This window comes from Parabacteroides leei, from assembly GCF_023369805.1.
GTDB lineage: Bacteria > Bacteroidota > Bacteroidia > Bacteroidales > Tannerellaceae > Parabacteroides > Parabacteroides leei.
The window spans coordinates 1-57671 of the sequence record NZ_JAMBQG010000005.1 but is presented as its reverse complement, the minus strand read 5'-3'; the positions used below and the strand labels follow the sequence as shown (position 1 = coordinate 57671).

Here is a 57671-nt window from a genome sequence, read left to right as displayed (position 1 = left end):
TATAAGAGACACTGATCGTCGCATTAGGATCCACATCCGACAACGAAAAATTACCATCTATATCCGTGATACCCCCAATGGTTGTACCTTTCACCAATACATTCACACCGATCAGCGGTTCGCCGGTTACATCTTTCACATTTCCTGTTACAGTAATTTTCTTTTGCTGCTGAGACTCAGCAGCAAAAGTAACAGATCTGTTACTTTTTTCGTTTCTACGTACAATAATCTGGCGATCATTGATAATATACTCAATATCTGTTCCTGCGAACATATTACTCAGTATTGCCTCAACCGTCTGGTTGTGAACGTCCACACTTACTTTTCTGTTCAAATTGATATTTGAACCGTGATACACAAAAATAAATTCACTGTTCTTTTCGATGTAGTTAAATACATCTTTTACGGTCCGGTTGTTCATGCGAACGGTCAATGTGGTTTGCTCCGCATAGGCTGATGCTGCGTAGATGGCAGATCCTCCATAACTTACCAGACATAAGGCTAAACATGCACTTTTAAGAAAATGAACCGGTTTTCGGCTGAATTCTTCATTCTTTTTCATACATTTGTAATGTTTTTTCTTTGATACATAAATTAATAGATTAAACAAGAGACTTTAGAACCGAGTGATATGGCCGTATCGTTCGGTTCTTCTTTTTAATTTAATGTCTTTCACATAGGCATTCTATTTTGATATTATTATATTATTATTCGCATCTGTTTTATATTGAAGGAACAGGGACTGGCAGAGGATACTGATCACGTCTTCCATATTTTCCCGCAAGTCCAACTTCCCGGAAATGGGGATATTCCCAATCTCTTCATTATACCAAATCTTACGTCCGTAATAACGAGACAACCGGTCCAGCGTCTCTCCTACTTTCCGGTCACTTAACATCATCATGTTATCCTTCCAACAGATATATTCAAAAACATCTACCTCCTTTACATCCGTCCCTTTATCATTTATTTCAAGCATTTGATTAGGAGAGAGTATAGATTTAGTATTCTTACCGGAGCTGACTTCTACCCGTCCATCAACCAAGACGACAGAGGCCGACGCATCTTCCTTATAAGCACAAACATTAAACTGTGTACCAAGCACTTTGACATCAAAGCCGTTAGCTTTGACAATAAATGGGCGCGAAGGGTCTTTCGCCACATCCAGATAAACCTCGCCTTCGACGACAATCTCCCTTTTATCTTTTTTGAATACAGCAGGATAGAAAACACGTGTACCGGCATTTACATACATTCTCGTTCCATCAGAGAAAGTAATGTCCGCCCTTCTGCCTTTTGGTACAATAATCTGGTTTATTTCTTCTTTTTTCTCTTTTCTATCTCCCGCCGTTTCTTTCTTTACAACGTGTTCTTCCACGTTCGACTTTCCATCTACATCGTATGTAATAGACGATTCGTCCTTCAGCTGCATCTTCTCTTGACTTTCAATCAGAACAATTTCATTACCGGACAAGGAAGATGTGTTATTTTCAAGCAAAGCAAGCGACATGGAAGAATCTTTTTTTCCGTCTGTCCAGAAATAAAGACCGACAGAAAGAAGTACGGCTATTGAGGCTGCAACAGACCATATAAAGCGGGAGCGCAACCGGAATGAAGTATGTGGCCGACTCAAGCCAGCCTCTATCTCCTGCCAGGACGCCAATGCTTCCTGCCGACGATCGGGCTCTGCTTCATGTACTTTCCGGAGCAAGTCCTTACCGGCCTGTTCGAACGATTTCTTATCTGATATTTTTTGTTTTCTATTCACGAGTAACCTCTTTTTACTTCTATTACGGGAAAGAGTTCATTTGGTACTCACTTTTTTTGAATAAAATCAATTATTTTTTCGATATAATTTCCGTAGACTGGATAATGACCTGAATAGCAGATTCTTACTAGACTGATAATTTATTCCCATAATCTCGGCTATTTCATCATGCTTTAACTCATTCACGTAATACAAGTAAATAATCTCTTGTTGATGGGAAGATAATTGTGAAAAGGCCTGCATCAGATGTTTAGCTTGATTATCAGTCTCCGATTCATCAAAAGAAAGTAATGGCATCAGTTCGTCGGTCACGAACACTTCTTCATACAGGGAAATATCGTCGGTGGCTTTTTCCTTTTCGAGTGTATCATACAATTTATTACGTAAGGCTTTGATCAGGTATCCTTTCACGTTTGCGGTAGTGGAAAGAGACTGGTAGTTCTGAATTAGCTTTATGAAAATATCCTGGATGCAATCCTTTACTAAATCCTTATCCGAGACCAATTTGGAGCCATAATTATACAATAAAGAATAGAAGCGACAATAGATTTCTCTAAAAGCCTCTCTATCCCCAGTCAAACATAATCCCCATAATTTTTCATCGGATATTTGCATATAAATATCTACTTATATAATTATTGTAACAGTCTTTCAACAACAATTAGGACGCAAAAATAAAAATGCATTATTACACTCATATTACATCAAAATAAAGTAAATATTAGTATCCGGATCATATAATTTCATAAGCTCATAAATAGTATTACACTCTTAACGCATCTATCTTTTTGAAAATAAAAGGTCGAAAATAATCCTGTTAGAATTAATAACCCCACGGATGCAAATATAGCTCATTTTGTATTATAATAGGTTAAATAGGAAAGAAGAATGTACGTCTCAAATTACCATTAAAATGCCCCACTTATTTTTTATAGTGGGGAATTTCCCCCGCAGAGGTGGGGATAAATCCCCATTATAGTGGGTTCTTTTCCCCATTGCAATGGGGAAAACTAAATACAAAAGCTTTTCCTACAAACGATTCAAGCACGGAATATATAAATTCCGTGCTTGAAAAAAGTGATTATAAAGAGTTATTTATTTCACTTTGATATGATCGAACCCTTCCCCGTACACACCGATAACAGCACTCTGTGAAACAAACGCTTCCGGATCTATATCTTTGATCAGACGGAAAATAGTAGTCGACTCCCGCTTTTTTGCCAATACGAACATCATCTTCACTCCGAGCCCTGTATACAAGCCGGTTCCGTCTATAACCGTTACACCCCGATGAAGATCTTTATTGATACGACGTCCTATCTCTTCGTGTTTCTTGGAGATTATAAAAAATTGCACGGATTGACGGGCACTATTTACTACCTGGTCGAGCACAAAGCTGGAAATATACAAAGTGGCAAAACCATAAACCACTTTTTCCCAATCATGCAGCACGAAATAACTGGAAGAGATAATGATCATGTCCGTCATCAGAATGACACGCCCCAGAGTAATATCCCTGTACTTGTTGATAATGGCAGCAATAATATCCGTACCACCAGAACTACCGTTAGCAGAAAATGCAATACCAATACCGCTACCACAAAAGGAAGCACCGATAACACAAGCCATGAACGGCTGATTACCAAGTAGGTGCAAACCAGCTGTTGCACTCTGAATGATCGGCAGGATAAAAGTCATGACCAATACGGCAAAAATAGTCTTTACACTGAATTTCCAACCAAGAACAATCAGGGAAGCGATCAATAACCCGCCATTAATTGCAAAATACGTGTACTGGACATTCAGTCCGGTAGCCCAATACACAATAGAAGCAATACCCGGCACCCCTCCGGTAGTAATGTCGTTGGGCAAAAGAAAAACTGTCCACCCAATAGCATAAAAAAGCATGCCCAGAGCGATCATCAGATAATCGTGCAGCTCTCTCAGCATTAACTGCCTTGAGGTAATCGATAAAGTTGATTTCATTTCAAATGTTTATTTTATATCGTTATAATGATCACCATGCCTAAAAACAAATTTTGCAGCCTCACCAAAACGAAGCTGCAAAATTAATGAAGATTAAATCAATTTATCAGTATGATCCGATGAATTTATAAAAAACAGATTGTTAATTTCTATTACGATGGATCAGGCGGTCAATAGCTCCATGTATCCTGCCATTCTATAACAGGTTGGATGCCTTCAAAGCGGATAGGAAGCCAGATATAGCGACCGTCGATAGCATTCTCCGGAGTCCAGCGGTCGCCCATATAAATGAACTGTCCCGGTTTACCTGGGGTGGGTAATACATATGTACTTTGTGAATGGAAAGAAAGATCGGCATCCGGCCCGGCAAATGGGTTTTCCAGTTCTTCCCAAGGTCCCCAGATGGAAGAAGCAACAGCCGAACGTCCGGCATTCGGAGCCCACCCGGTACAACCCGACATGATCAGATAATATTTACCGTCATGCTTGAACATGGCCGGCGCTTCCATAAAACGTCCGGGGAAGAAACGAGCATACGTACCGGAATAACTCGTATAATCGTCTGTCAATTGTGAAATATGCAAAGTACTGTTCTCTTCGGAAGAATAGATATGATAGGCTTTATCATCGTCATCAACAAAAAGATTCATATCGCGGGCCATTTGTCCACCTTCCATATCACGTCCGAGCAGGTTCAGGCTGTCCGGATGTGCAGGCAAACTACCTCCCGTGAACTGGCTTCTGTCTGACTCGGGAACTCCCTGCTTATGAATTTCCTGTACATTTTGAGGCCAGTAACCGGCATTCGGTCGAACGGCACGAAGGAATTTATACGGCCCCGTCACGTTATCACTTACAGCAATACCGCTAAGCGCACCGGAATATCCTGCCCCTTTCGGTTCCAGATGAAACCACATCACATAATTGTTATTCTTTTTATTATAGATCACTTTCGGACGTTCCAGGATACACCCCTCCGCAATACTATGCGAAGGATCATCTTTCACAACAGATAAAGCGACACCTTCGTCCTTCCAGTTATACAGGTCCTTGGATGAATAACAATGAACACCGACCAGGGCATTATTACCGGCAGTACCTTCCGTTTTATGTTCGCCAAACCAATAATAAGTATCTCCAACATGGAGAATACCACCACCGTGAGCATTAATATGCACCCCGTTGTTATCAGGCCACAATTCACCGGGAGTGAAATTCCCGCTACCTTTCTCTTTACATCCTGCAAACACAAAAGTGAACAACAGGATGCAAAGCTGCATTAATTTTATCTTACTCATAGATTACACATCACAAATACGAATACATTTCTCAAGAGAAGCGATTTTATCCGGCTGGCGGGGAACAAATTCCTGACCTACAAATCCTTTATAACCGGTTTCTACTATCGCTTTCATGATAGCCGGATAATAGAGTTCCTGTGTTTCGTCTATCTCTGCACGACCCGGATTACCTCCGGTATGGATATGGGAGAAATATTCGTGATATTTCTGAATATTTTCAATGATATTCCCCTCCATGATCTGCATATGGTAGATATCATACAAGAGTTTAAAGTTAGGAGATCCTATTCGACGGCATAATTCAACACCCCAGACCGTATGGTCGCATTGGTAATCTTTATGTCCTACGCTGTTGAGTAATTCCATAGTGAGGACTACATTATGTTTTTCAGCCAACGGCATCAGGCGTTTTAAACCCTTCTCGCAGTTTTCCCAACCTTGCAGGTCAGTTAAGCCATTACGCTTACCTGAGAAACAGATCAGATTAGTCAATCCGGCCTCAGCAACCAATGGGATAACCTGTTCGTAACTGGCTACCAACTCATCATGCAGCTTCGGATCATTAAATCCCCGATCGATACCCAGGCCTGCACCTTGTGCCATCGCAACGGTTAGACCATGCTTTTGAACCACCGGCCAGTCTTTAGGATCGAGCAATTCGATAGATTCAATACCTATCTTTTTACATATTTCGCAAAACTCTTCCAACTCATAATCACCGAAACACCATTTACTCACGGAGTGACGAATATTACCTTTCAGCGGTTCGGGAGCTTCTGTTTTTTTCTTCTTTGCCGGATTTACAGCTTCCAGCCCGGATACAGCTATTGCTGCTCCACCTACTAACGCGGTCTTAATTGCAGTTCTTCTTGAAATATTTTCCATGCTATTAGAATTGATAATTAATTAGATGGTACAAATATAAGAAAAGAAACGAACAATCAAACCGAAGTTGGGGTCACGGAAAGACGCTTCCCACGGAGTTGTATCCGTCTGATCGTTACGTGACTGAAGCATACCGGCAGCTTTCTCTTTTTCACCGCGATAAATAGCCGTACACCATTGTGCTACACGATTTTCAGGGAAATCCGTACTCCAGGCAGCTACCATACGATCTGCTTCCTGTACTTTCCCCGACTCGCGCAGAGCCAATGCACTTAACAGGTTACCGGAACCAAAATGAGAACGGGATGTTTTATATCCGGCTACAGCTGATAATAAAGCGGATGCTTTCCGGCTATCTCCCTGTCCTGCTGCAGCTTTTGCTTCCAGATAATCCTCCAGACGGCTGTCGATCATATTATCGTAAGGTTTACCTACACCTAAGTTCTCCGGCCACTCTTTAGAAGCTTCCACGCTCTTCATCACCTGTTTATAATTCTTATGGCTCAGTTGTTCCATCGCCCGGTACAAATTAGCCTCGCGGTAAACAGCGCGTCCCGCATACGAACCTTCATTCGGAAGAACCTGCATCCGGCTCAACAGAGAGATACAGGGTTGATACTGGCCTGTCTCACACAAAGCCTTCGCATATTTCAGACCGATATAATAGTTCGACGGATATTTCTTCGTATACTTCTTTCCCGTCTCAACGGCTTTCTGCCACTGATTATTGGCGACATAGTGGTTGATCAAAGCAAATCCGGTACGCCATGACATCTCTATCTGCTCTGCTTTCAACAGGTCAGCCAACCGGGATTCACCCTCTTTTAAAGAGGCACGGCTTAAATAGAATGGTGCATAGTCGGCTTCACCACAATTCTCCAGCAGCTCCAACGCTTTTGCCTTATCCTGGTTAGCCCACCGGATCAAAGCTTCATAATAATCGATCTTCCAGTCCGGCTGTACCGTCTTCGCCCATTCCAAGGCCTTCAAAGAAGAAGGACGGAAGGGAAATACCATTGCCGGAGAGAGAGCCGTGGCGCGTTGCAACAGGCTGCGGCTTTCATCGTCGTTGCCAGCCTGATGCAATAAATAAGCCTGTTTGTAAAGAGCAATCGGATAGTTACCTGCGCACGACAGGAGAGACAATGCTTCTTCTGTACAGCCGACCGATTCATACCATTCGGCCAGTTCCATATAGGTTTCGAAAGGCAGTTCGTTCTGAATCAGCGACTGAAAATCATCAATAGGATGACCGGAGCCTTCACCCTGGTAGAGCTGTTCAAAACGTGCGGCATGATACAGCGGAAGATCTTCCAGCAACGGATCGATAAGCGCTTTGGCTTTCTCCGGCTGGTTCGTCTTCCGATAAACCACCATTAGAACATGGTCAGCACTCAGATTCATACGATTGAATTCTTTACTTCTCAAGGCATAATGTTCAGCCTTTGCCCAGTTTTTATCGAGCAGGAACATTTCTGCTAATTTCTCATAGGCTGCACTACGTACTCCCGGAGAATAGGAAGCTACCGAAAAACCGTCTTTGGCATCCGTATGATTTCCCAATGCCATGTTGCATAATCCATACAGATAGTTGACATCTCCATCGTACGTGTTAATGCTTAATGCTGTTTTACAACGGGCTAGCGCTTCGTCATAACGTCCCTGACGATAATAAAGGGAAGCAAGATCAGTCAGTGCAGGCACGAAATAAGGATCTTTTTCAAGGGAAGCCTGTAAAAACGTTTCAGCCTTGTCGAGTACTTTCTGATTCATCCATTGCTCTCCCTGTGTATAAAGACCATATACCGAGTTCCAGTCAAAATCGGCAGGCAGTTGTTTCGGGCGACTGGTGATGTTATCCGAAGGTACTTCCGAATACACCAGCAAATCCTCGCCTACCACGACTTTCAGTTTACCGGCGGCAACAGCCTTATTCAATGGGATAGAATCTTTCCAGGTTTCCAGTACACCGCAGTTCAACGGGATGGAGTTCACTTCCTTTTCTCCTTCATACAGCTTTATGCTTGTAGATAATTTCTGCAAAGGAGAGAAATACAACTTCAGAAAACCGTCTTCCCTCAACACGTTAAGCGCTCCGATACGGCTCGCCTTTGAGACTCCTTTTATTCCTTTTACCGGGAACCAGTACTCGGTCCATCGATCCGTTGCCTGCGGACCGAATGCCGTATGTTTATAAGGAGTTAAGCTACTGTTGGAAGCAGGTTGGTTGTACATGCGACCCGATTGCAGTTCGATATACTGCCCGTCGGTATCCGTCAATAAATCTTCCCAGATACCTCCCTCACGGGAAAGGCCCCACAAGAAAATCTTCATTCCCAGTTTCTCGTCATAACCGGCATGATGGATGGAGCCGAAATCGTTGTCATGCCAGTAAGCACCATAGAAATCGTTATACTTTCCTACTATATGATACGATTTTGAATTGCCGAAGTCATTCTTTTCATACCAGGAGATATCACACCCCTGTTCATCCAGAGGGAAAGAATGGAGTTCGCCGCCATGTCCGATGTAGTTCGTTCCAGGATAGCAGAACTCGGCATTTCCCGCTGCCGGATAGCCTGCGTTCATCCACTGATAGTAAGGCTGGTCGATGGATGAACTGTTATGCCAGGTCGTTGTTGTCGTAAAGTAAGCCTTATCTTTCGGCAGATTCACTTCCACGGTCCACAGCGTCCGGGTTACCAGTTCATAAGAAGAGACATAACAACTCACACTTCCGTCCGGTTTCTGCCGGGTCACATAGTCGACCGGCGTACTGGAAGTCGGTGCATGACCGATAATACCGAAGTTGAACTCGATACCGCCTGATGTCCACGGACCGCGCATGGCTATATCACGGAACTTCACGACGTGGTTATTGTAGATAAACTCCTTACCGGTCGTTTTATCTACAGCTCCCCATATTTTTCCACCTATCTCAGGAAAGAGAGTCAGTTTGATATAATCATTTTCAAGAGAGACTACTTTCCATTGCCGGTCGGTTCCTTTAGCAGAAAAACCATCAAAACGGAAATAAGGATAAAACAGATCGGAGGGATCTGCCACCGGATCCGGATCGGAGAAAGGATACGTTTTAACTGTTTGTACATTTTCGGAGACTGTCGCCTGTTGCTGTGCGGACAATGGTTGCAATAGTGCGGTGGCACAAAGAAGGATGAGAATCTTTTTCATGGTAATTTCTTTAAATAATAAACAATTGTATATAAGGGAAATAATTTCCCTTATATACAATTAAGGAGTACATTTTCTGTAAACTATACTATACCAGCTTCTATTATTTTGCAATAATTAACAAGCCTTTCCCCTTCGGAACCGTGATCTCATCACCCGGTTTCCAGCTTGCTTCCGTTTGGAAATTTTCGATAGCCGGAGCATACAATGTTACTTTTGCCGGATCAAGCCCCAGTTTGGCCCAATCGATAGAAAGTTTAACCTTCGCATCGGCATCTTCCCAGGTCGCGAGCGAGATCAATGTCTTATCTCCCATACGGCGATAAATGGTAGACAGCGTCTTATCGCTACCCGTCTTCACCGGATTATCTTTCACCCAATAGCCGACCATCTCGCTGCCCTGCATGCCGAACGAATCCCACAGTTTCCACAAGGGTGCGTTGTCTACCCGCGGACTACGACCGGTCATACCATACAGCATTCCGCGCCAAGGATTACCTCCACCTTCCAGCATTTCACCCATCAGACCATACGGAATACCGGAAACTTCAACCAGCCAGAACTCCGGCGGGAAATCATAATTGAAGTATTCACCGAACCACAGACGGTCGAGGTAGGGGAAATGTTCCAGATACAAATTGGCACTATTGGCAAAACCGTCTTTCGGGTTATACTGATTGGCAGAATGCAGGTCGATCATAGCACCCGGATTCGTACGGTTCATCACTTTGCGGATACGCTTCATCGTCATCCGGTCGAAAGCCAGGTCATCGATATATAACCCGTCGATACCGACGTTCTTCATCAGCCAGTCGAGACCTTCCAGATAATAATTATGCCAACGGGAAACGCCACTGTTCACAATCGCTGCATCTTTCAGGTGAGGAACAAACCAGGCTCCGATATAATTCTGATCCAAATGTTCCTGTAACCAGGAGAAACCGCCGCCGGGACCTTCCGAGAATATCTCATTCCCCAGACTACGCAAAGCAAACATTTCCACACAGCTGTTGGACAACTCACGAACGGTATTGTAAATTTTCACCTTCATATCGCGAGCGTGAGCACCGTCGATGTACGCTTTCATCTCTTTGGTCCGCAGGAACGGATAGTTGATAAACGGATTGATAGCATTCGCATGATGGATATTGATGACATTGGCACCTCGCTTTTGTATGCCATCCAGGAACTCATAGTTATGATGATAACGTTCACGCCATTGTTTATCCGTATCGATCGGGCGGAACGGAGTCAACGCCAGGTTGAAATAATAATACAACCGGTCTCCTTTCTTCACGCTGCGTTTACCGGAATAAGCATTAATACGTGTTCCATCGGCTGCATTATGGATATCGATACCTCCATTTCCGGCATTACACCAGGATACCGGCATGTGCAACGGTTTCTGATGATAGAAATTGGTATTCAGCGGACGTTCGTATTTATTATCATACAGGCGGATCTGGATACCGGCATTGACATCACCTATCCAAACAGCATCCTGGTTTTTCTCTACATCCCATTTCCAGCGAAGATCATTCGGACAGTAACCGCCTTTCTCTCCCAGGCCCATCATATAACGTCCGACACCGGATACTAAATGTGTCCGCAACGCAACATCCTCCACAGAAGCATCTTCGCGGGCGACCAATGTCACTTTATATTCTATATTTCCATCCGACTCCATCTCTCCTTCCAGGTCCATCAGGAAACGGCTGTTCTGGTTAAGGGCTTTCCAGGCGATTGCACCTTGTTTATGTTTGGTGATTTCGAAGTTCAGGTTTTCCCATGCACCGCCATCGGCAGCCAGTTCCATAGGAGCAGCCAATACACTACGGCCATTCGTACCGATGCCCGTCATAGTCTCTTTGAAATAACTGATAATATGTTCCGGCAAACCTAAGTCAGAGAGTTTAACCTCACGTCCCAAACAGCTGATCGTCTTATCCTTCATCACCAGCGGCGTATAAGGAGCAATCACCTCATCATCAAAACCGATCTGCGAGTTCAGCCAGCGCAGACGGGAATGACGCCAGGGTTCGTTATCTCCATGATTGGCAATTACATTTTCCGAAACATTCAGAGAGACCTGTACGTTCTTGCTTTCGGCATTGGCGGCAGAGACAGTCACTGTTCCCTGATAAGTGCCTGCAGAAAGATGCTCCGGCAATTGGGTTCCAACCCATAATGCCTGTACTTTACCCTTATCCACAGAGCAATTCTTTTCAAAGACGGTACCGGTCACATCCGTCCCTTCCGTATTGAAACAGGTAAACGAAGAAGCCGGTATCTGCTCGCCGGTCGCTTTATTCGTAAGGGCGGAGAAATCGACATACAGATTCTCAACATTCGAACGTGCCGCCCACACACCTAACTGGAAGACATAATACTCTCCCTTATCCGCCTGCCCGTTAAAGAAATCATGCCGATTGTCGGCAATCCATTTATAAGGAATATCCGTAGTCATGCGAATAGGGAATTTGCGGTCTTCCGTAAAGAGAATATATTTCTCTCCGGGACGTTCTTTTAATAATCGGGCAGTCTCGTTCGATGTAGCGATCACTTCCATCGGATAGAAGCTGTTCAGCTCATTGATTGCCTGGAACTGTACGACTTTAGCAGCCGGAAGGGCAGGTGCTTTCTTCCCGGACAATTTATTTTTCTTTACCCAGTCAGCCGAAGCCGTATTTTCAAAAGCCGGGTAATTGACGGTAGGATAATAAGGGCTGCCGCTCATTACATTCTTCAGATAATAGATATAATATTCTCCCGGTACAGTCTGTGGCTGAAAAGCGACCTCTCCCCGCTCCCGGTCGATAGCAAAACGACATACATTCGTAATACGTTCACCAGTTGCAGCATCCACAACGATCAGATTCTTTGCTTCCGGGGTCAGATCGCGACGACGCCATTCAATCGTAGCCAATACGGCATCGGCCGGTTTATCTACAGCGACAACTACCCGATGGTTTCCCAGGGAATCGGCATTCCATGTACCCACCCCATAAAGTTCGTCCGTAGGTACAGACTGTGCTTGCAAACTACTATAGGCAAACAGGCAAAAAAGTGTAAATAGTAATTGTTTCATGTGTACTAGTATTTATCTTTAATATTGCTTTATACGATTGATCAATTCATCCTGCGGACGTCTTTTAGCCAGATCGGCGGGATCAGCCTGCTGGATAAAGAGATTCTTCAAACGTATGTTTTCTTCATTAAAAAACACTATTTCCTTGTCAGAGAAACTATCTTTTAACAGATCAAGGGGAGTACATAAGGAATACCCCAGTTGCTGCAATATATCTCCGGCTACGGATTCAAAGATAGCAATATCTTCGGAAGATAATTCACGCAAAAACTTTTTTGTATTGTCTTTCAGGATCGGTTTGGTTACATTTGCCCACATTTTGCCTGCTACCGCTGTATTTTCAGACTCCCGGCTCTTATAATAATCCATCACCCTATCAGAATAAGGAAGATGCAGGAAATCGCAAAGCTGCCGCATAATTTTTTCCGGACTGGCAATAAGCGTTTCGTAATTCAGCATAAAGAAATGATCGGCTGCCGTCCTGTCTTTCAAACGGAGAGCAGCTTCCTGGTCTTTCTTCCAATTTTCAGCCAGTGCATAAATATGTTTCTCTCCGACAATAGCCTTTTTAAACGAAAGGGCGACATCACGACCGTCCCGATATAGATAGATATAATAAGGAGAAATCCCGGTAGATTCAATGCCTTCTGCATACAGCATATTTTTCATGCTTTTACACAGCCAGAAAGAAGCTCCGGTCTGACGGGCCGCCGATTCATAAATCACCCGGAACAATTCATACAACGTTTGTTGCCTGCAGGCTGCTACCACTTCATCTGCACGAATAGTAATACCTTCCCAGGGAACCGGATTCACTGTGACCAACTCGCACACATCCTGTGCCAACCGATAAAAATTAGACTGATCCGTCAAATTGCCATATTTGGGAAGCAACGGTAAGAAACGCTGAAGAATATGCGGAGGATGGGGAGCAGCGATCTCCCGGATTCCGTCCAGCATGACACGCAACAGATTGGAACCGGACCGCTGAGTTCCAATCATTTGTATTCCTTGTATTGTATTCATAGAATTAGAATAAGATAAAGCCCGCCACGCCTGCTCCGATGATCAGGTAAACCGGACTGATTGTGTATTTTAGTGAAATAAAAAATGTAACCAGGAAGATGATAACCGAAACAACCGACAGCGTAATCGTCTGTCCGATCGTAACGGCTGAAGCAAAGATCATTCCGATAACAGCCGCCCGTACACCTTTCATGGCTGCTTTTACAACGGATGACTGATTCAGTATCTTTACAAAACGGGATAATAAGACGGTTAATACAGCCGGCGGAGTGAACATCGCCAACGTTGCCAGCAACGCCCCCGTGATACCTGCCACTTTATACCCGATGAAGGTCGCTGTAATAAATATCGGTCCCGGAGTGATCTGTCCGATCGCTATCCCGTCGGCAAACTCAGCCGAGGTCAGCCAGCTCAAATTCTCCACGAACAACTCATGCAAAGCCGGGATAACGACATATCCCCCTCCGAACAAAGTCAAGCTGATACCGGAGAAGGTCGATACGATCTGAATACTATCCGGAGCACCCGGATATTGTCCTCCCCAAAGTAATGTACAGAGTAATAGCAAAAGAACAACCCCGGAAATCATCAGCTGCCTGCTACCCGTCCGCTTCTCCCCATCTGATATCAACTCTTGTCCCACAGGCTGGCGAAACAGGAAACCGCCGGCTATCCCGCTACCGATGATCAACAGAAAAGTAACCGTAAAACCACCGATAAAAATCAGCAACAAAGCCGCCAGCAGGCAAACAACCCATTGGGCTGGCAATTTGATCGTCTTACGTGCCATCCCGATAGCCACCGTAACGATCAAAGCAGTAATAGCCGGAGTGATTCCGCTGAACACATTCTTTACCGCAGGTATATTTCCGTAGGAGAAATACAACCACGAAAGAAATATAACCAGTAAGAACGAGGGAATAATGATCCCGGCAAAAGCTACAACCGCCCCCGGTATCCCCCTTAGATGGTACCCGACATAGGCTATCGTATTTACGGCTACAGGTCCTGGCAGTACGGAGGTCAGGGAAATCCCATCCAGCAAATCTTCTTCTTTCAGTCTCTTGTCTACCTCCACTAACTGCTTCTGTACGATAGCCACTAACGACATATAGCCGCCGAATGCAGTAGCTCCTAGTTTCAGGAACGTAAAGAAAATATAGGAAAGTGATGTACGTTCCATATCACTTGATTTCTTTAAAATATTTATCCCAGGTTTCTACCGGAACATACACTGCCCGATAGGGGGCAAAGTGCAAAACACTTTCCCAAAGCACCTTTCCCTCCTTATCCGTAACCATCACCGAACCGGTCTTCGAGCTACATTGCAGCAGATTCCCATTAGGAAGCATAGATGCATTTCCCATACGGGAAGTATATTTATCGGCAGGCAATAAGGCATTTATCGTTGTCTCGGCCGTACGGTTCTCTTCATCCAACCGGAATGCTTTGCCTCCGGAACGCTGATTGTGTAAGCCGTTGTCGAAAAGCATCAGATCGCCATTCTCCATAATATAAGGCGAATGTTGGAAAGAGAAATAAGCCGTTGTATCCATCTGAAAATCACCGTCCCGTCCAAAACGCCAGACCAGTTCACCGCTTTGGGCATCCACCTTCCAAATCTGATCTTCGATAGGAGCTGACAATAAATAATTGCCATCTTTATCAAAACAAAGCCCGTTGATATGGAAACGGTCATAACGGTATTCTGCGATATACGGATCCTTCTCAATATCCCATACATCCCATGCCGACCAGGTTTTCAAAATATTTCCCAATGTGTCGATGACCATAATACCATCTCCCCCTAACGTATCCGTTTCCATTTTACCATTAACCGGAATTGTTGCCACTTTCTTCGGGCGGTACAATGTATGTATATGATGATCTTCATCCATTAATATATCATGATGAATCACTTGATAATCTTTCTCCTTTTCTACCTTATCCAAGTCAAGACGCCACATCGTTTCGCCCGTCAGCGACACTTCCGCCAATCCGGTTCCACCGGCAAAACCGATTGAACCACGCCGCATCGGTTTTTTATGTTCATCGTTGCGTACTTGCTCCGGAGTCATCGTATAATCATCTATAACATCCTTCACAAACGGACGCAACATTGCCAGGAATGTACCCCGCGGCGTAATAGAAGCAGCACGTACTCCAATATCATCTACCTGCCAAACCCAACGTACTTCACCCTCATTGTCAATCAATGCCATGTAGCCCGGCAAACGACCAAAACAAACTAATATCATCCCATCCCCCAAAGCTGTTGTGTCATGCGGATGTAGTTCATTAAACCAATGATTGACCAACCAAGAAGACTGCGCACGAGTTTTAAAAGTTAATTCTTTCGATTTCTGTTTAAACAAATTATCTATAATAACACGATATGTATATTCTGTATTGGCCTTTAAAAGCAGTAAATCAATATGATGAAGCGTGTCTGGCCGCGAAACTCGGGTACGATACGATTTTCCTGTCTTCTTTTCCGTATATTCGATATATACCGGAGCCGGCTTTGCCAACAAGATATCCACTTTATTATACATCGCCGTGTTATTAGGGGAAGTCAACGTAATAGATTTTAATGTATTCTTTTCCATCCACCCCCCAAATACTAACACAACACAAGCTATAACACCAATCACTACTACCAAACGCTTCATATCCATCTTAAATTATTAGATCAAATAAAAAGAGGATGTGTCGTCAAACTCTTTCCGTTTTTCCACACATCCTCTCCCCATTATTTATTTCGGTAACCGTGAAGGATTCTCTGCTGCCAAATTCGGATTCAATTGGGCATCATTCAACGGATACGGGAAATACCGTAAATTAGAAGTTACATTTGTTGGCTGGGTGATACCCAGTTTCTTTAAATGTGCATTTACAACTTCCTCATATTTACCGAAACGAATCAAGTCGGCACGACGCTGGAATTCAAACACAAGTTCGTACCCACGTTCTTTAAGGATAGCATCGTTCATGGCTTCTTTCGTTGAAGGAACAGGGAAACGATTGTGTTTCCCATATTCCGGAGCACCGGCACGAGCACGAATCTGATTCAGATAAGGAAGAGCGGCAACCGGACCATTCAAGTTATTCTCGATTTCCGCCTTGCAAAGAATCACATCCGATAAACGGAAAATGCAAATCGTACGCCCATCATAATAAGCATCCGAAATCATATCATAGGTATATTTCATGGTTGCCACGTTTTGCATATATTTGGTCGTATCATTCGGTACAACCGTTACCCCCTCATCCGGAACCATATAATGAAAACCATAATCAGATTGATCATCGCGTTTTGCATCCCCCGTATAATCATAATAAAAGAACTCACGACGCGGATCTTCTTTATCATAACTACGCCAAAAAGGAAGGGATACACCGTAATATTGCCAACGTCCCGGAACCTCCGGATGATCCGAAGGACCGAAGTGACAAGCAATCTCCGCCGCATTCTGCCCCGTCTCATGTAGCAAAGCGAAAATCATCTCCTTTCCATACTTATTGTTTTCCGACCATACATATTTAAAATCACTTTCCAATTCATACTGACCGCTGTTCAACACCATGTCAATATACGTTTTCGCATTTGCATAATCATGATTACGCAAATAAATCTTTCCCAGCAACGTAGCGGCAGCACCACTCGTGGCACGAGCCAAATCCTGACCACTCCAGCTAGCTGGCAAAAGATTGATACATTCTTTCAAATCGGCAATCAATGTCGCTTCAATCTCAGCTACCGAAGTCAATGCCGCATCATTCATGGTAAACGGGTTCTTCACCAACGAAGTAATAAAAGGAACCGCACCCCATGCATCTGTTAAATCACGATAAGCCATTGCACGCAGGAATTTAGCCTGTCCTTTCACCAAGTTCTTCTTTTCTTCCGACATATTGACTGCATCTACATTATCCAGAATCGTATTGGCATTTGATATCACATTATACATATCTCTCCAGTTGTTGCTGAAATAACGATTGCTGGCATCATACGTCATATTACTCAACTTAGTCGGGTCACCAGCAGCAGTAGAATAACCCATATCAGTGGCATAATCGGTAATCATAATCATATAACCACCATAATACAACCAAGAATCCCCCGGATAAGGATTCATATCCGAATATAAGCCCACTACAGCAGCTTCGATATCCGACTCCGTACCATACGCATTCGCCGTCGTCAAATTACTATATATTTCAGGATCCAGATCAGTACAAGCCGAAACCAATCCTATCGTAACCAGACCTAATAAATATTTCTTATAACTCATTGTCAAATTCTCCTTTCCATTAGAATGTAATATTCAAACCTACTGTATAAGTACGCATAGCAGGATAAGCATTGAAATCCATACCAGCGCCAGCATTTGCCGTTTGTTGGCTTCCGCCTGACTGGGCTGCCTCGTTTGCCTTTGTATCCACTTCCGGATCCCAACCGGAATAACCAGTAATTGTAAATAAGTTCTCAGCAGAAAAATATACCCGGCAAGAACTTACCACCTTTTTAAACGGAATTGTATAACCCAAAGTCAAATTCTTCAAACGAAGGAATGAAGCATCTTCGATAAAATGATCATTCACATATCCGCCATACTGTGAATAATAGAAACCGTTACGCGGAATATCCGTATTTTTGTTGGAAGGTGTCCAACGATTCAATGCATCCGTTGTACGTTTCCACTCCAAGTTCATGCGTGTCATATTCAACAAATCATTGCCAATGGAACCTTGAAAGAAAATAGACAAGTCAAATCCTTTCCAAGCAAAATTGTTAGTCAAACCAAAAATCAAATCCGGATTGGCATTCCCTATAATTGTACGGTCATCCGCATCAATCCTGCCGTCTTTATTCACATCTTCGAATTTCGGATCACCCGGTTTTGAGTTAGGTTGCGGAGCATATGTCTCCCCTTCCTGCAATACGCCGATATATTTCCATCCATACAACGAACCTAGAGGTTCTCCCTCACGCACAATTGCGTAAGCATTTTCCGATACCGTGCCGACCGGCTTGGCAGAGGTGATACGTATATCGCCACTACTACCCAAATCCAACACCTTGTTTCGGTTGAGTGCCAAATTAAACTTCGTATCCCAAGTGAAATCACCCGTCAAATTATGAGACGTAATATCCAACTCAAAACCACGATTCGAAATCTCCCCGATATTCTGTTGACCGGAAGTAAAGCCTGTATAATAAGGTAAAGAAACTTTCAGCAACAAATCTTTTGTCTTCTTCCAATAGCCATCCAACGTCACAGATAAACGGTTATTAAAGAATCCCATATCAAAACCTATATTATACTGAGTGGTTGTTTCCCATTTTAAGCTGGCATTTTCAGGACTGCCCTGATTAAGGTGCGTACCCGGCATATTGCTTGAACCGTCCAAAGTAATATGGTTGGTGGATACCAGTGCATACGACGCATAATCGCCAATACGTTCGTTACCCGTAACACCGTAACCGGCACGTACTTTTAAGTTGCTGAAAACACCCCAGTTCTTCACAAAATCTTCTTCACTGGCACGCCAGGCCAAAGAACCTGACGGGAATGTACCCCAATGATTATTCGCTCCAAATCGAGAAGAACCATCCCGACGAACCGTTACTGTTGCCAAATATTTATCATTATATGCATAATTCACACGACCGAAGAAGGAAGCCAGAATATTCTCGGTCTTGGCAGAAGAGACACCTTTAATGGAAGCCGCTCCCAAATTGTTCCACTCAAACAGGTCGGTAGAAAAACCTTTCCCACTTGCCGAACGAGATTCTGCATTGTACTTCTCATACGAATATCCCAACATCACGTTCAAGTCGTGTACACGATTGAAAGTCTTCATATAATTCAAAATACCTTCAAATACCTGCCGGGTGGCTCTAAAATCATACGTAGAAGCAATACCTCCTTCAATTTCTCCCGCATAAGTGGTAGATTTCGGCAAATAAGAACCTTTGAAGTTATGCAGCAACTCGACACCGGCTGTAGCCTTCGCCGTAAATCCTTCAAACGGATGGACTTCAAGAAAAGCCGTTCCGTTGAACTTATCGTTTACCACCTCTTTCTTACGTTCCAACAAATTGGCTAACGGATTATCCCCACGACCGCCGGGAACACGTCCGTACGTACCGTCTTCGTTGTAAGGCTTTACCGTCGGGTCATACCCCATCACACTCAACATTACATTCTCGCCCAGAATATTTCCGCTATAGGTTTGAGCATTCGAACGTTCGCGATGGGCATACATCGTAGCACCGGCTTTAATGAAATCGTTGATGGTTTGGTCTACATTCACACGTCCGGAAATACGGTTAAAATCCGTATTCTTCAGAACACCCTCTTGCTTATAATATCCCAAACTAGTCAAAACCTTTGTCTTTTCAGAACCTCCACGGAACTGGATATTATGATCTTGTACCAAAGCCAGACGTGTACAGACATCCAACCAATCAGTATCTACAGTAGACTGTAATTGAGACGGCGTATAAGCTCCGTTCGGATTACCTTCCTGACCGTCGATTTCCTGATACAACGCGTTTTGCAAGTTCATATAATCCTTTGCATTAATAAACTCAAACGGATTATCCACCTTCTGAGTTCCCAGATAACCACTGTAAGAAATTTTGTTTTCGCCTGCTTTTCCTCGTTTCGTCGTAATCAATACGACCCCATTCGCTCCACGTGCCCCATAAATAGCCGTGGCCGATGCATCTTTCAAGATTTGCATGGATTCAATATCATTCGGGTTTAAGTTTAAGCCTTCGGAAGAAGGGAAACCATCCACCACATAAAGCGGTTCGTTGGTAGACGAGATTGAATTGTTACCACGGACACGTACCGAAATAGTACCACCTGGCGCTTTTGAACTTTGCGACACCTGTACACCGGCTGTTTTACCTTGTAACGCCTGAGCTGCGTTACTCACCGTACCGCCTAATACCATGTCATCTGCCGATACAGTAGAAACAGCACCAGTCAAGTCTTTCTTCTTCACATAACCATAACCAATGGCAACAACTTCATTCAGACCAATTGCCTCTTCAGCCAAACTGACATTCACCACAGACTGGCTACCTACTTTAATTTCTTGCGTAGTATAACCAATAAAAGAAATAACCAGAGTTGCATTGTTAGGTACATCCAAAGTATACTTACCATCCATATCGGTAACTGTACCATTTGTGGTTCCTTTTTGCACGACATTAGCACCAGGTATAGGCTCTCCAGCACTGTCCGTTACTACACCCGACACCTTTTTAGCCTGTTGAGTGATCATAACACTTTCATTCTTTGCTTTCGTTGCATCCATTCCGTTTGGAATAGCATACGAAGAAACGAGGGAAGATATACATAATCCAGCTATAAGACCGGACCTGGATAATACCTTCCGCGTCTGAGAATCCACTGCTCTTGCAGCAAGATTGTCTTTCAGTAAAGCGTTGTTCATAAACTTGAATTATTAGATTTATATCTGCATTACAATTGCATCACCCTTTACAGTAAACTTGTCAGAATACCAACAATTGACCTGAGTTCGATAAGAACTCATTCAAAACAGATAGATCTTAAAAAAAGGAAATATGTAAAAAAGGCTTTAGAGAAGTTCTATTCATAAAGATTTGAGTGGGGAGAGTGTTAAATTCTTATTTTTTTTAATATAAGAAACCGATATTAGTGCATTTTTTATATATTTGGCAAAAAATCGAATGAGTTCTTATCGGACTAAATCAGTTGCTTAAGAAAGGTAATAACAAGCTCTTATCTTGATATTCAAATAACAGACTGATATAAAGTACATTTTACACAAATAGAATATTTACCTACTTAACCTTAAAACACGTTTATTGATCTATTTTACATAAAACAGAATGTTCCCAATTAAGATGAACCATCATTTAGCTAATATAAACTATCATAAAACGATCTATTTCAAGGTAAAGCATCATAAAAATGGACATAAAAAACGATCAGACACAGACCATTTTCTTCATAGCACCCTATATTTTTTGCTCAACTATACCTACTTTTTTCACGAAAACTACTAATGCTTCCTCTTCAGCCCCCCATTTTATACCCTTTTACACCCGGGTTTGAACGATGCTAAGACCCGGGTCCCGACACCCTTTACACCCGGGTCTCAAAAAAAATAATTAGTTACTTTGCTGAAAATAAGTCCTGTAGACTGGAAGTTTTGTCAGGCTGTTTTATGATAGTATGATAGTAGAAAATGGAACTATCACACCAACCATCATGATCTTTACATATTGATATTCATCATATATAAAGCCATAAATGATAGTATGACAGTTATATTAAACAATATTGAAATAGAAGAACCTTTTCATTTCTCTATCACCAGCCAGGTATTCCCACGGGCAGGAATAGTCACCGCAATATCTACCGTATAATCGCGATTCAGCTTATAGGTAACCGGAGCATTCTCTTTCTCCCTGATCTTCGCTATATCGGAGATACCAGTGTAATAAAGCGGAAGCCGTATCGTACGGGTGATAACCTGGTCGGTCGGGTTGAACAACAGGGCAAAGCCTTTCTCCTTCCCTTCCGGATCGACATGCATAAAACCATCCCAGTCACGTCCGTCGGCACGGCGCAGGTGGATCAGTTCGCTGTTCAGGATATTCCGGTACTTCTTATACCAGTCGATCACTTCAACGACAGCCGCTTTGGTCTCCGGCGTGTCATATAGACGAGGACCACGATAACAAGCCTGCACACCGGCTCCATAGTTCTGGATCATGTGCGCTTTATAGTCAGGGATGTGATCTTTTAGAGGCTCCAGCGTGGCAGCAGCTCCACCACCATGATACTGTGTGAGCGGAACGAATGTCCAGCACATACCCGGCAAACGTTCCCACAGGCCGTCATACATTACCTGACGTCCCAACACAAGCTGGCGTTCACGCGGAAGCGACCAGTTCACTTCACGGTAACCGATACCGACCTTCGATCCGCCATTCAACATATAACCGCAATCGGGAATATTGGTATAAATACCTGTTTCACACATCCATTGGTACAGATCGACTATTTGTTTACGCTGCTTCCATTGAGAGTCTTTCAGCCCTTTGTGATATGCATGAGTCGTAGAAGCACAAACATTTCCCGGATAAGAACCATCGTTTTCAAAAACAGTCATTCCGGTCTTTTCAAAGAAGCCTCGTACTTTGCGGAAATAATCGTTTCCCCATTCGCTGGACAAGCAAGGGGAACTGCCGAAGATCATACCTCCTCGTTTTCCTGTCTCGGGGTTGATAACGTCCACCTCATCACTGATCCAACGGCTGGACAGCAAGGAATAACCGCCAAGTTCTATCCCTTTGGAATTAGCATACTCTGTAAATTCTTTGAATTTGGCGATGTTCGCCTCACTTTCATCCTCCATATTCAATCCCGAACCGAAACTCAGGATAACCATTTCATATCCCGTCTCGGCACATTGATCGATCGCTGTTTTCACCACCTTCGGATCAGAGGAGACACAATGCAGGAAGATCGGATTTTCGGTTGTCCAGGGAGCGATCTTACGATACATCCGTTTCTGGAAAAGACCTTTCCGTTCACGGTCGTCGCTGTCGAATGGCATCAGCCAGGTACGGAAACTCTGGAACTTACCACCGGCGGGGATATCTTCATCCGGTCCCATCGGTAGTTTTACCTCCAGCAGGCAAGGGGTCAGCAACGGATAGTTACATTGAGAAGTATATCGCGGGTCGGTATTCCAGAATTCGGTGCGGTCGGCTTCCCGTTCGGTGAATCCCAGAAACGCCCAGTCGCTTTCGACATGGATATTGGGTTTCAGGAATTGTTCGGGGCGCTTGGCTTCCACCGGAGATTCGGGTTCTGCCATAGCCAACTGTTCAAGCGTAAACTCATCCAATGTTATCTCCATTCCGGTTTGGTTATCAATTTCAAACCATTTGCTGATACAAGGGATACCGTCATAGAGGGCATAATTCAGTTTCACCTTTACACCTTTCAGGTAATCCGGCCCTTCCAGATAGAAAGAGAGCACCTTACCTGAAGTCTCACCCGGCTTCACAAGCGACCAGCGTTTGTTTGCCCACTCGATACGAGGAGTGAGTTCCGTAACGTCGAATCCGGTTACACGGAATGAGTTCGGCAGGATGGTCAGGCTATCAATCCACTTATATTGCGTATAGCCATACTCGAACTGACCGTCGAGACCGCCCAATGTATAGATTTTATCGTCAATCTTTAAAACACCTTCATTACTAACGGCACGAAGCATACTCTCGCCGGTCATCTGATTGATCAGATCGACTGTGGCAAGATTCGGATAGATACGGAATACACGGCTCACCAGTCCATTGGACAGCACAATGTCTTTTCCGTTATGTGTCTGATAAACGCCGGCTTTCACATCTTTGGCATCCAGCAACCAATCAGACTGGGGACGTGCCACCGGCAGGTCGATAGTGGGCAGAGTGGCTATGTTTCTACGCAACGTTTTTTCCACCTCTGCAGGCATTGTCTCGATAGCTCCCTTATAATCTGCATTAACCAGTGAAGGTTTGATTTCATTATAGGAGAAAACGGGGTCGATCCAGTTTGCATGGTCGCCGCTCATGCCGTCGCCACCATCATCCACGATCAGTTCCAGGACATCTATCCCCGACATATCGAGCGATACTTCACGGGCTTTTTCTCCACCGCGAACCATTCCGCTGTTATACAGTTCTTTCCCGTCACCAACCAGGCGAAAGACGACACTTCCTTTATCCAGAGAACCATCCCCGGAACCTACTCCGACAAACTGCTTTTTCCCTCCGGTACCGTCAGTACGATAAAACAGCATTGTCCCGTCTGTCATCGGTATCTTACTGAAATCTTCTTTTTTGTAATCCAATGAATGGTCGTTTACCCCGACCTTACAGGTAAATTGTTTGGTATTATTCCGCAGACTCAGTTTAATCTTACTGTTGGCCTGTACGCCTATTCCCTGTACGAACTGCTCGCCGGCTATCGTCAGCTTCTCACCGGTAACGGCTGTGTTCTTCATGGGTGAACCATACTGCTGATAGGCCAGAGACAGATCCATATCAGGTAGAAAAATTGTATTCTGGGCACTGACATCCCAACCTGTAAAGAAAAATCCTCCCATAAGGAGAAATAAAGAAATAGTCTTTTTCATGCTAGCTAAAAGTTAGAATATATATAGTTCCCAAAGATACTTAAAATATCTCCGGGGACTACATTCGTATCAAATAACATCTTATTTACCCCAGCCTTCATTCGGGGTATCACCGAGCCACAACTCCAGTACTCCCCCTTCCGAAAAGGCGGCATGAGAAATCCGGAAAGAATTATACTCTTTTCCGTTAAGTCGTGCACGTTGGATATAACAATTGGAGGCCGAATTATTGTAAGTCTTTATTTTAAAAGACCCTCCTTTATAATAATCAGTATCCAGCGAAATAGTCACCTCATCAAACACAGGACTTGTTATATCATATTGCGGATCGCGGGAAGAACCACCATCCAGCGCAAACAATCCGATTGCCATCAAGGAACTCACACCACCCATTTGTCCCTGATCCTCATCATGTCCGCCATACCCTCTGTCGGGAGTAACTGCTCCATAAGCCTGTTCTTTCACGCAACGTACCCAGTATTGGGTCAGCCAGGGTTTTCCGGCATGCGAGAAGACGTGAGCATTCGAACAGCCCGGCTGATTGGCATAGCTGACATAGCCGCTGCCGTATCCATAGACAAAATCAGTTTCTTCCGATTGGCGGAAAGCAAAATCCAGCTTACTGCAAAGACTGTCGTTACCTCCCATCAGCTTTGCCAATACAGGAATATCATGCGAAAGTCCGAACGTTGCCTGCCAGGCGTTAGCCTCCACATATCCGTTTCCGCTCAAAGGGTCGGTATGCAGCCATTCACCATTGGCTTTCTTCGGCAGGATCAGCCCCAGCTCCTTATTGAAAGAAGCCGGCCAGCCTGTAGCCCGTTTATGGAAATAGTCATAATCGCCTTTCTTTCCCATTTTAGCTGCCATTTCAGCCAAAGCCCAGTCCTCAAAGGCCCACTGGATGGTCAGACCGGCATTGCCGGGACAATAGCCGTTACGGACATAGAAGTCCAGCTCCTTATCCATTCCCAATGCCAGCATTCCTCCTTTGGAATGATTTCGTTTCATAGCCTTGAAAGCCTTTTGCGGATCCCATTTCCGGACAAGTCCTTTCTGGAAAGCACTCGTGATAAGAGAGGTGGCAGGACATCCGGACATGATATAGGAATATCCGCCGGCACAAGGTCCGCGGGGAAGCAGGTTTCCATTCACGTCATACTCCAGCAGAGAAGCCGCAAAGTCATCCAGCACGGACGGATAAGCCAGCCCCCAGAGCGTATTCAGATTCCATTGTGTCAACCAGAATGCATCCGAGTTGTACATATGATGTTTCACCTTTCCCTGTCCGTCTTTCTCCAACTGGCGCACATGAAAACGGATATTTTTCGTCTCAGCCCCTTTCCGGGTTCCATCCGTATAATCCGGATATTCGCCGTTGGCGTCATCCAGTTTATGTCTTCCCAATAATGAGTGCCATAAGTCGGTATAGAACTTCATCTGCTGGTTATGGCTACCTCCCTTTACATTAATCTTACCCAGCCATTCATTCCATTCCTGCTGAGATGCTTGCCGTACCTGGTCAAAGTCCCAGTGGTCGCAATCCTGCTTCAGGTTATCCCAGGCATTCTCCGTGCTTACATAGGAAATGGCGACTTTCATCTGTAACTGTTCGCCAGGCTTTACCTGGTAATTAGCCTTCACCCCGGAAGTAGGGGCATCATGATAACTCATTCCCTGATTTCTCGGAGTACTCTCCTTCGCTCCCTGCAACTCATCGATATCTTTGAACTGTTCCGGGCCAACCCAACCGTCCAGTGATTGGAAAGGTGTATCGAATGTAACGGCAAAATAGATTCTGACTACATCAGGTCCTCCCCACAATCGTCCGGTCGTATCAAAATAACCTTCCACGCCTTCATTTCCCTTTTTATAGACATGGGCATTTACCATCGTCGAAGTGCCGACATACCCACCCAGATTCAATAATATATCCGCCAGATTCTCTTCCGTATAAGTGAAGCGGTAAAAGCTGACACGATCGGTAGCCGTCTGTTCCACCCAGACTTTGTATTTATCCAGAAACAGCCTGTGATAACCCGGTTGAACAATCTCTCCCTGATGCAGGAAAGAAGATTTCCAAAGTTGTTCCCCACCTGTCGGATCCACATTCCCTGTCACCGGCATCATTGTTAAGCCGGAAAGCATCCAACAATGGATCTGTGGAAAACCCAGAACCTCCGAAGAGTTATAATTGTACCCGCCTCCATATTGATTTTTATTTCTTGTCAGAGGTGCTGCACCAATCATTCCATAGGGTTGATTTCCTGTAATAAAGAAAAAGTAACGCCCACGGGCTGTCTCGATATAAGGATTGACCCACGATACGTGATCCGTATAATCCTCAGGAGAAGGAAAGACCTCGATCTCCGAAAGGCCGACCTGCGTACCAGCGGCATCCGTGACTTCGAAGCGTACCCATTCTACCTTTCGTGATTCAAACTCTACCTCTTTAGGGCTTCCGTCATTGGCTATTCCCCAAACGTTAATCTTACTACCGTCACTAAAATGCAATATGCCTCCGGCTATATGAGACTCCTTGGCCGGACGGTCATACAGAATGATCTTATTGATATTCACAGGTTGCTCCCAGTCCAACTGTATCCAGGGATAATCAATCTGCCCCCAGAAAGTTTCGGTACTCGCAGACGCCCATTCTCCCTTATCCTGCACACGGATCACCTGATCGACAGCTTTAGCCGCATCATGGCCGGCATCCATCGAAGAAGAGGCAGAAGCACGGGCTAGAGGTGCTATGTTATAGGGGGTTGCCTGGGATATAACCGGATAGCAACCTAACAAGATGAAAATAGAAAACAGTAAACACATTCTCTGTACGTATTTCTCCATATAAAGTGTATTATAAATCAATGCAAATATAAATTTCAATTATTCATAGACAAATAGCAAATAACTGTCTATTCAGTGGATTATTATTGCTATTAAAAATCACCGGAGAAAGATAATTGCCATTTCTCCGGTGATAAAAAGTCAGTTATTATTCATAAGGATTAAATGTCCCATTATCCCACCCCTGGGTTTGTTGCAAATTACTATTCGTCTGTAAATGCTTCTCCGGAAGCGCATAGAAATAATAGTTATCTTTAAAATCAATACTGAATACCTTATCCAACTCGACGATGGAGTCCCTGAAATAAGTTCCGTAGTCTTTATCCAGGTTCACGACATTCTCGATCTTCAGGAATTCTTCCTTATCTATTTTCAATATCGGCTGCACACCATGACGTTTCTTTCCATTCAGTTCTTCCGCAAAAAGACGTCTTCTTCGCAAATCCCAATATCGCTTTCCTTCGTAGGCAAATTCTATTTTACGTTCAAATAATACAGCTTTTACCAATTCACCACTGTTCATACCCGTAGCCAATCCATACATTCCGTCATTACCGGGTAAAATACCGGCTCTTTTACGGATTTCTTTCAATACTCCATAGGCTTCTTCTGTCTTACCTGATTCGGCTGCACATTCTGCATAATTCAACAAGACTTCCGCGTAACGAAGTTCAATCCAATCCGTACTGCTTCTCTCTGCAAAATAAGGAGTATAACTTGTATTGATCGCTTTCCTGCAATAAAAACCGGAAGCAGACGGTTGCACTTCAGCTCCCACATATGTCCATTGTTTCCGACCGGTCTTACCGCTAAGTTCCCACAGGCAACCGTTATATGCAATCGTTGTCTTAAAACGGGGATCACGGTTTTCCCAATAAATAACCGGATCATAGCCCGACTCCGGATCATGGATACCTTTTCCGTTTATCATAGGATATGACTCTACCATTTCCAAAGATGGTATATTACATCCTGATATATTCTGCGACTCTGCCAACGGACGTGTTGCTGCATCCCAGTAATGATAAAGTCCGGGTTCTTCATAACGTTGAACAAATATGACTTCTTTATTCATCTCATCAAACCAGATATTCTCATAACTGTCATACAGGCCATATCCGTTTTTCGACAGTTCATCAACAGCGGATTTATTCGCATTATATGCCGCATCCCAACGTTCCCTGAGATTATCCGGATTGAACTGAGGGCTTGCATAATACAGCAGGACTCTTGCTTTTAATGCGAGTGCCGTAGCCTTTGTAAACCGGCCTATATCATTGTTAGTCCATTGCCAGGGTAATCCCGTCACTGCATTTTCCAGATCATTTATGATAAAATCGATACATTCCGATGTTTTGTTCCGCTTCACATAGAGATCATCCGATAAACTTTGCGCCTTATCTATGATCGGAACGCCGCCATATACCCGAACCATCTCAAAATATCGCCAGGCTCTCAGTACATATACCTGTGCCTTAAGCGATTTCCTTGTCGCTTCTTCGATAGTCCCCAGGTCTATATTATCAAGAAAGATATTTATACTTCTGATCTGGTTATAATACCAAATGTCGATGGATGACGATGTCAACTGCCCATACAAGATACCGGAAGTACTATTAGCCTCATCCGAGTCACCTGCCACAGATATATTCCAGCCGGGAAGATTGTCCCTGTATAGTTTATTTACATACGCGGTAGCATACCCTGCATCATTCCAGACAACTTCTTCGGGAACAGCAGACAAATTTGCCTTATCCAATACGTCCGAACAACCGGCAAATAGTATCAGTAACAATAAAAATAATATATGTTTCATAATTGAATCTGTTAGAAGGTTAAAAACTAAGATTTATGCCCATAGAGAAGTTTCTCATATTCGGATAATCCGTCAATGCACTATTTTCCGGATCATAATATTTTATCCTGTTCTGCAACAGCAGCAAGTTTGTCCCGGTAAGGAATACGCTCAGTTGCGATACTCTCAATTTAGATGTCACATTTTGAGGAACAGTATAGCTGAGATTTACATTCTTCAAACGCAGGAAAGAAGAGTTACGCACCCAGAATGTGGACTCTACCCCTGCATTATGTCTGGCTGCACGAGGGAAGCTGGCAGTCGGATTTTCCGGAGTCCAATGGTCGTTCCAGAACTCATAGGGGGCGGTTTCATTTGCCCAGTCCGTTGTTCTGACATCGATTAGTCTCTTTGCACCGGCTACACCCTGGAAGAACAAGTCCAGGCTGAATCCTTTCCATGTACCTCCTATAGAAAATCCATAATTGACAGGAGGGGTCTGATGCTTAATGATCCAGTCTTTATCATTCTCATCGATCTTTCCGTCCGGTTCATCAGAATTAACTCCACGCAAATCCATATAGTTCAGCATTCCTAATTCCGGCTTAGCCCCAAAAATCAGATAGTCGTCGGGAAGTGCATCCAGATCAGCCTGCGTACGAATAATATCCGTTGCGATATATCCCATCAAACGATCCGAGTTATAACCGATCTCAGATTTATAGGCCGGCAGGTTCTGTGCCTCATCCTTCTTCACGATCTTATTTACGGCATACCCTAGATTTCCTTTTATATAGTACTGGAAATTTTCTCCTATCTTATCCTGATAACCCAGTTCTATTTCAAAACCTTTCGAATCCATTACCGCATAGTTCTCCGACGGCATATTAGCTCCGAAGGTCGTAGGCAAACTGGCAATTCGGTTTCCCAGGATATCATAAGTATGTTTAAAGAAAAACTCCGTATTCAAAGAAAACTTATTCTTAAAGAACAAAGCATCTAATCCGGCGTTGTATGAAACTGATTTCTCCCAGGTTATGTTGGGGTTGGGTACTACACCGGTAGCCAATCCATTCGACAACGAACCGAACTGAGCACCATCCACAATATTATAGCTTTGCTGCCATTGCCAGCCGCTGATCGCATTTTTATCTTCCAGTACAATTGCATCATTACCCAGTAACCCCACGGAACCTCTTAACTTGAGGTAGTCAATAAAATGTACATTATTTTTAAAGAAATTCTCTTCCGAAATACGCCATGCAGCAGAAGCAGAAGGGAAGAAACCCCATCGTTTATCCGGTGCAAAGTTTACTGAGCCATCATACCGGAATGCAGCTTCGATCAGATATTTCTCATCGTATCCATAACGAACTCTTCCAACATAAGAAAGACGTCCGGTCTCCGCTCCTTTTCCGTTCACCACTGAATTTTTGGAATCGGAACTCCCGGCAAACAACTGGTCGACCGTTGATGAAATGAAATAATTCCGCTGCCCATCAAACCAATCAACCGTACCTTCGGACTGTTCATATATAAATGAAGCGTCTATATCGTGTTTTCCAAATTTATTATTGTACGAAACGATCCCATTCAACTGGTAACTGTAATCCTTATTATATTTCTCGTACAGAGAATCGCCGTCATTGCGAATCATTATACTTTCCACCTCGTTTGTGCAAAGATGGTTATGACTTCCGGTCGTTTTAAATACATACAAAGGATACGGTCTGCTGAACTGTTTGACAAATGTATGCCGGTCAAACCTATTATAGATCAATCTCAAGTTCAATCCTTTGACAAATGGTACATCATACTGCAATGACATAGTCACATCATAACTCGACCATTTTTTCTTATTATAGCCGGTGGCACCGTTTACTGTCTCAATGGCATGCCATTTGGAGAATGTACCATTAGGCTTCCCATCTATATAAGGTGGAGCTGTCGATCCTCTTTCCAATAAACCTCTGTACAAATTGTTTAATGTCTCTGCATCATTATCATATCTCCAATAAGGTTTCTGATCGTCTCTCGTATCGATACTCACATTAAGGGAAGCAACAAGATCCTTGGTAATATTCGCTTCCAGGTTACTTCTCAAATTGTATTTGTTAAAACTCAGGTTCTTGAATGAGCCATTTTCGTAGAAATAAGAGCCTCCCACAAAATATCTCACAGCATCGTTTCCTCCGGAGACATTCACCGTATGACGTGTTAACAACGATGTTTTCCAGACAGCATCCAACAGGTTGAAATTTCTCCGGTTATCGCGCAAATAAGCCAGTTCGTCATCTGCAAAATACCGCATATCTGTAGACGGTACATTCTCTACCACATACTGGTCGTTTACCAATCTCGCCTGATCGTATGCATCCAACACTTCAGGTGTAATTGTTGCATCCGAAAATCCGACAGTTCCCGAGTAGTTAATAGTCGGTTTGCCGCTCTTTCCTTTTCGTGTTGTTATAAGGATTACACCGTTAGCTGCACGTGAACCGTATATGGAAGCCGATGCTCCATCCTTCAATACAGATATATTTTCAACTTCGGAAGGATCAAGGCCGTCAAATGCAAATTTATCTCTGACCACTCCATCTATGACATAAAGAGGATCTGTACTGTTCCAGGTTCCGGCTGCACGGATAGAAACGGAAGCACTGGCACCCGGCTTACCGGTTGCTTGTGTAAACCGAACTCCGGCCAACCGACCACTCAGTGCATTAGATAAATTGGATGACGGATATTGTTGTATATCATCCACATTCATTGTAGCAATCGATCCGGTCAGGTTCACCTTTTTCTGAGTACCATATCCGACAACGACAACTTCATCCAACGCTTTCGTATCTTCACTCAAATCAATCGTCAGGGATGACTTGCCCGATACAGGTACATTTTTAGTGTTATATCCAATGTACGAGACCATAAGCATCGACTTATCGTCTACTTCCAGAGAGAATTTGCCATCGATATCTGTAACGGTTCCATTCGTTGTTCCTTTTTCCACAACATTCGCTCCAATAATCGGTTCCCCTTTTTCATCCGTAACGATACCCGTGAGATGTTTCTTTTCCTGTGCCGCTCTTTGGTTAACCGGGTTGCCATTCATCTCTATAGGATTGATCAGAATAAAATTATTTTCTGTGATTTCATACTTGATCCCTTCTTTTGCAAATAAACGATTTAAGATTGTTTCCACTGTCTGCTCCTTTTCACGAACAGACACTTTTTTATCCAGATTAATTTTCCCACTCTCATAGATAAACCGGAATTCGGACTGATTTTCTATCAGATACAGTATCTCTTTGATAGACTGGTTATTTACATCCAACGACAGCTTCGTCTTCTGGGAATAAACGGTAGCCGAAATATTAAGCGAGAAAACAATTAGAGCCAAAGTTGTTAATCTCATAATAGCGTATACCTTTTTAAGGGCCGGAGAACATTCCGGCCTTGATAAATTAAAAAATTTCATATATTTGTAATCTGATTGTTAGTTAACAATAGTGTTGGTCACACTGTATATTAATGATCAAAAAATAGGACGGGAAGTGGTTGCAACATTTCCCGTTTTTTGTGTTTCATGATAGTTATTTCATAGGCAAACTTATTTAGAGGTTATACTTATATCTTTTCCTTTCACGTGATAAGCAATATTACTTAAATGAGATAGGGCCTCCAAAACTTCCGTTATGGTTTCTTCCTGTATAACCCCATTGTAATGGATCTTTTCTCCCAACCCTTCCTGAAGGGCTATATCTACATTATACCATCTTTCCAAAAATAGACAGACATCCCCCAACGACATATCATCCATATAGAGTTTATTATTCAACCATCCATAAGAATGAGACAAATCACCATCCAATTGTTTCAGTTTATTGGTCCGTTTATCGAATTCAGCCATCTCACCAGCTTTCATTGTTAATTTTTCATTTTGATGTTTTAATTCGATTCGACCTTCAACTAAAGAAGCTTGGATTGTCGGATCACTATCATAAGCTTTCAGGTTAAAAGAGGTTCCTAATACTTTCACCTCTACTCCATCAGTCATTTTCACAATAAAAGGGGTTTTACTTTTCGATACATCAAAATATCCTTCCCCCTGGAAACGGACCTCCCGAATTTTCTTCTTCGAGTTATATACATAAGTAATATCCGACCCTGAATTCAACTTTACAACAGACCCGTCAGGCAACGCTATTTCCGAACGGTTCCCGTAATCGGCGGTCAAGCTGACAGAGATATCCTGCTCCTTATCAAATACTCCGGTAACAGAAAGAATGACCATCAATAAAACAGAGGCTGCGACACCCGATAAAGTATAATAAATATTATTCACACGTTTCCGGAGAAGAGTCTTCTGTCTATTGGATGTATCCACTTTTTCCCAGGCACGATCCACATTGAAAATACCGGGATCCATATAATGTCCCGATTCCTCCCAGATCTTGCGGTACCGCTCCAACTCCTGCCGGTTCTCCTCATTTCGATCCAGCCATTCCTGTAGGACCGGGTCGGTGACCTCTTTTTCACCACTGAGCAGGTAATCTATTATATGATCACTTATATGTTCTTTTTCTTCCATGAATCTTCCTTTTATAATTAAGACACAGTAAAACAAAAAAGGTCCTATACGGACCTGAAAAATTTTATATACCTTTTACTTCAAGACACTTTTTCAATCTCTGGAGGGATGCCCAAATCTGATTTTTAATTGTTTTGACTGAAATAGATAACTGCTCTGCAATCTCTTTCTGCTTCAGTCCTTTGACGCGGTGAAGGAGTAACACCTCTTTACACCTGCCAGGCAGCAGGTTGATACAATCGTAAAGGGCCATGCGGAATTCTTCAGTCTCAAGCGAATTTTCTTCGTAATAAGGAAGTTGTTTTTCCCGGTTCTCTAAAACTGTTTTGTAATTCGTTTGTGTACGGATATGATTCAATGCCAGATTTCTCGCCATCTTATACAGGTAACCGGAAACATTCTCACCAATTGCTAGCCTCTTCCGGTTGTTCCAAAGGGTAAGAAATAGTTCCTGCACAACATCCTCAGCATCCTCTTTCTCTCCTAACAGACGATAGACATAACAACACAGACGGCTGTAATATCGTATAAACAGCTTATTGTAACTGGTGTAATCATCATTTGTGATTGCAGCAATTAGTTTTTCATCTGTAATAGAGACATTCAATATATATTAAGTTAAATATTAGATAAATATCACTCTGCAATTATCACGACTGCTTCTTAATGACGTGGTTGTATGAAGTAATTAAAATCTTTTTCTATATAATTACACGCTATAACCCAACGCAAATGTAAACTTATTTTTGTTATAAAAATAGTATAAAACTATTTATTTGATGGACTATTCTCTGATTCGCCAATCACCTCTTACCGGAAACTGTCACATATCGTAAAAGTTCGCAATGCCCGTCAATATCCATTACTCCTTTTTTATCAATTCACTTTCACGATACCTTTACAAAGAAAAGCAGTATATCTTCATGCCCCAATATTCATGCTTAGGTAAAATACACAAAACGGCTAGGTTTTTTACATCGCATGCAGGAAAAGAAAAAAGCAAGGTAGATTGTTATTTCCCATATGACAAGCAAAGACTTTATCGTTTTGTCCTTATATTTGTCTCAAATAAAATAAGTTCGATATGGAAAAAGAAACAGAAGAGAAAACTCAAAAGAACGTTCACCAGGGTGCAAACGTCCGCAGATTACGTAATATAATGGGTGTCAAACAGAGCTCATTAGCGAAAGATCTCGGCACTACGCAGCAAATGGTTTCACGCATCGAAAGCCAGCGGGTGATCGAAAAAGATACGTTGATCCAAATCGCGAACATCTTAAATGTTTCCCCCAAGATCATTGAAGAACTGGATGAAAATCCGCTATCAGTCATTATTGAAAATAATAATTTTGAAAGTGGAAGCTATAATACAGGAATAATATCAAATGATCAATACAATCAAAATACCATTCATCCTTTAGAGAAGATAATGGAATTGAACAAACAAGCCACCGACCTTTTTGAACGCATGCTGGCCGTTGAAAAAGAGAAGTCCGCTTTGCTAGAACAATTATTGAAGGAGAAAGGGTAATATTCATAGTTACAACCCGATATAACCTGAATTTCATCCCAAAGAAAAGATAAGGTCCCGTCGTAATAATTGCTTATCGACAATTATAAACAAATTTGCCGATAATTTGTGAGCAAGCTTGCCGATAACTATCAACAAGCTTGCCGACAATTATCGACAGTAAAATAGTACAACAGAACAACAGCATATTGTTACCGTTCTAATCAGATACCGGTAAACAATATTCCTTGCTTCCTGCCCATTATTATCTATCATTCTCCGGTAACAACCTTAAATGTTGCCAGATTACCTTTATGGTCTGTCGGCCAAATTCCTTTCGGAGTGAAGAACTTGTCCCGGGAATCACTTTCTTCTACCTTTCCACGGATAACAGTTTCAGACGGTCCGACCAGAATACTTTTTTCTAGTGAAACTGAAGCATTGGTCGGATAATAATAAATAAAATCGATCCTATCCCTTTCGTCCACATCCGGAGCCCATGCTAACTTTTCCAGCTTGGCTTCTTCCGCCAACTTATTTCCGGCCGGGAATGTAAACCCGGGATACAAGATCGGATCCGGATATTTCTCACGATAGGAATCTTTAAATCCAGCTTTTTGCAACATCACAGAACAATCCCAATTGATAATAGCTCCATTATGATCCCACAGATCTTTTGTATTAGCCTGCCAGTCCAGATGGGAAGGCTCGTTGAAGTCACCTCCCATTATCACAGGGATCCCCTTGTCGATCTCCGCTTGTGCATCCCGGATAAAAGCAGAGATACTCTCATCCCGGTAAGCCAGCCGGTTCGCCTCCAAAACAATTTTCTCATCCGTTACCGGAGAATCTATTTTATCCCAGCTCATACCGCTGTATCCACGAGGCATATAACATTCATAATGCAGGTAATCCAGATGGCAGGAATAGAAAGAAACAGGTTGCCCGGCTATCGTAACCGCAGCTTTCAACATTGCTCTGCCTTCATCACCAGGGACAATACAACATTTCACGAAACTATCCGGTTTGTACTTCGTCAAAAGACCGACAACCATTCCCAAAGTCTCCCCATAATAATGCTTCCCCCGCTTTTCCAGATCCTCCAAAATCCTGGGCATGAACATCTTCCCGTCGAAATCTCTGATTTCACATAAAAAAACGACATCGGCATCGACCTCATCCAATACATCAAGAATTCCCTGATAGCCATTCGGCACTTTCGATCCTTCATGCCATAAATTCATCTGGTAAACGGTAAAGGTATCGTTTGTCTTTTCTGCTTTTGCCCATACCGGCATACTTAACAGACAAAATAATAAGAATATTATCTTTTTCATATCATCATCTCTTTATTATAAAAACTATTTCAACAACCACATCACGTTATTTACATTATCTGTGCCTCCCCATTGACGATCGAGTGCTGCAAGATACTGTTCCTTATTATACAATAATTCGTTCTCCGGATACTGCCAGCGCACTGGGATCTTCGTCTTGTCATCGTTCAGGTTTGTATTCGGGTTGATGGGAAACTCCGGATACATGTTACGACGGTAATCGTAGTAATCATCATATTGCATATGATAATAACGAGCAATATAGACTTGGATCCAGATCTGTTTTAAACGGTCTTTCTGCGTACCTTTTGTATTATAAGCCACATAAGAGCCTTTTAAATAATTATCGATGTACTCATCCGTAATTTCTCTTCCATTCTGATATTCCGCAGGAACAGTAGAACGAACGAACCGAAAAGAAGCACGGATACCATCCTCATAGTATTTTTGGGCATCTCCTTTTACCCAACCCCGTTCGATAGCCTCAGCAATCGTAAAATTCATATCCGCATATCCTAAACGAATATATGGAACTCCTGCATAACTCAAACGGTATACCCCATTCGGGCGCGAATGCATCTTGTTAGCAATCTTTTTGGACTCTTCCCCGAATACGGCAGCAACATCCAATCCCTGATAAGCATTCCAGTCACTCGGTTCCAACAGTTTTTGTCCCGGAGCCAGATATAACTCATCTGTCATGGCCTGGGCCGGAGAAAAATAATAGAACAAACGATAATCCTCAAACTTCTTCAACGGATCGATCAATAGGGAAGAACCGGCATATTCGTTAATACTCTTCACAAAACTATTATGGAACGGATTCTGCTGGCCTTGCTTATCTGAATAAACAACCTGCAAATTATCGTCATTGCTCTGGAACAGGTTACCCTCCGCTACTATCCTGGCAAATGTCTCCTTTATATTCAACTCGGGCGTATCATCCACACGCTTAGACAAAGAAATCAACACCTTCAACCGCAGAACATTCGTCGCTTTTCTCCACTTCACCGGATCTCCTTTATAAAACGGATCACCTTCGAATGTATTAGCTGTAGCAAAGAATTTATCTGCTTTTTCCAGGTCGGACAAAACACCTATAAAAACATCTTTCTGACTGTCGTAAACCGGATAACGGTACTCTTCTATATCCAGGGCCTGCGAATAAGGGATATCTCCCATACTCATCGTACAACGCCAGAAATTCCAACCTTTCATAAAGTAGAATAATCCAGAATAGGCATCTTTATCTTCCTCGGAAGCCAGTTCCATCATTTGTTTCGCATTCGTCAGTATCCGGATATAAGAAAAACTATCTGTTCCGAAACGGTTGTATTGGGCATTATTAATCTGTTCCCCCCAAAACATCCTCCGACTCAGAAACTCATTATACTCCCATATCTTCGTAACCATGTCCTTTATTACGGTGGTAGCCAACATGGACGATTTAACCTGAGTGGTTGCATCCGGGTTCGTATTCATTTCATCAAAAGTCGATGTACAAGCTGAAAACGAAAGAACATACGCCAGTAAACAGCTAACTATTTTTATATTTTTCATATTTCTCATTTGTATACTTTATTAGAAATCAACTTTAATATTAAAACCCATATAACGCTGAGACGGTGCATTCAACTCTTCTGTTTCACCACCTCTTTCCGGGTCTGCATATTTAAAATCTTTCGCCCACAGAAGCAGGTTCTGACCGGTAAAACTAACAGAAGCATTTTTCATCCCGACTTTCTTACAGGCCGACGACGGTATATCATAAGTCAGGGAGAGATTCCGAAGCTTAAAGAAAGTCTGGCTCAGCATATTCTGCCAGCTCGGGCTTGCATGAGAGTCATGATACTTAGTAATATAACTTTCATAAGATACCACGATATCATTAGGTGCAAAAACCCGTGTATCTTCCAGGACATTGCCATCCGGATCTCTTTTTACCGCACCGGAAACAACCTTTACTCCTTCTCCGACATAAGAAATATTCCCATTTACAACTTCATCATAACGGAATTGGTTATCTGAGTCCACATGTGTCCCTGAATTCCAAAGCATCTGATGCGTTTTAGAATAAGAGATACCACCGACACGCCCGTCAAACGTAAAACTTAATGTCCAATTCTTATATCGTAATGTATTGGTTATACCCCACACCAGATCAGGAACATATTTACCGACTTTCTTCTGGAACGTCTGTCGTACAGGAATACCTCCGTTGTGAACAATGTTTCCGTCAGGGTCACGTTCCCAGTCATTAATAGCAATCCAGTCCCAGTCGGCTCCTTCCTTGATCCAGGGACGTTTCGTGGAATAATCAGGATCCAATTTATGATAAGTATAGTTATCATGTGACCAGTTGGTCAGAATATGCCAGTTGAAGTCTTTCGTTTGGATGGGTGTTCCTCCTACTACCAGTTCTACACCGGTACGTAAACGCTGCTCTTTACTATTCGTCTGAATGGATTTATATCCGGTAGACTCACTTACCCCTCCATTAATAATAAAATCAGACTCCAACTTATGATAATAGGCAAAGTCAATATTTAACCGTTTCTGTAAAAAGGTTTGAGCCAGACCGGCTTCCCAGGTTTCGGATTTCTGAGGAAGAACAATTCCTCCGATCAGAGCTTCAGGATAGGAAGCTGTAGACAAACCATCCCAAACATTTGTTGTAACTTCGTATACATTATTATTGGCGTATATATCTGCGTCTTGCTTTGTGGTAGTCCATGACCCTCTCACTTTCAAGAAATTCCACCAGGAAGGTAACGGTAATATTTCCGACAATATTACACTACCTGCCACCGAAGGATAAAAATAAGAGCGCTCGTCGGAGCGTAAAGTTGAAGACCAGTCATTACGTCCGGTAATATCCAAATAATAGGTACTGTTCCAGGAAACAGAAGCTTTTCCATAGATACTGTTTACCCGTTTTTGCTTCAGACTGCTTGTCGCACTAACAGGGTCGGAAGATGACTTCAACGAATAATATCCGGGAATCGAAAGTCCTCCCTGTGTTTTACTCAGCATATCATCGTCATGCCGATAGAAAATATTACCTCCAAACATTCCATTTAAGTTAAACTTGCCCCAAGTTTTATCGGCCATCAACATAGCGTCGGCATTGACACTAAATTTAGTATCTTTATTTATACTGTAATATCCTTTCTTATCCCATGCTCCGTTTGCACTGATCGCATTTCTGGATTCTTCCCGCTTGTTATAAATATCAGCACCGGCACGAGCCATCGCCTTCAACCAGGGAGTAATCTCATAACTGGTGTTGACAGAGGTATTGAACACATCAGTATCATACGAAGTGATCTGTTCATAAGCTTTAAACCAGGGATTATCATACCAACTCTTATCATACCAGTTCTGCATTTCATTTTCTTTTCCTTTCACCCAGTAGTCTCTATAATCGCGAACATCATATTCGGTACCGCCCCAGATCACCATATTATAGATGTAACTGCTACTATACCCCGAACCTACCGTATTCGACGATACACGTTTATTGTAGGCCGCCGTTGCATCCATCGAAAATTTCTGCCATTTCATTTCACCGCCTACGGAGAAAGTCATTTTATTCAATTTCTGATTAGGATATTCCCCTTTATGGTAAACTTGTGTGGCGGAAGCTCTGAAAGAACCATATTTTCCTTTCTGGGTAACACTTACGTTGTTATTTGTTACCATACTAAACTGAAGGAAGTTATTGAAATTATCTTTTCCTTTGGAAGTAAGTTCCATTTCTCTGAATTCGTACGTTTTCGGATCCCATTGAACGGCAGTACGTCCAATATCCAACTTATCGCCCCACACCGAATTATTATTATATTTACCACCTGTACCGGCACTGTATGAATGTTGTGTTTCAGGAAAAGCCAGATAACCGGAGAAAAACATAGTATTACTATTGACATTGATGTTCAATCCTTCCTTATCCGATCCTTTCTTTGTTGTAATCATGATTGCACCGCTGGAACCTCTTGCTCCATACAACGCTGAAGCGGTTGCTCCTTTCAATACATCGACAGATTCAATATCATCGGCTGCAATTTCATTGATCGATAAATTTGCATAAGGGATACCATCCACAATCAATAGAGGAGTAGAACCACGTAATGAGATCGTTGCATCCTGATCAAATTCGGTATTATTCTGAATATTCAGTCCGGCAATTTTACCTGTCAATGAAGTAGTTATATCAACAGATTTAGCCATCGGCATATCGTCACCACTCATCTTCTGGACAGAGTAGCCCAATGCTTTCTCTTCTCTCTTAATACCTAAAGCGGTAACAACCACTTCCCCGAGCGCTTGTGAATCCTCCTTCAAATGAACAACCAGTGTGCTTTTATTCTTAACAGGTAAATCCTGAGTAATATAACCGACATACGAAACGACCAGAATCGCTCCTTCTTTCACTGTCAATGAAAAGTTACCATCCATATCGGTAATCGTTCCGTTGACTGTTCCTTTTTCCATAATATTCGCCCCGATAATAGGTTCTCCGTTCGCATCGGTTACCGTTCCCTTCACCGATTTAGTAAGGTTAATATTCGAGTTTTGAAGTTCGGGCTCAGTAAGTACCACCTGAGTTTCTCCTTTTATAGCATAAGAAACAGGTATCTGCTGAACGATCTGCCCCAACACGGATTCAATACTTTGATCATTTGCTTCAACAGTAATCGGGGTACTCATACCGGGAAGGCCTTTCTTATAAAAAAAACGATATTTGCTTACTTTTTCAATTTGCTTCACCACCTCCGAAGCGGGTTTGTCTTTCATATTGATGGTTATCTGAGCGTGGATTTCCAATAGTGGAAAGGTTAACAATAGTGTCAGAATAACCATTTGTTTAAATAAATGCTTCATGTTACTCATTTTTCTTTTAATTAGAAATAAGATGTAGATAAAATAAATGTTTGTAACTTTGTAAGCAGAAGAGTCCCGTTAATAACAGCCGGTCTCCTACATCGGCTATATCAACTTAAGGGATATCTGCAAAAATTGTATTGACGAGGTAGCTCTGTAAAGGGTTACCTCTTTTCTTTTTATTCCTTCCTCATAGGCATTCTGTTAGATTAGACATTAGATTTATTTCAATATATGGTTAACAGGCCCTGTTAAGGATCCCTTCTTTTCAGGAATACGGTATCACCTTTATTCTCATATACCACGGGAGTAGTCAGGTTGATGATGTCGATAAAGTTTTCAAGACTGTTATTACGAACAGTTCCTATATAACATTCTTTCTTTAACGATTCGTCTTCTATATATATGGTCGTATTGTACAGACGGTTTATGATACCTGCAATCTCTTCCAAGGATTCACCGTCGAATGTGATTTCATTCTCCCGCCAAAGGGCTATATCCTTGAGGTTATTATCTTCGTACTGCAGGAAGTTGCGGGTCAACAGGTCGACTTTTACTGATTCGTGCGGTTTGAGGATCGCTACATGGTCTTCATAACTCACTCGTACGGAACCGGAAAACAGCGATGCAATAATTTTATTATCATTTTTGTATGAATTTATATTGAATGCAGTTCCCAGAGCTTCCACCTGCATACCTTTGGTTTCCACAACAAAACGTTTGGCCGGATTTTTAGCAACTTCAAAATAAGCTTCCCCCACCAATGCCACATTCCGTTCTTTCATACCATAGTCTGCCGGATAGCTGATCTTCGTATCAGAGTTCAACCACACTTTCGTACTATCAGGCAAAGTAACGAAAGCCCGTTGTCCCTTCTCTGCCGATACCATGAAATTCTGTGTCGATAATTGTTTCTGCTTATGATACATATTGTAATTGACCAAGCTTAAAACAACGATTATGCAAGCCACCGCAACCCGTTGACAGATTTTCCAGGAAAAACGCGAAAGCAACAGAATGACTTTAGCTTGTTTTTTCTCTTCATCCAAACCACGACTTAACCGACGATACATACGTTCCTGTACATCTCTGGGCATTTCATCCGGACTCTCTTTCCATGCGCTCTCGAAAAGTTTAAAAAACTCTTCCCGGGATGCACACTGCCGGAACCATTCCATCAACTGCCGATTTTCTTCTTCAGTAGTGGAACCTGCTATCAGACGGTGAAGTAATTCTATTCTCATTATAGATTCGTTTATATATAATAGTCTTCCCAATGTATCTACTACTTAGTCGAAAGATAAAAAACATTTGTATTTAACTTTAATTTACATACTAGTCATAAATCAAAGAATGCATTTAGAAAAGAAATATTTGCTTTTACAAAGAAAGATAAATAAGAAGGAAAGCCACAGCCTTATTACCCAACACTTTACGAAGTTCTTTCAAAGCCTGGTAGATATGGGCTTCTACCGTACGTTCAGATAAAGCTAGTTTTTCTGCTATTTCGGCATGCGACAGATTTTCAAAACGGCTCATGATAAATACTTTCCGACGCATTTCCGGGAATGACGAAATGACATTAAAAATATACTCCCGCAATGAATCGGCTTCAATGGCATCTTCTTCTGAACTGGATATCAGTTTTATATCATTGAGCTCTTCGAGCGGTTGATTTTTACGAAGAGCTTCTTCTATGTATTTATAAGCTAAATTACGGGCGATAATTGAAATATAAGCTTCAAAATTAAGCTCAGGTTGAATGTTCTCGCGTTTTTCCCAAATAGTCAGGAAGAGTTCCTGCACCACATCTTCAGCTATATCAGAATCATTCAATAAATATAGAACGGTATTGTATACTTTCGGACTATACCGCCAATAGACGGAATTAAAAGCATCCCTGTCCCCTTCCTTAAGACGATATAAAAGTTCATTATCCATACTTATCGCAATCTCCCTCCATTAAACATAAGTTCTTATGTTTCTTCCTGAAATAAAGTATCAAAGATAATAATTTTATCCACCAAAGAAAAATACAAAACCCAAGAAACATATTACAACCCGAAGCAACAATAAGTGTGTCACTCCGGGTCGATATACACTTACAGTCAATTCATACAAACAGGCAGTAATAACTCATAAAAATCAAAACAAACGGACGATCAGCTCAAAATTAGAATCACGGAAAGAAGATTCCCATGGCGTCGTATCCGTCTGTTCCTTCCGTGACTTGAGCATTTCTGCAGCTTTCTCTTTTTCACTACGGTAGATAGAGGTACACCACTCTGCTATACGATTTCCCGGGAACTCCGTACTCCAGGAAGTAACCATACGACTAGCCTCCGACTCTTTACCCAACTCACGTAAAGCCAAAGCACTTAACAGGTTTCCAGAATCGAAATAAGAATGGGATGTCTGATAACCGACAACGGCAGATAACAGCGCAGATGCCTTCTGCCCATCTCCTTGCCCGGCAGCCGCCTTTGCTTCCAGATAATCTTCCAGACGGCTGTCGATCATATTATCGTAAGGTTTACCTACACCTAAGTTCTCCGGCCATTCTTTCGATGCTTCTACACTTTTCATCACTTGTTTATAATTCTTGCTCCTCAGTTGTTCCATCGCCCGGTACAAATTGGCCTCACGATAAACTGCACGTCCTGCATATGAACCTTCATTCGGTAACACCTGTATTCTACTTAACAAAGAGATACATGGCTGATATTGGCCCGTTTCACATAATGCTTTTGCATACTTCAAGCCAATATAATAGTTCGAAGGATATTTTTTAATATATTTCTTTCCGATTTCAACAGCCTGTTGCCATTGATTATTGGAGATATAATAGTTGATCAAAGTAAATCCGGTGCGCCACGACATCTCTATCTGCTCTGCCTTTAACAAATCTCTCAACCGGGATTCACCCTCTTTTAAAGAAGCACGACTCAGATAAAACGGTGCATAATTCGCTTCACTACACCCCTCAAACAATGCCAATGCTTTCGCTTTATCCTGATTAGCCCAATAAATCAAACCTTCATAATAGCTGATTTTCCAGTCTGGCCGAATCATCTTTGCCCACTCCAACGCTTTTAAAGAAGTGGGACGGAAAGGATATACGGCTTCCGGAAACTGAGCGTTTGCCTTTTCTAACGCAACCATACTTCCGGCCTCATCTCCACTCTTATGCAATAGCCAAGCTTTTTTATAACCTGCAATCGGATAATTTTCTGCAAAAGAGAATAAGGTCAGGGCCTCTTCATTACAACCTACTGCTTCATACCATTCTGCCAATTCCATATAAGTCTCAAAAGGAAGCTCGTTACGAATCAGAGATCCGAAGTCTTTTTCATCCATTCTGTTCAGCAGGTAATTCTCAAAACGTGCCGCATGATACAGCGGAAGATCTTCCAGCAACGGATCGATAAGCGCTTTGGCTTTCTCCGGCTGGTTCGTCTTCCGATAAACCACCATTAAAACATGGTCAGCACTCAGATTCATACGATTGAATTCTTTACTTCTCAAGGCATAATGTTCAGCCTTTGCCCAGTTTTTATCGAGCAGGAACATTTCTGCTAATTTCTCATAGGCTGCACTACGTACTCCCGGAGAATAGGAAGCTACCGAAAAACCGTCTTTGGCATCCGTATGATTTCCCAATGCCATGTTGCATAAACCATACAGATAGTTGACATCTCCATCGTACGTGTTAATGCTTAATGCTGTTTTACAACGGGCTAGCGCTTCGTCATAACGTCCCTGACGATAATAAAGGGAAGCAAGATCAGTCAGTGCAGGCACGAAATAAGGATCTTTTTCGAGGGAAGCCTGTAAAAACTTTTCTGCCTTGTCGAGTACTTTCTGATTCATCCATTGCTCTCCCTGTGTATAAAGACCATATACCGAGTTCCAGTCAAAATCGGCAGGCAGTTGTTTCGGGCGACTGGTGATGTTATCCGAAGGTACTTCCGAATACACCAGCAAATCCTCGCCTACCACGACTTTCAGTTTACCGGCGGCAACAGCCTTATTCAATGGGATAGAATCTTTCCAGGTTTCCAGTACACCGCAGTTCAACGGGATGGAGTTCACTTCCTTTTCTCCTTCATACAGCTTTATGCTTGTAGATAATTTCTGCAAAGGAGAGAAATACAACTTCAGAAAACCGTCTTCCCTCAACACGTTAAGAGCTCCGATACGGCTCGCCTTTGAGACTCCTTTTATTCCTTTTACCGGGAACCAGTACTCGGTCCATCGATCCGTTGCCTGCGGACCGAATGCCGTATGTTTATAAGGAGTTAAGCTACTGTTGGAAGCCGGCTGATTATACATGCGACCCGATTGCAGTTCGATATACTGCCCGTCGGTATCCGTCAATAAATCTTCCCAGATACCTCCCTCACGGGAAAGGCCCCACAAGAAAATCTTCATTCCCAGTTTCTCGTCATAACCGGCATGATGGATGGAGCCGAAATCGTTGTCATGCCAGTAAGCACCATAGAAATCGTTATACTTTCCTACTATATGATACGATTTTGAATTGCCGAAGTCATTCTTTTCATACCAGGAGATATCACGCCCCTGTTCATCCAGAGGGAAAGAATGGAGTTCGCCGCCATGTCCGATGTAGTTCGTTCCAGGATAGCAGAACTCGGCATTTCCCGCTGCCGGATAGCCTGCGTTCATCCACTGATAGTAAGGCTGGTCGATGGATGAACTGTTATGCCAGGTCGTTGTTGTCGTAAAGTAAGCCTTATCTTTCGGCAGATTCACTTCCACGGTCCACAGCGTCCGGGTTACCAGTTCATAAGAAGAGACATAACAACTCACACTTCCGTCCGGTTTCTGCCGGGTCACATAGTCAACCGGCGTACTGGAAGTCGGTGCATGACCGATAATACCGAAGTTGAACTCGATACCGCCTGATGTCCACGGACCACGCATCGCAATATCACGGAACTTCACGACGTGGTTATTATAGATAAACTCCTTACCGGTCGTTTTATCTACAGCTCCCCATATTTTTCCACCTATCTCAGGAAAGAGAGTCAGTTTGATATAATCATTTTCAAGAGAGACTACTTTCCATTGCCGGTCGGTTCCTTTAGCAGAAAAACCATCAAAACGGAAATAAGGATAAAACAGATCGGAGGGATCTGCCACCGGATCCGGATCGGAGAAAGGATACGTTTTAACTGTTTGTACATTTTCGGAGACTGTCGCCTGTTGCTGTGCGGACAATGGTTGCAATAGTGCGGTGGCACAAAGAAGGAGTATACTTTTTTTCATGGTAATCTATTTATATAAATCAAAACTTTTAAGAAGATCTATAAAGACAGAAAAGGAAGTTCTTCTCTAATATCCCACAAACAGGATTAGAATAAAGATCTTCCTTTTCCTTTCTTTTCATAGTATTCTTGATGAAGATCCAAACAAGGTTATCATCACTCTACTGCTGGATTGATTAGGCTGGAGGCTATTACCTTTTTGATAAAACCAGCAACCAACCCTCTTTACTTTTTACAGGAATCCTGTCATTCAGTTTAAAAGTAGAAGCCTGCTGAAAATCTTTTACAAACGGAGCTTCTAATGAAACGGTTGCTTCATTCATACCTAAAGCCTTCCAATCAAAAGTCAGATAAATACTTTTTTCCTGATTTGAGAAGTTTCCAATCGATATCAGAACCTTATCAGACTTTACATAAGCCGTAGCTTTCACTTCCGGATCCGAAGTCCTGACAGGACAAACTTCATCCCAGTAACCAAGCATCTTTGCATCTTCTATACCAAACGATTTCCACAAATCCCAAACCGGAGCCGGTGAATATTTTCCGTAAGAATGACGTGCAGTTGTTCCGTACACCATACCCAAGAAACGGTTACCACCATCCTGTAACATCTCACTCATTACACCGAACGGAATACCGGAGAAAGTTACAAACCATTCATCCGAATGCATTTCGTTGTACTTGAAGCTCTCGCCAAACCACAACCGATCTACATATGGGAAAAAGCCTGTATACTGATTTGCGGGGCCAACGGAATACCATGTATTGGAATGTAAATCTATCAAAGCCCCCGGATGATATTGATTCATAATCTTCCGCATACGCTTCATCACCGGACGGTCGAATGAAACGTCATCCATATAAATTCCATCCAGATCATAATTCTCAAACATCCAACGCAGCCCCTCCAGATAATAGTTGATCCAGCGGGAAAAACCATTCAATACCAAAGCTGCATCTGAAGTCTCATTAGGCATTTCCGAATACCAGGCTGCCCGATAATCATCGATCAAATGTTCACAGTGCCAAGGTAAACCATATCCCGGACCAGAAACAAATATCTCATGTTTCAAACTTTTCAGGGCATAGATCTCCTGTACATAATTCGTCAATTCACGAATGGTATAATATAATTTGACCTTTCGTCCGAACTCATGCTCGTGTTTGATAAATCCAATCAACGAATCTCGTACGATAAACGGATAATTAATAACCGGATTCAAAGGTTTTGCATGATGAATATTAATGATATTCGCACCCTCCTCGGCCGCTTTATCAAATCCCGTATGTTCCGCATGATAATAGCGTTCAGAAAAATGCTTCGCAGGTTCCAATGGTTTAAGTGGTGTAATCAATAAGGCAAACTCGTAACTCCGAGGTTGTTCCGACAAAGTATCTACACCTGTACTTGCCACAACCTTAGCACTTTGCCCTTTAGCTCCTGATATCTGAACCGTACCTTTTCCATGGTTCGACCAAGCTCTGGGTGCTGCTGGTTTGTAGTCATTCAACAGAGGACCATGATAACTCCCCCCTCTATACTCTACGTGTAAACCTGCTTTTGCATTTCCCATCCAATAGCTATCCCATGGACCTTCCCAGTTCCATTGATAGGAGACTGGCCGGAAGCCTCCGCCAAAACCTGTACCCATGAAATACTCCGAAGCATAACGTGTATAGTCGGTTTCCAAACGTACATCCTTCACTACCATATCCTGTTCTGCAGAAACTTGTAAATCATAATGGACATATCCGTCATACTCCATAAAAGCATGGTTCGTAAAATAGATACCGTCTTTAGAATAAGAGGACTTCCAGGAAACCAGGCCATTTGCTTCTTTCTTCAAAACAGCGTCCGTCGCATCAAAAGAAACAGATCCTTTATTTGTAACGATAACGAAACGGAATGGCTTTGCCAGAACCTGTTCGCCATTGATTTGGATAGAAGCAGGCAATCCGTTAGATGCTATCTGTAACGTTTTATCTGTGGCCTGAATTCTGTCGCCATCAACCTTCATTGCCTGATAAGGAGTAACCGGTTCGTTATCTTCACCAATCCTGGAATTCAGCCATCTCAACCTAGCATGTCTCCAAAGATCACCATCTCCTTTATCTGCCAGGATCTCTCCCTTAACAGTTATCTCAACCGGAATTACTTTTGAAGCAACCCCTTTGGCTGAAAAATCGACAGTCCCACGATAAACCCCGGCTTTTGCATCTTCAGGAATCTGAACTCCACACCAAAGAGCCTGAATATTTCCCTTTGGCACATGAATATTAAAAGTGATCGGTTTCCCATCCCAGTTAATACCTTCTTGGTTAAAGCAAGTAATCTCTTCTTTAGCAATCGTGGCAGAACCATTTGTCAAATCGCTGAATGAAAGCCTGACGTCATTCAATTCTTCTCGAGCTGCCCAAACTCCAATCTGCCAGACATAATATTCATTTCGTAAAGCAACACCTGCAAATGATCCGGCAGGTCCATTTTTCACCCAACGAACAGGTAGCTGGTGAGGTAAACGAATCGGAAAAGCCCTGTCTTCCGGAAACAGGATCGGAGTTTCCGGATGCTGTTTCAATAAACTATCCGTTTCAGCGACCGTTGCAATAATTCCCATTGGAGTAAAAGCATCGAATTTAGAACGGCTTTCAAAACGAAGTACCTCTGCTTCAGGCAGATCTACCGATAATGCAGACTTCCAGGTATCATCCGCCTCATAAACCGGAGGCAGATAGTCATTCCAAGGTTTACCATAACGGGCATCTCCCCATCCTTTTCTATATTTATAAGGCAAATAATAAATATAATAAAGTCCTTTTCCCGATACAGGCTCGAAAGTAACCGTACCAGACTCCAAAGAAAAGTCCGACACTTCTACATTCTTGATCTCCTGACCGGTCTGCGCATCAACAACTATAATCTTTTTGGTTTCAGGACGTAAATCCGGACGACGCCATGGTAATACAGCCTTAACAGCTGTATTACCATTTATATCGGAAACCTGCACTACTGCTCTGTGATTACCTTGCATATCAGCTCTCCACATAGTATCTGCTACCGTGAAAGGTATTCCATCCGGGGCAAACGGAAGATACTGATTATCTCCATTCAGAGTTTCCGTTTTTGGGGAACAAGACAACAAACATAAGAACAGTCCTACATATCCTATATATTTTTTCATCGATTCATCATTGATTGTAAATTAATAACCCGGATTCTGATCATCCTTCAACAATGGATTCACATCTATGGCAGTAGTTGGGATCGGCATCAACATCAAACGATCATCCCATTTCTTATCAATTACCACATAACCGTTTGGAGCAGTTGACGGGCCATTCAGGTACTTATTACAATATTCGCTTCCATAGCGCCTTACATCATCGTAACGATGACCTTCTACAGCCAACTCGACACGTCTTTCGTTACGTAAAAAATCGATTGCTTCCTGTGCACCCAAAGAAACCGGAACATCCGGCATACCGCAACGATCACGCAGCAGATTCAAAGCAGAACGAACCTGATCATCATAACCGGCTGTCATTAAATGAGCTTCGGCAAATGTCAGCAAAACTTCGGCATAACGGATAGTCGGATAATCTTCGGCTGCACCATACGGACTGGCAACATAAGGATTCCAGGACACCATCTTACGATAACTGAATCCTGTCCACGATTCATTACCATTCTTGTTGATCACATCCGGATCCCATTTGTAATAAAATTCACCAACAGCTGTTTCATGCCATCCCTTAAACGGAAACATCAACGTCACATACAAACGACTGTCACGATTCTTGAACTCCTTCATATAATCATAGGTCATCAGATTGGAACTGGTAGCAAAAGCTTTATAATCTCCTGCACTTAGATTTTTCGCATAGTTCCATATCTTATCATAATTAGCCTTACGAGTATCTACTGAAATCTTCTCCGGAAGAGTCTTTCCATCTATATTCCAATAAGCATCTACCAAATCCTGCATCGGTTCAAAAGATGAATAACCATGCTGAATAGACATTGACAATGGAATAAAATAAGTATAACGGTATTGATCGTAAGCATACGGATCTTCCATATATTCATGAGTCAACACATATTCCGGATTAGCCGGTGTTGCATTCGCTCCTTGCCAAAGGGCCTCATAGCTAAACATACCTTTCACATATTTATCCTTATCAATTCCCAATCCGGCAAAATCTATATACAAATCCATTTCTTTGGCCTCCTGTTCCTGGGCTGCACTTAATGACGTCAGTTTAAATAATGAATATTTACCACTCTCCATTACTGCTTTAGCCGATTTCTCTGCTTCTGCATAATTGCCGAAATATAAGGCAGCACGAGCACGTAGAGATAAAGCGGCATAGCGCGTCACACGACCTGTTTCATTCATGAAACCACCACTATAACTCTCCGGCAATATAGCTGCAGCCTCAGCCAGTTCCGTCAGGATGAAATCACGAACTTCTTCCACAGAATTACGGGTAACAGTCGGTGCATCATAAGGGAGTTCGTCTGTAACAATAGCGACTTTACCAAAATACTGGGTCAGATTCAAATAAGCAAAAGCCCTGAAAAAACGAGCTTCAGCCTTTGTCCTTTCTTTAAGTTCTTCACTCATATCACAACCATCAACACGAGCTATATATGAGTTGGCTGTCCGGATTGCATTAAATTTATAATCCCCATAAGTGGCAGCAGTATTGATACCGTTTTGCTGAACCATCTCCATATTACCTTCCCATGGCTTATGGCTGTGTGCATTATCCGTACACATTTCATCCCAGATATCCAGTCCCGGCATCGATTGATAACAGCCGTTCAAAGCATACCAAGCATCCTTTTCCGTCTGCCAGAAATTTTCAGCAGAGATCTCTGCCGGTGGAACCACATCCATATCACAAGAGGTTAATACACCTGTCAATGCGCAAAATAGAACTAAACTTTTTATATGTAATTTCATAAACAATTCTCCTTCAATTAAAATGATACATTCACACCAAACGCTAAAGATTTACTACCCAAAGCACGGACAGTACTACTGGTTGCTTCCGGATCAAAATCCTTCATTTTCTTGTCTGCACGAATAGTGAATAAATTCTCACCAGTCAGATATACCTTCAAAGAAGAGATACCTAAACGGGACACTACATTCTTCGGAACATTATAACCCAAAGTCATTGTCTTGAAACGGAAATAGTCGGCATCAAACAAGTGATAGTCATTAAATGCCCTGTTATAAGTTGTATGCGGGCTACTAGCCGTATAAATTCTCGGATAAATAGCATGAGGGTTGGGATTCGCTTCAGTCCATCTGCCCATATGATATCTTCTAGGATTATCCTGACCGTGGAAGAACGGATGTACCTGATAAACTTCAAAGGCCACATCTGCACCACTGATTCCTTGTCCGAAGATCGAGAATTCAAAGTTCTTGTAATTTACCGAAAAATTGATACCATAAGTAAAATCAGGAACTTCACAACCAATAATCGTACGGTCGTTATCCGTAATTTCTTCACCCCAATTCAACTTGCGTTGAGGAATAAATTTAGTATCACCAGCATTCGGAGTGACCCCACCATAAGTATAATAATGTCCGGCGTCGATATCTTCCTGTGTATATAAACCATCACTCTTAAAACCGTAGAAAGAACCGATAGATTCACCTTCACGCAAAATATACTTAGCTACGCCATGACCATTTTCCAGATTCTTGATAATATCGTTCGAAGAAGATAAATCAGTTATCTCATTATTGTTTGTTGCAATGTTTGCACTGATCATATAAGAGACATCTCCTATCGTATTACGGTGTGCCAATGCAAATTCAAACCCACGATTACGTACTTTCGCTACATTTTGTGAAGGTGCATTTGTAATACCTGTTTCCAAAGGCACATTGTAAGCCATCAGAATGTTGCTGGTATTTTTGATATAATAATCAGCCGTACCGCTCAATTTACCATTCCATAAATCAAAATCCAGACCAATATCAGTCAAAGCCACCTTTTCCCAGCTCAATGAGTGGTTAGCAGGCTTCGTTTCTTCAATCACTTTGGCTGGTGAGTCACCAAAAGAGTAATAAGCGTCTACATCTGAAATCTTACGGCTTCCATAATTCTGAAAATAATCATAATTACCTACATTATTAATATTACCCAACGTTCCATAAGATGCTCTGAGTTTCAAATTATCAATAATGTTACGTGTACTTTCCATAAAAGACTCTTCGCTGATTCTCCAGCCTGCTGAAAATGAAGGGAAATATCCCCAACGATTATCTGCATGGAAACGGGAAGAAGCATCTGCTCTAAAATTTGCTTCAAGCATATACCGTTCCATTAATGTATAGTTGATACGACCGAAATAAGAAAACATCTTATATTCTTGCATACTGGAACCATTTTTATATAATGAACCGGATGTTGCTCCTGCGGACAGATCGTCAAATGAATCAGCTGGGAAGTCCTGACGGGAAGCCATCAATGTTTCTTCCTGATAATGTTCATAAGATACACCAGCCAAAGCTGAAAGCGAATGGATATCTTTTGTCCAATTATAACTGGCAGTACCTGTATAAGTCAGGAAATTATTTTTTTTCCAGTTTACCTCCATCGAATTAACCGTATTCCCCGTACCACCGATTACTGTACCTGGATTCAAGAAACTGGGTACATCATCTTTTAAACTAGTGTATGCCTTGTTTTTGTATTCATACGATTTATAAGTACCCTGGCCTGTGATAACCAGACCTTTTATCGGCTTTAAATCGAATGCAAGTTCATACATTGAATTTTCAATCGTATTTTTAGTCCAGTCATTCGTACTGTAGGCACGTAACGGGTTACCACCGGCAAACGTACCACTGGCTTCATGACCCGACTCAACTGATCCCCATTCGCCGTTGGACTGACGGGCAACGAAGGTGCTCGGAACGATCAGCATATTATCAAACGAAGGTGTTCCTCCGTCAATATCTTTATTACGCTGGATATACTTCACACTTCCGCGAAATGTTAACCAGCCAGTTACATCCGATGATACATTCAAATTCAGATTATACCGTCGGGTATCCCGATTCCGGATATTCTCCGTATCATAGACATAACCCAATCCTGCAAAATAACGTAACTTCTTAGTTCCTCCCGAAAAGTTCAAAGAATGTTTGGTCGTAACGGTCCAATCATCGAATACTAGATCCACCCAATTCGTATTCGGATACAGATCAGGCTCGGTTCCTTTTTTGAACAGCTCTATATCACTATCCGAATACCCCTGATTTTTCCCTGCAGAAGGATTCGTATTATACAATGCCTCATTATATAATTCGGCATATTCCCATGAGTTGACAAGGTCCTGTGTATAGGTCGGTGCTTTCATCCCCACCATACCACTGTAAGAGACTTCCATTCGTCCGTCCTTGCCCTGCTTTGTTGTAACTAAGACAACACCATAGGCAGCACGTGAACCATAGATAGCTGAAGATGCAGCATCCTTCAGGAAAGAAATATTTTCAATACTGTTCGGATCCAGATTAGAAAAGAAAGTTGCATCGGCAATAGCCCCATCAATTACATAAAGAGGTTCGGAAGTTCCCAAATTACCCCGACCACGAAAGTTTATAGAAACATCTTTTCCTGGACGGGAAATAATAGTTACCCCCGGAATCGTTCCTTGAATGGAACTTAATACATCTGTCTGTACGCGATCTTTGATATCTTCCGAACTGACAGAAGCAACAGAACCTGTCAGATTTACTTTCTTTTGTGTACCATAACCAACTACGACAATTTCATCAAGCGCTTTAAAGTCTTCACTTAAAGTTACGTTTATGACTGTTCTTCCGGCAACATTAATCTCTTGTGTATTATAGCCTATATAAGAAATAACTAATTTGGCATTTGCAGGAACAGTTAATGTGAACTGACCATCCATGTTAGTTACAGTCCCATTGGTTGCAGACTTCTCCAGAACATTTGCACCAACGATCGGTTCCCCATTCGAATCTTTTACAACCCCTGAGATAGTAATACCTTTTTGCTGATTGATATTTTCCAAAGCTGGAACGACTTCATCAGCTTTATATAAAACAATATGTTTATCGCTAATCAGATATTTTATACCTTCTTTTTCAAAAAGCTGGTTCAATACTTCTGTAACAGTTTTGTCTTCCACCGTTATAGAAACTTTACGTTGTGTATTAATCTGGTTAACATTATAAGTAAAATAGAATGCACTTTTCTGTTCAATAATTGAAAGGACATCCTGCACCGAAGAGTTCTCTACATTCAGAGAGAATTTTACCGACTGCGAATAAGTCACACTTGCAGTAATTTGCATTGTACCCAATAGTAAGAACAACAAGATACATCTCATAATAAACAAAGTTTTTCGGAGCCATGGCGACTTCTTATTATCGCATGACATGCTTTTCATAATAAATTTCATACATTTGTAAATGATTAGTTAGTAATAAATTTAGGTTGTCTCTAATGCGTTACTTGCTTAATCCGAACCGGGGATGTTTGCGGCATCTTCGGTTCTTCATTTCTTATAACATCTAAGTTTTCTTCATAAGCATCCTCATTTTAAAGGTTTATAAATTTGTATCTGATCCCCCTGAATTTTATAATCCAGTTTGCGGGTATCTTTCAATAATGTCAATACCTGACTTATTTTAGCCGTTTCTTTAAAACGACAGGTAAACAATTCGGTATCGAGTTCCTGGTCTTTCACAATGATATGAACATTGAAACGACGCTCCAAATCAGTCACAATATCAATCAACTGCTCATTCACATAAGCCGCTTCACCAACCGTCCACGATCTGACTAAAGATGTATTGACCGACTTATTAACAGCCAAGCCATTTTCTCTTGAATAGGTAACCTGCTCATTAGGTCTTAAAGTGACTTTATGCTCATTATCATTTGTAGCGACTTCTACTTTTCCCTCAGCCAACGTTATTGCAGAAGGTTCTTCATTGTATACTTTTACATTAAACTTAGTACCTAATACTTTTACCTGAAGTAAATCGGCATGTACAACAAATGGGACTTTTTCGTTATGGGCTACCTCAAAAAAACCTTCACCTTCAAGTTCAACATCGCGGTTCTTAGAAGAAAACCGGGCAGGATAAGTAAATTTACTATGAGAATTCAGCCAGACTTTTGTACCGTCGGATAAGGTCAAAGAAACTCTTTGACCATTAGGAACTTCAACCATATTCATAGAAGATGGTTCTTCCTTCAATAGAAAATACAGATTAGTACTTAGTAATCCAATCAATATGACCGCTGCAGCATATTTCATCCAAAATAGATAAGGACCTTTTCGGCCTGTCTCCATTTTTATATCCTTTTCCTGTAATCCGGACATAAAACGAGCATAGGCCATTTCAATCTCTTGTTTGTCAGAAAAACGCAGCTGATCTTTCAAACTCCAGATGCGTTCCATCTCAAACAACCAATCGGCATTAGCCTGATTGGCAGCAATCCATCTATCGACTTCTTCTATTTCCTCCGGTGTGCAACGGTGGGTTAAAAATCGTATTAATATTTCCTCATTCATACATCTTCCTTATCGTTTATATAAAGAAGACAACTGAAGCATTCAAAACTACGTAGTCAAAAATGAAAAAAGTTCAACTTAATTTATAATCCGGAAAAAGACGATATAAAGTATTAGTAAATCTTTTAAATCTTCCCGCAGAAAAAGTACTGCAGTCCGGATATGGCTCGCAACTGTGCGTACTGATATTTTAAGTTTATCAGCAATTTCTTTGTGTGGCATATCCTCATAATAACACAAACGGAATACTTCCGCTGCTTTTGGGGATAATTTTTTTACAGAAGCCTCAATCTGTTCACGGAGATCCCAATTAATTATTTGTTTCAAAACATCATTAGAATCAGTCCGATCATTCAGGAAAGCAATACGAGCTTCCGCTATTCGTATTTTAGCAGTATATTCTTCTATAACCATTTGATGTTTCAGATAATTCAAGCACCGGTTTTGAAGGACTTTGAAAAGATAAGATTGCACATTGTCTACATCTATTTGTTGTTTTTGTTCCCAGTAGAATACAAAAATATCCTGTACCAAATCTCTAGCGGCCTGATCATCTACAAAACGGCAAGCCAACGACATGAGCTTCGGATAAAAGTGAACAAAAAATCTTTTAAAAGCTTCCTGATCTCCTTCTTTTATTCTATATACATCAATAGGCCCCAAGCTATGAATTTCTTAATTGTACAATAATCCTCATCAGTTATAATACGAAGTTCTTGAGGAACTAATGTCTTTCTTCAATGACAAATATAAACTATTTATATTATAAATGGTTAATTTGAGCGTTCGAATCCGATGATTTCATTATAAATAAAGAAAGAGTCTTTAAAAAAGAATATATATGAGGCAATAATACTTTTTACATATATAACTAATTTACAGCTAATTGCTGTTCAATAATCACCATAGTTCCTCAAGAACTCGATTCTTTCATTTAAAACAAGACTCAAAATGAAAAATATCAATTCTGCTAATACAGGCACAATCCCTATTAACAGTTTCAATTCTTCCACTATTGCTAAAAATATTTGGTAAAAAGAAGAAGTAGTTTATAAAAAAGGGGCTGTCCAAAAAGTCGGATAGCCCCTTTTGCTATTGTTTATTTCGGTAAAAAGCAGTATCTTACCGTTGCAACAAACAAACATTATAGCAATGGCTAAGATAGTATTTAAAGAGTTAACTTCCAACCAAAATGTACTTTTTCCGGTCAGTTTATCGGAAAAGATAGCTCCCAATCATCCCGTTCGTGTTGTAAACAGTGTTGTAGACGCGTTGGATATTAGCAGTCTTCTTCAGACATATAAAGGAGGAGGCACCAGCAGCTACCATCCCCGTATGATGCTCAAGGTCCTGTTTTATGGGTACTTGAACAATATCTATTCCTGCCGTAAAAT

At 42.1% G+C, this 57671-nt stretch carries 32 protein-coding genes (1 of these 32 running past the window's edge); 2 read left to right on the top strand and 30 right to left on the bottom strand.

Going from position 1 to position 57671, the window contains the following annotated elements; all coding sequences use genetic code 11:
- From M1P97_RS09330 to M1P97_RS09240, 19 genes are all read right to left on the bottom strand, one after another.
- Positions 1-562, bottom strand: partial view of a TonB-dependent receptor gene (locus M1P97_RS09330; RefSeq protein WP_249388911.1) — the 5' portion only. Its footprint begins 2903 nt before the window's first position; the window shows 562 of its 3465 coding nt (coding positions 1-562); its start codon is at positions 560-562; its stop codon lies beyond the left edge, outside the window.
- A gap of 123 nt (positions 563-685) precedes the next feature.
- Positions 686-1768, bottom strand: a complete 1083-nt coding sequence (locus tag M1P97_RS09325) for a FecR family protein (RefSeq protein ID WP_195370452.1) — start codon at positions 1766-1768, stop codon at positions 686-688.
- Between the two features lie 66 nt (positions 1769-1834).
- Positions 1835-2383 (bottom strand): RNA polymerase sigma factor, encoded by a 549-nt coding sequence (locus M1P97_RS09320; RefSeq protein WP_195370453.1) that lies wholly within the window; start codon positions 2381-2383, stop codon positions 1835-1837.
- A 480-nt stretch (positions 2384-2863) separates the two neighbouring features.
- Complete coding sequence (locus tag M1P97_RS09315; protein ID WP_195370454.1) at positions 2864-3754, bottom strand: YitT family protein; 891 nt, start codon at positions 3752-3754, stop codon at positions 2864-2866.
- A gap of 170 nt (positions 3755-3924) precedes the next feature.
- Positions 3925-5052, bottom strand: coding sequence for a glycoside hydrolase family 43 protein (locus M1P97_RS09310; protein WP_249388910.1), 1128 nt, complete (start codon positions 5050-5052; stop codon positions 3925-3927).
- Between the two features lie 3 nt (positions 5053-5055).
- Positions 5056-5940, bottom strand: coding sequence for a hydroxypyruvate isomerase family protein (locus M1P97_RS09305; RefSeq protein WP_195370456.1), 885 nt, complete (start codon positions 5938-5940; stop codon positions 5056-5058).
- Positions 5941-5961: 21 nt separating this feature from the next.
- A complete protein-coding gene (locus tag M1P97_RS09300; protein WP_249388909.1) occupies positions 5962-9132 on the bottom strand; it encodes a DUF5107 domain-containing protein in 3171 nt (1056 codons plus the stop codon).
- Positions 9133-9235: 103 nt separating this feature from the next.
- Positions 9236-12220 (bottom strand): glycoside hydrolase domain-containing protein, encoded by a 2985-nt coding sequence (locus M1P97_RS09295; protein ID WP_249388908.1) that lies wholly within the window; start codon positions 12218-12220, stop codon positions 9236-9238.
- An 18-nt stretch (positions 12221-12238) separates the two neighbouring features.
- Positions 12239-13246 (bottom strand): sulfotransferase family protein, encoded by a 1008-nt coding sequence (locus M1P97_RS09290; RefSeq protein ID WP_249388907.1) that lies wholly within the window; start codon positions 13244-13246, stop codon positions 12239-12241.
- A 4-nt stretch (positions 13247-13250) separates the two neighbouring features.
- Positions 13251-14429, bottom strand: a complete 1179-nt coding sequence (gene chrA, locus M1P97_RS09285) for a chromate efflux transporter (RefSeq protein WP_249388906.1) — start codon at positions 14427-14429, stop codon at positions 13251-13253.
- 1 nt (position 14430) lies between these two features.
- Positions 14431-15918: an aryl-sulfate sulfotransferase gene (locus tag M1P97_RS09280; RefSeq protein ID WP_249388905.1), complete on the bottom strand. Its 1488-nt coding sequence runs from the start codon at positions 15916-15918 to the stop codon at positions 14431-14433.
- An 84-nt stretch (positions 15919-16002) separates the two neighbouring features.
- Positions 16003-17541 carry a RagB/SusD family nutrient uptake outer membrane protein gene (locus M1P97_RS09275; RefSeq protein WP_249388904.1) on the bottom strand — a complete coding sequence of 513 codons (1539 nt, stop codon included), beginning with the start codon at positions 17539-17541 and terminating at the stop codon, positions 16003-16005.
- 19 nt (positions 17542-17560) lie between these two features.
- Complete coding sequence (locus M1P97_RS09270; protein WP_249388903.1) at positions 17561-20719, bottom strand: SusC/RagA family TonB-linked outer membrane protein; 3159 nt, start codon at positions 20717-20719, stop codon at positions 17561-17563.
- 894 nt (positions 20720-21613) lie between these two features.
- The gene (locus tag M1P97_RS09265; protein ID WP_249388902.1) at positions 21614-24445 is read right to left on the bottom strand and encodes an NPCBM/NEW2 domain-containing protein; all 2832 of its coding nucleotides are present in this window, start codon (positions 24443-24445) and stop codon (positions 21614-21616) included.
- Positions 24446-24526: 81 nt separating this feature from the next.
- On the bottom strand, positions 24527-27295 hold the full coding sequence (locus tag M1P97_RS09260) for a GH92 family glycosyl hydrolase (protein ID WP_249388901.1): 2769 nt from the start codon (positions 27293-27295) through the stop codon (positions 24527-24529).
- A gap of 148 nt (positions 27296-27443) precedes the next feature.
- Positions 27444-29111, bottom strand: coding sequence for a RagB/SusD family nutrient uptake outer membrane protein (locus M1P97_RS09255; RefSeq protein WP_249388900.1), 1668 nt, complete (start codon positions 29109-29111; stop codon positions 27444-27446).
- A gap of 19 nt (positions 29112-29130) precedes the next feature.
- Positions 29131-32505, bottom strand: a complete 3375-nt coding sequence (locus M1P97_RS09250) for a TonB-dependent receptor (RefSeq protein WP_249388899.1) — start codon at positions 32503-32505, stop codon at positions 29131-29133.
- 195 nt (positions 32506-32700) lie between these two features.
- On the bottom strand, positions 32701-33681 hold the full coding sequence (locus tag M1P97_RS09245) for a FecR family protein (protein ID WP_249388898.1): 981 nt from the start codon (positions 33679-33681) through the stop codon (positions 32701-32703).
- Positions 33682-33745: 64 nt separating this feature from the next.
- Positions 33746-34291: an RNA polymerase sigma factor gene (locus M1P97_RS09240; RefSeq protein WP_317242667.1), complete on the bottom strand. Its 546-nt coding sequence runs from the start codon at positions 34289-34291 to the stop codon at positions 33746-33748.
- A 474-nt stretch (positions 34292-34765) separates the two neighbouring features.
- Between M1P97_RS09240 and M1P97_RS09235 the strand changes: the two genes are divergently transcribed.
- On the top strand, positions 34766-35212 hold the full coding sequence (locus M1P97_RS09235) for a helix-turn-helix domain-containing protein (RefSeq protein WP_249388896.1): 447 nt from the start codon (positions 34766-34768) through the stop codon (positions 35210-35212).
- A gap of 251 nt (positions 35213-35463) precedes the next feature.
- Here M1P97_RS09235 and M1P97_RS09230 read toward each other — a convergent pair whose 3' ends face one another.
- The 11 genes from M1P97_RS09230 to M1P97_RS09180 form a co-directional block, all read right to left on the bottom strand.
- The gene (locus tag M1P97_RS09230; RefSeq protein ID WP_195370471.1) at positions 35464-36528 is read right to left on the bottom strand and encodes an endonuclease/exonuclease/phosphatase family protein; all 1065 of its coding nucleotides are present in this window, start codon (positions 36526-36528) and stop codon (positions 35464-35466) included.
- A gap of 24 nt (positions 36529-36552) precedes the next feature.
- A complete protein-coding gene (locus M1P97_RS09225; protein WP_249388895.1) occupies positions 36553-38088 on the bottom strand; it encodes a SusD/RagB family nutrient-binding outer membrane lipoprotein in 1536 nt (511 codons plus the stop codon).
- 21 nt (positions 38089-38109) lie between these two features.
- Positions 38110-41421, bottom strand: a complete 3312-nt coding sequence (locus M1P97_RS09220; RefSeq protein WP_394803891.1) for a SusC/RagA family TonB-linked outer membrane protein — start codon at positions 41419-41421, stop codon at positions 38110-38112.
- Positions 41422-41663: 242 nt separating this feature from the next.
- Positions 41664-42656, bottom strand: coding sequence for a FecR family protein (locus M1P97_RS09215; protein WP_249388894.1), 993 nt, complete (start codon positions 42654-42656; stop codon positions 41664-41666).
- A 136-nt stretch (positions 42657-42792) separates the two neighbouring features.
- The gene (locus tag M1P97_RS09210; protein WP_195370474.1) at positions 42793-43353 is read right to left on the bottom strand and encodes an RNA polymerase sigma factor; all 561 of its coding nucleotides are present in this window, start codon (positions 43351-43353) and stop codon (positions 42793-42795) included.
- 204 nt (positions 43354-43557) lie between these two features.
- Positions 43558-46701: a DUF5107 domain-containing protein gene (locus M1P97_RS09205; protein WP_249388893.1), complete on the bottom strand. Its 3144-nt coding sequence runs from the start codon at positions 46699-46701 to the stop codon at positions 43558-43560.
- Positions 46702-46891: 190 nt separating this feature from the next.
- Entirely contained in the window at positions 46892-49882 is a 2991-nt protein-coding gene (locus tag M1P97_RS09200) for a glycoside hydrolase domain-containing protein (protein WP_195370476.1), read from the bottom strand.
- A 21-nt stretch (positions 49883-49903) separates the two neighbouring features.
- Complete coding sequence (locus M1P97_RS09195; RefSeq protein ID WP_195370477.1) at positions 49904-51667, bottom strand: RagB/SusD family nutrient uptake outer membrane protein; 1764 nt, start codon at positions 51665-51667, stop codon at positions 49904-49906.
- Between the two features lie 17 nt (positions 51668-51684).
- Entirely contained in the window at positions 51685-55083 is a 3399-nt protein-coding gene (locus M1P97_RS09190; protein ID WP_249388892.1) for a TonB-dependent receptor, read from the bottom strand.
- A 207-nt stretch (positions 55084-55290) separates the two neighbouring features.
- Complete coding sequence (locus M1P97_RS09185) at positions 55291-56277, bottom strand: FecR family protein (protein ID WP_195370479.1); 987 nt, start codon at positions 56275-56277, stop codon at positions 55291-55293.
- A gap of 78 nt (positions 56278-56355) precedes the next feature.
- On the bottom strand, positions 56356-56940 hold the full coding sequence (locus M1P97_RS09180) for an RNA polymerase sigma-70 factor (RefSeq protein WP_195370480.1): 585 nt from the start codon (positions 56938-56940) through the stop codon (positions 56356-56358).
- A 489-nt stretch (positions 56941-57429) separates the two neighbouring features.
- Between M1P97_RS09180 and M1P97_RS09175 the strand changes: the two genes are divergently transcribed.
- Positions 57430-57671 (top strand): transposase (locus M1P97_RS09175; RefSeq protein ID WP_249388891.1); only part of this gene is annotated, 242 nt, incomplete at its 3' end.

What these genes read in the sequence shown, in the direction of transcription:
- M1P97_RS09320 (WP_195370453.1), bottom strand. Translation starts at nt 2,383, where the DNA reads ATGCAAATATCCGATGAAAAATTATGGGGATTATGTTTGACTGGGGAT.
- M1P97_RS09315 (WP_195370454.1), bottom strand. Translation starts at nt 3,754, where the DNA reads ATGAAATCAACTTTATCGATTACCTCAAGGCAGTTAATGCTGAGAGAG.
- M1P97_RS09310 (WP_249388910.1), bottom strand. Translation starts at nt 5,052, where the DNA reads ATGAGTAAGATAAAATTAATGCAGCTTTGCATCCTGTTGTTCACTTTT.
- M1P97_RS09305 (WP_195370456.1), bottom strand. Translation starts at nt 5,940, where the DNA reads ATGGAAAATATTTCAAGAAGAACTGCAATTAAGACCGCGTTAGTAGGT.
- M1P97_RS09300 (WP_249388909.1), bottom strand. Translation starts at nt 9,132, where the DNA reads ATGAAAAAGATTCTCATCCTTCTTTGTGCCACCGCACTATTGCAACCA.
- M1P97_RS09295 (WP_249388908.1), bottom strand. Translation starts at nt 12,220, where the DNA reads ATGAAACAATTACTATTTACACTTTTTTGCCTGTTTGCCTATAGTAGT.
- M1P97_RS09290 (WP_249388907.1), bottom strand. Translation starts at nt 13,246, where the DNA reads ATGAATACAATACAAGGAATACAAATGATTGGAACTCAGCGGTCCGGT.
- chrA (WP_249388906.1), bottom strand. Translation starts at nt 14,429, where the DNA reads ATGGAACGTACATCACTTTCCTATATTTTCTTTACGTTCCTGAAACTA.
- M1P97_RS09280 (WP_249388905.1), bottom strand. Translation starts at nt 15,918, where the DNA reads ATGAAGCGTTTGGTAGTAGTGATTGGTGTTATAGCTTGTGTTGTGTTA.
- M1P97_RS09275 (WP_249388904.1), bottom strand. Translation starts at nt 17,541, where the DNA reads ATGAGTTATAAGAAATATTTATTAGGTCTGGTTACGATAGGATTGGTT.
- M1P97_RS09270 (WP_249388903.1), bottom strand. Translation starts at nt 20,719, where the DNA reads ATGAACAACGCTTTACTGAAAGACAATCTTGCTGCAAGAGCAGTGGAT.
- M1P97_RS09265 (WP_249388902.1), bottom strand. Translation starts at nt 24,445, where the DNA reads ATGAAAAAGACTATTTCTTTATTTCTCCTTATGGGAGGATTTTTCTTT.
- M1P97_RS09260 (WP_249388901.1), bottom strand. Translation starts at nt 27,295, where the DNA reads ATGGAGAAATACGTACAGAGAATGTGTTTACTGTTTTCTATTTTCATC.
- M1P97_RS09255 (WP_249388900.1), bottom strand. Translation starts at nt 29,111, where the DNA reads ATGAAACATATATTATTTTTATTGTTACTGATACTATTTGCCGGTTGT.
- M1P97_RS09250 (WP_249388899.1), bottom strand. Translation starts at nt 32,505, where the DNA reads ATGAGATTAACAACTTTGGCTCTAATTGTTTTCTCGCTTAATATTTCG.
- M1P97_RS09245 (WP_249388898.1), bottom strand. Translation starts at nt 33,681, where the DNA reads ATGGAAGAAAAAGAACATATAAGTGATCATATAATAGATTACCTGCTC.
- M1P97_RS09235 (WP_249388896.1), top strand. Translation starts at nt 34,766, where the DNA reads ATGGAAAAAGAAACAGAAGAGAAAACTCAAAAGAACGTTCACCAGGGT.
- M1P97_RS09230 (WP_195370471.1), bottom strand. Translation starts at nt 36,528, where the DNA reads ATGAAAAAGATAATATTCTTATTATTTTGTCTGTTAAGTATGCCGGTA.
- M1P97_RS09225 (WP_249388895.1), bottom strand. Translation starts at nt 38,088, where the DNA reads ATGAAAAATATAAAAATAGTTAGCTGTTTACTGGCGTATGTTCTTTCG.
- M1P97_RS09220 (WP_394803891.1), bottom strand. Translation starts at nt 41,421, where the DNA reads ATGAGTAACATGAAGCATTTATTTAAACAAATGGTTATTCTGACACTA.
- M1P97_RS09215 (WP_249388894.1), bottom strand. Translation starts at nt 42,656, where the DNA reads ATGAGAATAGAATTACTTCACCGTCTGATAGCAGGTTCCACTACTGAA.
- M1P97_RS09210 (WP_195370474.1), bottom strand. Translation starts at nt 43,353, where the DNA reads ATGGATAATGAACTTTTATATCGTCTTAAGGAAGGGGACAGGGATGCT.
- M1P97_RS09205 (WP_249388893.1), bottom strand. Translation starts at nt 46,701, where the DNA reads ATGAAAAAAAGTATACTCCTTCTTTGTGCCACCGCACTATTGCAACCA.
- M1P97_RS09200 (WP_195370476.1), bottom strand. Translation starts at nt 49,882, where the DNA reads ATGAAAAAATATATAGGATATGTAGGACTGTTCTTATGTTTGTTGTCT.
- M1P97_RS09195 (WP_195370477.1), bottom strand. Translation starts at nt 51,667, where the DNA reads ATGAAATTACATATAAAAAGTTTAGTTCTATTTTGCGCATTGACAGGT.
- M1P97_RS09190 (WP_249388892.1), bottom strand. Translation starts at nt 55,083, where the DNA reads ATGAGATGTATCTTGTTGTTCTTACTATTGGGTACAATGCAAATTACT.
- M1P97_RS09185 (WP_195370479.1), bottom strand. Translation starts at nt 56,277, where the DNA reads ATGAATGAGGAAATATTAATACGATTTTTAACCCACCGTTGCACACCG.